55 protein-coding genes (1 of these 55 only partly in view) are annotated in these 55470 nt (G+C 74.5%); 34 read left to right on the top strand and 21 right to left on the bottom strand.

Annotation, left to right across the window (positions count from 1 at the left end; all coding sequences use genetic code 11):
- The 4 genes from ACWD4P_RS11890 to ACWD4P_RS11875 all read left to right on the top strand — a co-directional run.
- A protein-coding gene (locus ACWD4P_RS11890; protein ID WP_449779478.1) for an alpha-hydroxy acid oxidase crosses the window boundary here: on the top strand, positions 1-706 show its 3' portion. 428 nt of this gene lie to the left of the window's left edge; 706 of the gene's 1134 nt are visible here — the last part of the coding sequence; the start codon falls outside the window, past its left edge; its stop codon occupies positions 704-706.
- A gap of 83 nt (positions 707-789) precedes the next feature.
- Positions 790-1602 carry a class I SAM-dependent methyltransferase gene (locus ACWD4P_RS11885; protein ID WP_449779477.1) on the top strand — a complete coding sequence of 271 codons (813 nt, stop codon included), beginning with the start codon at positions 790-792 and terminating at the stop codon, positions 1600-1602.
- Positions 1603-1726: 124 nt separating this feature from the next.
- Positions 1727-2662, top strand: coding sequence for an alpha/beta hydrolase (locus ACWD4P_RS11880; protein WP_449779476.1), 936 nt, complete (start codon positions 1727-1729; stop codon positions 2660-2662).
- Positions 2659-3945 carry an aminotransferase-like domain-containing protein gene (locus ACWD4P_RS11875; protein ID WP_449779475.1) on the top strand — a complete coding sequence of 429 codons (1287 nt, stop codon included), beginning with the start codon at positions 2659-2661 and terminating at the stop codon, positions 3943-3945. Before ACWD4P_RS11880 ends, ACWD4P_RS11875 begins: the two co-directional genes overlap by 4 nt.
- 148 nt (positions 3946-4093) lie before the next feature.
- Here the strand turns inward: ACWD4P_RS11875 and ACWD4P_RS11870 are convergent, their stop codons facing one another.
- From ACWD4P_RS11870 to ACWD4P_RS11855, 4 genes are all read right to left on the bottom strand, one after another.
- Positions 4094-4858, bottom strand: a complete 765-nt coding sequence (locus ACWD4P_RS11870; protein ID WP_449779474.1) for an ABC transporter permease — start codon at positions 4856-4858, stop codon at positions 4094-4096.
- Between the two features lie 43 nt (positions 4859-4901).
- The gene (locus ACWD4P_RS11865) at positions 4902-5876 is read right to left on the bottom strand and encodes an ATP-binding cassette domain-containing protein (RefSeq protein WP_449779473.1); all 975 of its coding nucleotides are present in this window, start codon (positions 5874-5876) and stop codon (positions 4902-4904) included.
- A 206-nt stretch (positions 5877-6082) separates the two neighbouring features.
- A complete protein-coding gene (locus ACWD4P_RS11860; RefSeq protein WP_449779472.1) occupies positions 6083-7228 on the bottom strand; it encodes a glycosyltransferase in 1146 nt (381 codons plus the stop codon).
- Positions 7225-7524 (bottom strand): hypothetical protein, encoded by a 300-nt coding sequence (locus ACWD4P_RS11855; RefSeq protein WP_449779471.1) that lies wholly within the window; start codon positions 7522-7524, stop codon positions 7225-7227. The genes ACWD4P_RS11860 and ACWD4P_RS11855 overlap by 4 nt, the downstream gene beginning before the upstream one ends.
- A 142-nt stretch (positions 7525-7666) precedes the next feature.
- Between ACWD4P_RS11855 and ACWD4P_RS11850 the strand changes: the two genes are divergently transcribed.
- The 5 genes from ACWD4P_RS11850 (at position 7667) to ACWD4P_RS11830 (ending at position 10946) form a co-directional block, all read left to right on the top strand.
- Positions 7667-8599, top strand: coding sequence for a 3-oxoacyl-[acyl-carrier-protein] synthase III C-terminal domain-containing protein (locus ACWD4P_RS11850; RefSeq protein WP_449779470.1), 933 nt, complete (start codon positions 7667-7669; stop codon positions 8597-8599).
- Between the two features lie 175 nt (positions 8600-8774).
- The gene (locus ACWD4P_RS11845; RefSeq protein ID WP_380700059.1) at positions 8775-9065 is read left to right on the top strand and encodes a phosphopantetheine-binding protein; all 291 of its coding nucleotides are present in this window, start codon (positions 8775-8777) and stop codon (positions 9063-9065) included.
- A gap of 4 nt (positions 9066-9069) precedes the next feature.
- On the top strand, positions 9070-9855 hold the full coding sequence (locus ACWD4P_RS11840) for a hypothetical protein (protein WP_449779469.1): 786 nt from the start codon (positions 9070-9072) through the stop codon (positions 9853-9855).
- Positions 9852-10529, top strand: a complete 678-nt coding sequence (locus ACWD4P_RS11835) for a 4'-phosphopantetheinyl transferase family protein (protein WP_449779468.1) — start codon at positions 9852-9854, stop codon at positions 10527-10529. The genes ACWD4P_RS11840 and ACWD4P_RS11835 overlap by 4 nt, the downstream gene beginning before the upstream one ends.
- Positions 10530-10652: 123 nt before the next feature.
- Positions 10653-10946, top strand: coding sequence for a hypothetical protein (locus ACWD4P_RS11830; protein WP_449779467.1), 294 nt, complete (start codon positions 10653-10655; stop codon positions 10944-10946).
- A 49-nt stretch (positions 10947-10995) separates the two neighbouring features.
- Here ACWD4P_RS11830 and ACWD4P_RS11825 read toward each other — a convergent pair whose 3' ends face one another.
- Both ACWD4P_RS11825 and ACWD4P_RS11820 read right to left on the bottom strand, forming a co-directional pair.
- Positions 10996-11664: a hypothetical protein gene (locus tag ACWD4P_RS11825; RefSeq protein WP_449779466.1), complete on the bottom strand. Its 669-nt coding sequence runs from the start codon at positions 11662-11664 to the stop codon at positions 10996-10998.
- A 59-nt stretch (positions 11665-11723) separates the two neighbouring features.
- Positions 11724-12323: an RNA polymerase sigma factor gene (locus ACWD4P_RS11820; protein ID WP_359820273.1), complete on the bottom strand. Its 600-nt coding sequence runs from the start codon at positions 12321-12323 to the stop codon at positions 11724-11726.
- Between the two features lie 283 nt (positions 12324-12606).
- Between ACWD4P_RS11820 and ACWD4P_RS11815 the strand changes: the two genes are divergently transcribed.
- A complete protein-coding gene (locus ACWD4P_RS11815; RefSeq protein ID WP_449779465.1) occupies positions 12607-13410 on the top strand; it encodes an SAM-dependent methyltransferase in 804 nt (267 codons plus the stop codon).
- 103 nt (positions 13411-13513) lie between these two features.
- Positions 13514-14458, top strand: coding sequence for a class A beta-lactamase (gene bla / locus ACWD4P_RS11810; RefSeq protein WP_449779464.1), 945 nt, complete (start codon positions 13514-13516; stop codon positions 14456-14458).
- 74 nt (positions 14459-14532) lie between these two features.
- Here the strand turns inward: bla and ACWD4P_RS11805 are convergent, their stop codons facing one another.
- On the bottom strand, positions 14533-15255 hold the full coding sequence (locus ACWD4P_RS11805; RefSeq protein ID WP_449779463.1) for a DUF981 domain-containing protein: 723 nt from the start codon (positions 15253-15255) through the stop codon (positions 14533-14535).
- 182 nt (positions 15256-15437) lie between these two features.
- On the opposite strand from ACWD4P_RS11805, the gene ACWD4P_RS11800 reads away from it, so the two are divergent.
- From ACWD4P_RS11800 to ACWD4P_RS11790, 3 genes are all read left to right on the top strand, one after another.
- The gene (locus tag ACWD4P_RS11800) at positions 15438-16325 is read left to right on the top strand and encodes a DMT family transporter (protein ID WP_359820282.1); all 888 of its coding nucleotides are present in this window, start codon (positions 15438-15440) and stop codon (positions 16323-16325) included.
- A 78-nt stretch (positions 16326-16403) separates the two neighbouring features.
- Positions 16404-17237, top strand: a complete 834-nt coding sequence (locus tag ACWD4P_RS11795) for an SDR family NAD(P)-dependent oxidoreductase (protein ID WP_359820285.1) — start codon at positions 16404-16406, stop codon at positions 17235-17237.
- Complete coding sequence (locus ACWD4P_RS11790; protein WP_449779462.1) at positions 17234-18016, top strand: polysaccharide deacetylase family protein; 783 nt, start codon at positions 17234-17236, stop codon at positions 18014-18016. Before ACWD4P_RS11795 ends, ACWD4P_RS11790 begins: the two co-directional genes overlap by 4 nt.
- A 37-nt stretch (positions 18017-18053) precedes the next feature.
- Here ACWD4P_RS11790 and ACWD4P_RS11785 read toward each other — a convergent pair whose 3' ends face one another.
- The 3 genes from ACWD4P_RS11785 to ACWD4P_RS11775 are packed head-to-tail and all read right to left on the bottom strand — an operon-like array spanning position 18054 to position 21249.
- Positions 18054-19145 (bottom strand): MGDG synthase family glycosyltransferase, encoded by a 1092-nt coding sequence (locus ACWD4P_RS11785; protein WP_449779461.1) that lies wholly within the window; start codon positions 19143-19145, stop codon positions 18054-18056.
- Positions 19146-19157: 12 nt separating this feature from the next.
- Positions 19158-20102: an NAD-dependent epimerase/dehydratase family protein gene (locus tag ACWD4P_RS11780; RefSeq protein WP_449779460.1), complete on the bottom strand. Its 945-nt coding sequence runs from the start codon at positions 20100-20102 to the stop codon at positions 19158-19160.
- A gap of 22 nt (positions 20103-20124) precedes the next feature.
- Positions 20125-21249 carry a DegT/DnrJ/EryC1/StrS family aminotransferase gene (locus ACWD4P_RS11775; protein ID WP_449779459.1) on the bottom strand — a complete coding sequence of 375 codons (1125 nt, stop codon included), beginning with the start codon at positions 21247-21249 and terminating at the stop codon, positions 20125-20127.
- Between the two features lie 379 nt (positions 21250-21628).
- Between ACWD4P_RS11775 and ACWD4P_RS11770 the strand changes: the two genes are divergently transcribed.
- From ACWD4P_RS11770 to ACWD4P_RS11760, 3 genes are all read left to right on the top strand, one after another.
- Positions 21629-23836 carry an MMPL family transporter gene (locus ACWD4P_RS11770; RefSeq protein ID WP_359827559.1) on the top strand — a complete coding sequence of 736 codons (2208 nt, stop codon included), beginning with the start codon at positions 21629-21631 and terminating at the stop codon, positions 23834-23836.
- A 246-nt stretch (positions 23837-24082) separates the two neighbouring features.
- Positions 24083-25474, top strand: coding sequence for a sensor histidine kinase (locus ACWD4P_RS11765; RefSeq protein WP_449779458.1), 1392 nt, complete (start codon positions 24083-24085; stop codon positions 25472-25474).
- A complete protein-coding gene (locus tag ACWD4P_RS11760; RefSeq protein WP_449779457.1) occupies positions 25471-26148 on the top strand; it encodes a response regulator transcription factor in 678 nt (225 codons plus the stop codon). Before ACWD4P_RS11765 ends, ACWD4P_RS11760 begins: the two co-directional genes overlap by 4 nt.
- Positions 26149-26279: 131 nt before the next feature.
- Here ACWD4P_RS11760 and ACWD4P_RS11755 read toward each other — a convergent pair whose 3' ends face one another.
- Positions 26280-27071, bottom strand: coding sequence for an SAM-dependent methyltransferase (locus ACWD4P_RS11755; protein WP_449779511.1), 792 nt, complete (start codon positions 27069-27071; stop codon positions 26280-26282).
- A gap of 306 nt (positions 27072-27377) precedes the next feature.
- Here ACWD4P_RS11755 and ACWD4P_RS11750 point away from each other — a divergent pair, with 306 nt between their 5' ends.
- The 6 genes from ACWD4P_RS11750 (at position 27378) to ACWD4P_RS11725 (ending at position 33132) form a co-directional block, all read left to right on the top strand.
- Positions 27378-27725, top strand: coding sequence for a PRC-barrel domain-containing protein (locus tag ACWD4P_RS11750; protein WP_359827573.1), 348 nt, complete (start codon positions 27378-27380; stop codon positions 27723-27725).
- A 202-nt stretch (positions 27726-27927) separates the two neighbouring features.
- Positions 27928-28194, top strand: coding sequence for a metal-sensitive transcriptional regulator (locus ACWD4P_RS11745; protein WP_359827563.1), 267 nt, complete (start codon positions 27928-27930; stop codon positions 28192-28194).
- Between the two features lie 430 nt (positions 28195-28624).
- Positions 28625-30061 carry an endonuclease/exonuclease/phosphatase family protein gene (locus ACWD4P_RS11740; RefSeq protein ID WP_449779456.1) on the top strand — a complete coding sequence of 479 codons (1437 nt, stop codon included), beginning with the start codon at positions 28625-28627 and terminating at the stop codon, positions 30059-30061.
- Positions 30062-30105: 44 nt separating this feature from the next.
- On the top strand, positions 30106-32112 hold the full coding sequence (locus ACWD4P_RS11735) for a phosphocholine-specific phospholipase C (protein ID WP_449779455.1): 2007 nt from the start codon (positions 30106-30108) through the stop codon (positions 32110-32112).
- An 89-nt stretch (positions 32113-32201) separates the two neighbouring features.
- Positions 32202-32675, top strand: a complete 474-nt coding sequence (locus tag ACWD4P_RS11730) for a VOC family protein (RefSeq protein ID WP_359827568.1) — start codon at positions 32202-32204, stop codon at positions 32673-32675.
- Positions 32676-32679: 4 nt separating this feature from the next.
- Positions 32680-33132 carry an SRPBCC domain-containing protein gene (locus tag ACWD4P_RS11725; protein ID WP_449779454.1) on the top strand — a complete coding sequence of 151 codons (453 nt, stop codon included), beginning with the start codon at positions 32680-32682 and terminating at the stop codon, positions 33130-33132.
- A 66-nt stretch (positions 33133-33198) separates the two neighbouring features.
- Here ACWD4P_RS11725 and ACWD4P_RS11720 read toward each other — a convergent pair whose 3' ends face one another.
- Together ACWD4P_RS11720 and ACWD4P_RS11715 are read right to left on the bottom strand one after the other, a co-directional pair.
- The gene (locus tag ACWD4P_RS11720) at positions 33199-34452 is read right to left on the bottom strand and encodes an FUSC family protein (RefSeq protein ID WP_449779453.1); all 1254 of its coding nucleotides are present in this window, start codon (positions 34450-34452) and stop codon (positions 33199-33201) included.
- Positions 34453-34553: 101 nt separating this feature from the next.
- A complete protein-coding gene (locus ACWD4P_RS11715; RefSeq protein WP_359827572.1) occupies positions 34554-35288 on the bottom strand; it encodes a polyprenol monophosphomannose synthase in 735 nt (244 codons plus the stop codon).
- Between the two features lie 202 nt (positions 35289-35490).
- On the opposite strand from ACWD4P_RS11715, the gene ACWD4P_RS11710 reads away from it, so the two are divergent.
- On the top strand, positions 35491-36351 hold the full coding sequence (locus tag ACWD4P_RS11710; protein WP_449779452.1) for a WW domain-containing protein: 861 nt from the start codon (positions 35491-35493) through the stop codon (positions 36349-36351).
- A 13-nt stretch (positions 36352-36364) separates the two neighbouring features.
- Here the strand turns inward: ACWD4P_RS11710 and ACWD4P_RS11705 are convergent, their stop codons facing one another.
- The gene (locus ACWD4P_RS11705; RefSeq protein WP_449779451.1) at positions 36365-37954 is read right to left on the bottom strand and encodes a N,N-dimethylformamidase beta subunit family domain-containing protein; all 1590 of its coding nucleotides are present in this window, start codon (positions 37952-37954) and stop codon (positions 36365-36367) included.
- A 411-nt stretch (positions 37955-38365) separates the two neighbouring features.
- Between ACWD4P_RS11705 and ACWD4P_RS11700 the strand changes: the two genes are divergently transcribed.
- Positions 38366-40246: an APC family permease gene (locus ACWD4P_RS11700; protein ID WP_359829616.1), complete on the top strand. Its 1881-nt coding sequence runs from the start codon at positions 38366-38368 to the stop codon at positions 40244-40246.
- A gap of 169 nt (positions 40247-40415) precedes the next feature.
- Here ACWD4P_RS11700 and ACWD4P_RS11695 read toward each other — a convergent pair whose 3' ends face one another.
- The gene (locus ACWD4P_RS11695; protein ID WP_359829615.1) at positions 40416-40685 is read right to left on the bottom strand and encodes a GlsB/YeaQ/YmgE family stress response membrane protein; all 270 of its coding nucleotides are present in this window, start codon (positions 40683-40685) and stop codon (positions 40416-40418) included.
- A gap of 270 nt (positions 40686-40955) precedes the next feature.
- Here ACWD4P_RS11695 and ACWD4P_RS11690 point away from each other — a divergent pair, with 270 nt between their 5' ends.
- The gene (locus ACWD4P_RS11690; RefSeq protein WP_359829614.1) at positions 40956-41321 is read left to right on the top strand and encodes a hypothetical protein; all 366 of its coding nucleotides are present in this window, start codon (positions 40956-40958) and stop codon (positions 41319-41321) included.
- Positions 41322-41491: 170 nt separating this feature from the next.
- On the opposite strand, the gene ACWD4P_RS11685 is transcribed toward ACWD4P_RS11690, so the two are convergent.
- Positions 41492-42292: a HEAT repeat domain-containing protein gene (locus ACWD4P_RS11685; protein ID WP_449779450.1), complete on the bottom strand. Its 801-nt coding sequence runs from the start codon at positions 42290-42292 to the stop codon at positions 41492-41494.
- A 79-nt stretch (positions 42293-42371) separates the two neighbouring features.
- Positions 42372-43142: a TetR/AcrR family transcriptional regulator gene (locus ACWD4P_RS11680; protein WP_359829612.1), complete on the bottom strand. Its 771-nt coding sequence runs from the start codon at positions 43140-43142 to the stop codon at positions 42372-42374.
- Between the two features lie 161 nt (positions 43143-43303).
- Between ACWD4P_RS11680 and ACWD4P_RS11675 the strand changes: the two genes are divergently transcribed.
- Positions 43304-44515 carry an FAD-dependent monooxygenase gene (locus ACWD4P_RS11675; RefSeq protein WP_449779449.1) on the top strand — a complete coding sequence of 404 codons (1212 nt, stop codon included), beginning with the start codon at positions 43304-43306 and terminating at the stop codon, positions 44513-44515.
- Between the two features lie 38 nt (positions 44516-44553).
- Here ACWD4P_RS11675 and ACWD4P_RS11670 read toward each other — a convergent pair whose 3' ends face one another.
- Positions 44554-46536 carry a hypothetical protein gene (locus ACWD4P_RS11670; protein WP_449779448.1) on the bottom strand — a complete coding sequence of 661 codons (1983 nt, stop codon included), beginning with the start codon at positions 46534-46536 and terminating at the stop codon, positions 44554-44556.
- Between the two features lie 324 nt (positions 46537-46860).
- Between ACWD4P_RS11670 and ACWD4P_RS11665 the strand changes: the two genes are divergently transcribed.
- The 3 genes from ACWD4P_RS11665 (at position 46861) to ACWD4P_RS11655 (ending at position 49663) form a co-directional block, all read left to right on the top strand.
- Positions 46861-47946, top strand: a complete 1086-nt coding sequence (locus tag ACWD4P_RS11665) for a substrate-binding domain-containing protein (RefSeq protein WP_449779447.1) — start codon at positions 46861-46863, stop codon at positions 47944-47946.
- Positions 47947-48243: 297 nt separating this feature from the next.
- A complete protein-coding gene (locus ACWD4P_RS11660) occupies positions 48244-48870 on the top strand; it encodes a CBS domain-containing protein (RefSeq protein WP_449779446.1) in 627 nt (208 codons plus the stop codon).
- 142 nt (positions 48871-49012) lie between these two features.
- Complete coding sequence (locus ACWD4P_RS11655) at positions 49013-49663, top strand: beta-glucanase (protein ID WP_449779445.1); 651 nt, start codon at positions 49013-49015, stop codon at positions 49661-49663.
- A 25-nt stretch (positions 49664-49688) separates the two neighbouring features.
- Here the strand turns inward: ACWD4P_RS11655 and ACWD4P_RS11650 are convergent, their stop codons facing one another.
- Positions 49689-50237 (bottom strand): hypothetical protein, encoded by a 549-nt coding sequence (locus ACWD4P_RS11650; RefSeq protein WP_449779444.1) that lies wholly within the window; start codon positions 50235-50237, stop codon positions 49689-49691.
- A 151-nt stretch (positions 50238-50388) separates the two neighbouring features.
- On the opposite strand from ACWD4P_RS11650, the gene ACWD4P_RS11645 reads away from it, so the two are divergent.
- The gene (locus tag ACWD4P_RS11645) at positions 50389-50748 is read left to right on the top strand and encodes an SHOCT domain-containing protein (RefSeq protein ID WP_449779443.1); all 360 of its coding nucleotides are present in this window, start codon (positions 50389-50391) and stop codon (positions 50746-50748) included.
- Positions 50749-50814: 66 nt separating this feature from the next.
- Here the strand turns inward: ACWD4P_RS11645 and ACWD4P_RS11640 are convergent, their stop codons facing one another.
- On the bottom strand, positions 50815-51225 hold the full coding sequence (locus ACWD4P_RS11640) for an organic hydroperoxide resistance protein (RefSeq protein ID WP_359831774.1): 411 nt from the start codon (positions 51223-51225) through the stop codon (positions 50815-50817).
- A gap of 167 nt (positions 51226-51392) precedes the next feature.
- Here ACWD4P_RS11640 and ACWD4P_RS11635 point away from each other — a divergent pair, with 167 nt between their 5' ends.
- From ACWD4P_RS11635 to ACWD4P_RS11625, 3 genes are all read left to right on the top strand, one after another.
- Complete coding sequence (locus ACWD4P_RS11635) at positions 51393-51866, top strand: MarR family winged helix-turn-helix transcriptional regulator (protein WP_449779442.1); 474 nt, start codon at positions 51393-51395, stop codon at positions 51864-51866.
- Positions 51867-52171: 305 nt separating this feature from the next.
- Positions 52172-52744 (top strand): RNA polymerase sigma factor, encoded by a 573-nt coding sequence (locus ACWD4P_RS11630; protein WP_359831778.1) that lies wholly within the window; start codon positions 52172-52174, stop codon positions 52742-52744.
- A complete protein-coding gene (locus ACWD4P_RS11625; RefSeq protein WP_449779441.1) occupies positions 52741-53544 on the top strand; it encodes a hypothetical protein in 804 nt (267 codons plus the stop codon). The genes ACWD4P_RS11630 and ACWD4P_RS11625 overlap by 4 nt, the downstream gene beginning before the upstream one ends.
- 291 nt (positions 53545-53835) lie before the next feature.
- On the opposite strand, the gene argG is transcribed toward ACWD4P_RS11625, so the two are convergent.
- The gene (argG, locus tag ACWD4P_RS11620) at positions 53836-55248 is read right to left on the bottom strand and encodes an argininosuccinate synthase (protein WP_359831175.1); all 1413 of its coding nucleotides are present in this window, start codon (positions 55246-55248) and stop codon (positions 53836-53838) included.
- Positions 55249-55470: the final 222 nt, after the last annotated feature.

The raw sequence follows: 55470 nt of genomic DNA, 5'->3' as shown, positions 1-55470 counted from the left end.
GGAACGCGCCGAGTCGGCCGGCTACCGCGCGCTGGTGCTGACCGTGGACGCCCCCAGGATCGGCCGCCGGCTGCGCGACCTGCGCAACGGCTTCGCCGTCCCGCCCGCCGTCCGCGCGGTCAACCTGGACCGGTCCCTGATGTCGGCCAGTCACCGCGCCGCCGGGGGCAGTTCGGGCATCGCCGAGCACGCCCGCGAGCAGTTCGACCCCAGCCTGAGCTGGGCCGACCTGGCCTGGCTGCGCGAGCGCACCCGGCTGCCGCTGGTCCTCAAGGGCATCCTCACCGCCGAGGACGCCCGGCTCGCCGTCGAGCACGGCGTCGACGCCGTCCTGGTCTCCAACCACGGTGGGCGCCAACTCGACGGGGCGGTACCGACCCTGGCCGCGCTGCCCGAGGTGGTCGAGGCCGTGCCCGCCGAGCTTCCGGTGCTGGTCGACGGCGGCGTGCGCAGCGGAACCGACCTCGCGATCGCCCTCGCCCTCGGCGCCCGCGCGGTGCTGGTCGGCCGCCCCGCGCTCTGGGGCCTGGCCACCGGCGGCGAGGCCGGGGTGCACCGGGTTCTCGACCTGCTGCGCGAGGAACTGGAGCACGCCATGGCCCTGTTGGGCCGCCCGAGGCTCGCCGACCTGGACCGCACCGTCCTCGCGCCCTGGCCCTGGCCCCCGCCGGGCTGGCTGAACCCGACTCTCCCGCATGGCCGTTGAACCGCGCCGCACGCCCGATCCCCGCCGGGGCCGTTGAACCGCGCGGCACCCGAACCGCGTTCCCCCATCAGGAGGTCCGATCCATGACCGAGCAGGCCGAACGATTCCCGGGCTGGGACTGGGACGACCCGGACGGGCTGGCCCCCCGCCTGGATGCCTTCAGCGAGCAGGTCGCCACCTGTGACACGCTCGAACCGCGTCCCGGCGGGCTGCCGCACGACCATGCGGACTTCCGCGAACTCGGCATCACCGGAATCGAGTTCGCCGCGTTCAGGACCGCCCACCCGGAGGGCCTCGGCACCGACATCGCCACCCTGCGCAGCCCCGGCACCGCGACCGAGCCAGTCACCGCCACCGAGCCAGGCACCGCCACCGAGCCAGGCACCCTCTACCGGGTCGACGGGGACCGCTGGTTCACCCAGCTCGACATTGCCGAACCGCTGCCCTTCGCCGACGACAGCCTCGACTGGGTCTACGCCGAGCACCTGATCGAGCACGTCACCATGCCCGTCGCCGTCGGCTGGCTGCGCGAGGCCCGCCGGGTGCTGCGCCCGGGCGGCGTCCTGCGCCTGACCACGCCCGACCTCGCCCGCTACCTGGTCGGCTACGCCACCGGCGACGGCTTCCTCGCCAAGCACCGGCGCCGGCTGACCACCCTCGGGTTCGGCCCGCCGATGCCCGCGCGCCCGGCCTTCCTGGTCAACCAGATCTTCCGGTACTTCGGCCACCAGTGGATCTACGACCTGGACGAGCTGCGGCACGTCCTCACCGAGGCGGGCTTCGACCCCGACCGGATCCGCCCGTGCGCCTACCGGCAGGGCGCCCGTCCGGACGTCGCCGACCTCGACACGGCCTTCCGTACCGACGAGACCGTCTACGTCGAGGCAGACTGCTGAGCCCACCACCGAACCCCCTGCCGAAGAACTCGCCGCCGAACCCAGCGCCGAGACGGCCACCGACCCGCCGCCGAGCTCGCCGCCGAACTCGCTGCCGAGACCCGCGCACCGAACGGATCCGCCCATGCCCCTGCACCCCCAGGCCGAGGCGCTGCGCGCCCGGCGCGCGAGCAGCGGTACCCCGCCGCTCTACACCCTGACCCTCGCCGAGGCCCGCGCCGCCGACCTCGCGGACATCCGCGCGGCGGCCGGCACCCCCGAGCCGGTCGCCGCCGTCGAGGAGCACCGCATCCCCGGCCCCGGCGGGGAACTCGCCCTGCGGCTCTACCGGCCCGAGCCGCCGGGCCGCCGACTGCCCGCCCTGCTCTACCTGTTCGGCGGCGGCTGGACGCTCGGCTCGCCCGACACCAGCGACGCGATCTGCCGCCGGCTCACCAACGCCGTCGGCTGCGTCACCGCCTCCGTCGGCTACCGGCTCGCCCCCGAGCACCCGTTCCCCGCGGCGCTGCACGACTGTCGCGCCGCACTGCTGCGACTCGCCGAACGGGCGGACGAGTTCGGCATCGACCCGGACCGGATCGCGGTCGCCGGCGACAGCGCCGGCGGCAACCTCGGCGCCGCGCTCACCCTCCTGCTGCGTGCCGAGGGCGGCCCCGCCCTGCGCCACCAGCTGCTGGTCTACCCCAACACCGACCACGGCGCGGACACCCCGTCGCTGCGCGACAACGACGACCCGGCGCTGTTCAACCGCCGCTCGGTGGACTGGTACTGGGGCCACTACCTGGCGGACCGGAGCGACGGCGCCAGCCCGTACGCCTCCCCGCTGCGCGCCGCCACCCTGGCCGGCCTGCCGCCCGCCACCGTCCTGACCGCCGAGTACGACCCGCTGCGGGACGAGGGCGAGCAGTACGCCGAGGCGCTGCGCGCCGCCGGAGTCCCGGTGGAGCTGCGCCGCTACCAGGGCATGCCGCACGGCTTCTTCGCCATGACCGGCACCCTGGACGCCGCCGCCGAGGCCCAGGACTTCGCGGCCGGGCGCCTCCGGGAGGCGCTGCGGTGATCATCCCCCTGGACGACCTGCACGGGTCCCTGGCCGATCCGCTGCTGGACTCGATGACCTTCCTCAACGAGGTCACCACCCGCTACCCGGACGCCGTCTCCTTCGCTCCCGGCCGCCCCTACGAGGGCTTCTTCGAGCCCGAGGACGTCCCCGTCTACCTGGAGACCTACCTCGCCCACCTGGCCGAGCGCGGCCTGGACCGGGACGCGGTGCGCACCACGCTGTTCCAGTACGGACCGACCAAGGGCGTCATCAACGAGCTGGTCGCCCGCGCGCTGGCCAACGACGAGGGCATGACCGTGGACCCGGCGGCCGTCGTGGTGACCGTCGGCGCCCAGGAGGGAATGCTGCTGACGCTGCGCGCCCTGTGCGCCGGCCCGGAGGACGTCCTGCTGGTGAGCTCGCCCTGCTACGTCGGCGTGACCGGCGCCGCCCGGCTGCTCGACCTGAGCGTCCGCCCCGTTCCCGAGGGCCCGCAGGGCGGCCCCGACCCGGCGGCGGTCCGGGCCGCCGCGCGTGCGGTGCGGGCCGAGGGGCGCCGCCCGCGCGCCCTCTACGTCGTCCCGGACTTCGCCAACCCCTCCGGCACCAGCATGCCGGTCGAGGCCCGCACCGGGCTGCTGGAGGTGGCGGCCGAGCAGGGCGTGCTCGTCGTCGAGGACAACCCGTACGGCTTCTTCTCGCGCACGCCGGGACCGCGGCCCACCCTCAAGGCGCTGGACCGCACCCGCCAGGTCGTCCACCTGGGCTCGTTCGCCAAGACCTGTTTCCCCGGGGCCCGGCTGGGCTATGTGGTCGCCGACCAGGAGGTGGCCGGACCGGGCGGGCGGCGCAGCCTGCTCGCGGACGAGCTCGCCAAGCTGAAGAGCATGACGACCGTCAACACGCCCGCGCTCAGCCAGGCCGTCATCGGCGGGATGCTGCTGACCCACGACTGCCGGCTGCGGGCCGCCAACGCCCCTGCCACGGCCCACTACGCGGCCGGGCTGGACACCCTGCTGCGGGAGCTGGACCGGCACTTCCCGGCCTCCGTGCGGCGCCGCCTGGGCATCTCCTGGACCCGGCCGGACGGCGGCTTCTTCGCCGTGCTGACGGTGCCGTTCGTCGCCGACGAGGCGGCCATGGAACGCTGCGCCCGCGACTTCGGGGTGCTCTGGACGCCGATGGCGCCGTTCTACCCGGACGGCGGCGGGGAGCGGCGGCTGCGGCTGTCCGTCAGCTCGCTGACGCAGGCCGGGATCATCGACGGAGTGGCGAAGCTGGCGGCCTTCGTGGCGGCCTGAGAGCGTGCCGGGCGGTTCCGGCGGTTCCGGCGGTTCCGTTGGTTCCGTTGGTTCCGGCGGTTCCGGCGGTTCCGTTGGTTCCGGCGGTTCCGTCGGGGCATGCGGGAGGGGCCCGGCTCGGGGCGAGCCGGGCCCCTCCCTCCGTCCGTCAGCGCACCCGGGTGGAGAACAGCCGGGCCGACCAGTACACCGCCAGGGCGGTCATCACCGTGACCACCAGCAGGCCCTGCCAGACCACGCTGTCCCCGCCGTGCCCGGAGAACAGCGCGCGCATGCCCTCCACCGCCCAGTAGAAGGGGTTCCACCTGGCCGCCTGCTGCAGCCACCCCGGTGCCAGGGTGAGCGGCAGCAGCACCCCCGACAGCAGCGCGATGGGCTGCGCGATGGTGTTGACGACCGGCGACATCGCCGCGTCCGTCGGCACCATCAGCGCGATCCCGAAGGAGATCGCCGAGGTCATCAGCGCCAGCAGGCCCAGCAGCAGGTAGGCGAGCAGCAGGTTCAGCGGGTTCACCCGCAGGCCGAACGGCAGCGCGATCAGGGTGATCAGCACGGCCTGCACCAGCAGTGCCACCATCTCCCGCAGCGCCCGCCCGAGCAGCAGCGCCAGCCGGCTGACCGGGGTCACCCGGGAGCGCTCGATGATGCCGGCCTTGAGCTCGCCGAGCAGGCTGAATCCGGTGAACAGGCCGCCGAAGATGCAGAGCACCGCCAACAGGCCCGGCACGTACACCTGGTAGGCGTCGGCGTAGCTGCTCGCACCCTGCGGGGCGAGCACCTTCTTCAGCAGCGGGGCGAACAGCAGCAGGTAGAACAGGGGCTGGATGATGCCGACGGCGATCCAGATCGGGGTGCGGATCATGAGCAGCAGCTGGCGCTGGAAGACCAGCCAGGTGTCTCGGGCGAGCTTCACGGTCTCCCCAGGGAGTTGTGCGGGCCGGGTGGTACCGGGGTGGTCAGGACTGCTGCAGCGAGCGGCCGGTGCGGGCCAGGAACACGTCGTCCAGGCTGGGCCGTTGGAGCTGCACGGTGCCGGGTGTCAGGCCCGCCGCGTCCAGGGCGCGCAGCAGCCGGGGGATGGCGGCGGCGCCGTCCTCCAGGTACAGCCGCAGACCCTCGTCGCCGTTCCGCTCCAGCCGGTGCAGGTACGGCTGCGGGCGCAGCACCTCGGCGGCCCGCTCCAGGGCGGCCTGTCCGGCGTCCAGCCCGACCAGCACGACGTCGCCGGAGATCTCGCGCTTGAGCGCCTCGGGGGTGCCCTCGGCCACCACCCGGCCGTGGTCGACGATGGCGACCCGGTCGCAGAGCGCGTCGGCCTCGTCGAGGTAGTGCGTGGTGACGACCACCGTCATGCCCGCGGTGCGCAGCCGGCGGATCTCCTCCCAGACGTACGCCCGGCTGGCCGGGTCGAGTCCGACCGTGGGCTCGTCCAGGAACAGCACCTGCGGCTGGTGGATGACCCCGAGGGCGATGTCCACCCGGCGGCGCTGGCCGCCGGAGTAGGTGGCGCACGGGCGGTCGCCGAACTCGGTGAGGTCGAAGGCCTTGAGGGCGTCCGCGGCGGACTGGGCGGCCTGCGCCTTGGCCGCCCCGTACATCCGGGCCTGGAGGACGAGTTCCTCGCGGCCGCTGACGTTGTCGGTGGTGCCGCCGCCCTGGGCGACGTAGCCGATCCGGCGGCGGACGCCGGCGGGGTCGGTGAACAGGTCGGCCCCGGCGATGGTGGCCTTTCCGCCGTCCGGCCGGATCAGGGTGGCCAGCATGCGCAGGGTGGTGGTCTTCCCGGCGCCGTTGGGGCCGAGGAACCCGTAGATCTCGCCGGCGTCGACCGACAGGTCGATGCCGCGGACGGCGTCGACGGTGGGGTCCTCGCCGCTGCGACGGGAGGTCTTCTTGCGGTAGGACTTGCGCAGTCCCGTGGTCTCGATCAACCGGAACTCCCGTGCGGGGATGGGCTGCCACGGCACCTTGGAAGGCGGGGCTCGGCACCTGCGAAGGGCGGTGCTGCTGCGACACCCTAGGGTGAACCCCGCCCCGAAACAATGGCCTAGACCAATGGACGTGCGCTCTCCCGGTCTGCTAACGGGCGGCCGGTCCTCGCCGCGGCCGGGCCTTCGCCCGGCAGGTCCGGGCCCGGTCAGCCGAGCGCCTCCAGCCGGTCCGCCGCGGCGGCCGCACCCCCTCCGGCCAGCAGTTCCCGCCCGACCCGAACCGCCCGCGCCCGGTACTCCGTCGAGTCGAGTACGGACCGCAGCGCGTGCGCCAGGCGCTCCGGTGCGACGCGCGCGAACGGGACCCGCAGCCCGGCGCCCGCCGCCGCCACCTGGCCGGCCACGACCGGCTGATCGTGCCGGATCGGCGCGGCGACCAGCGGCAGGCCGTGCGCCAGCGCCTCGCCCACGGTGTTCATCCCGCCGTGGCAGAGCACCGCGTCCAGTTCGCCGCGCGCCATCAGCTCCAGCACCGGCGCGCGGTCCACCGCCACGGCCCCGGCGGGGAGTTCGGGCAGCAGCTCGCGCGGCGCGGCGAACACCGGCTGGACGTCGTCGCCGCACAGCTCCAGCGCCCGGACGGAGCGGGCCAGGAAGTCCGCGCCCACCTCGCCGGCCAGCGTGCCCATGGTGACCAGCACCCGCCGTCGGCCGGGCCGCAGCCGCTCCCACGGGAAGTCCGGATCGTGCGGGCGCGCCGGGATCACCGGCCCGACCAGCGCGTGCTGCGGCGGCGGCGCCGAGCCGGTCAGCGCCGGCCCGGTGGTGGCCAGCACCAGGTCGGGGGAGAAGCGCGGGTCCCGGTACTCCGCCGCGGGCAGCCCGGCGCGCTCCCACAGCCCGCGCAGCAGTCCGGTCATCCACTCCTCGACCCGCGGCAACGCCCGGTAGGGGCGCCCCAGTTCCATCGCCCCGGGCGCGAAGGACGCCCACGGCAGGCCGTGCCGCCGCGCGACCAGCGCGCCCGCCGGGGTGTGCTGGTCGACCAGCAGCACGTCCGGCCGCCACTCCCGCACTTTCGCGTCCAGCGGCTTCGCGGTGAACCGCGCGTACGGGACGATGAAGCCCTCCCAGAGCGTGCGCAGCGCGGCCAGCCCGTGCCCGCCCTGGGCCCGGAACGCCCGGGTGCCGGTGCCCAGCACCTCGGCCGTGGGGCCGAGCAGCGGGCGCAGCACCGATGCGGTGCCGGTCCAGGCGACCTGGTGGCCGCGTGCGGTCAGTTCGGCGGCGATGCCCGCCGCCGGGTTGACGTGGCCGGTCAACGGCGGCACCACCAGCAGGAACCGGGTCATCGTGTGCCCTCCTCGGGGATCAGTCGCTGCACGTCGGCGACGGTCAGGGCCTCCAGCGCGGCCAGGTCCAGCCCGGCGCGCAGGGCGGCCAGGTCGGCCTCCGGGCCGAATCGCTCGCGCAGCCGCGCGGCCAGCTCGGCGAGTTCGTCCTCGTCCAGCAGCAGGTCGGCGTCCAGCCGGGCGTCCGGGGTGACATGGCGCGCCCAACCGGGCGGCGCGCCGGCCACCTCGACCAGCAGGGCCACCAGTTCCTGGTTCAACGGGGCTTCGGTGTAGGGGGGTTCAGGATTCGGCATGAGAGGTCTCCCACCTGCTCGACGGCGCGGGGGTGAACGCGGCCGTACCGGTGCGCGGTTGACGGCATCCGGAGTGACGGCGGCGACGGAGGGGGCCCGGGATCACTTGTGCGACCCGGCGGGCGTCGGAATACTAGCCCGCGTGACCGCACTGGAGGCAGTGGCCGTTCACCTCCCCCCGCACGCCGTTCCCATCGAGGCCGCGGGCGAGCGCATCGGCCTGACCCCACGTCAACTCCGTCTCTTCCGCCGCTTCCACGGCCTGGACCAGCTGCGTCTGGACCCGGCCGGGACGCTGCCCGACCTGCTCGAAGCCGCCCTGGACAACCTGTCGGAGCTGCGCGGACGCGAACGCGACATCCGCTTCGTGATCCACGCCCGCAGCATGCCGGTGGCGGTGCCCCATCCGCTCAACCCGCTGCACGACCTGCTCGACGCCCGTGGACTGGCGCACGCCAACGCCTTCACGGTGACCCACCACGCCTGCGCGGTGGGCCTGCTGGCCATCGACCTGGCCGGCCGGCTGCTCGCGGCGGACCCGGATCCCTCGGCGCTCGCGCTGGTGCTGACCGGCGAGAAGACCTTCACCAAGGACGCCCAGGTGGTGCCCGAGACCGGAATCTTCGCGGAGGGCGCGGCCGCCTGCCTGGTCAGCGCCGACGGTGAGCGCCACCGGATGCTCTCCTTCGCGGTGCGTCAGCGCCCGGAGTTCGACGGCCGGTTGGCCGGGGACCCGGACCTGCTCGCCCGCTACCAGCGCGAGTACCCGAACGTGATGGTGGAGGCGATCGAGGCCGCCCTGGACCAGGCCGGTCTGGACCTCTCCGACCTGGCCGCGATCCTGCCGCACAACGTCAACCAGGCGTCCTGGCGGATGATCGCGCGCCGGATCGGCTACCCGATCGAGAAAGTCGTGCTGGACAACGTGCCGTCGGTCGGGCACAGTTTCGGCTCAGACGGCCTCATCAATCTCCACACCGCCACCACGCGGGGGCTGCTCCGCCGCGGCGACCACTACCTGATCGCCGCCGCCGGTGTCGGAGCCACCTTCTCCGCGATGGCGATGCGGTACTGATGCCGCGTCGGCGCGGCACCGGCGGACCGCCGCTTCCGCGGGAAGCCGCCGTCCGCGCCGGGTCCCGGCACCACGCCGGATCCCCGCACCATGCCGGACCCTCGCACCACCCCAGAGCCCCGGAGCGCCCGCAAGCCCGGAGCACACATCCCACGTACGACGGGACGGGACACCCATGTCAGAAGCCGTGGTCCAGACCACCGACCCCGAACTGCGCGAGCGCATCCTGCACGGCATCGGCGAGCTGCTGCCGCGCGTCCTCAAGCGCGAACTGCCCGAGATCCCGCAGGACGCCTGCCTCTTCGACGACCTCGGCCTCACCTCGGCCGGCACCATCGAGCTGATCCTGGAACTGGAGGAGTCGCTCGACATCCAGGTGGACGTCGAGCAGATCACCGAGGACGACCTGCGGTCGGTCACCAGGCTGGCCGACTACGTCGCCGGGCACGTCATCCCCGAGGACTGACCGGGTGGCCCCCGGCCCCACCGGCCTGCGGATCACCCGGGTGCTCGTCCGCCGCTCCGACGGCCGCTCGGAGTCCTCGCTCGACCCGGACCTCCGGGTCTTCGTCTCCGACCTCGTCCGCCCGTACGGCCTTCCACCGCGTGAGGACCTGCTGGACGAGGGCGTCGGCCACTCCTACGAGGAGCTGGCCGCCGGGCCGCTGGGCGAGGCGCTGGCCGAGGACGAGCCCGCGGACCTGCTGATCCTGGCCTTCGACACCCCGGACGTCCGGCCCGGCGCGCCGTCCTCACTGGCGCTCAGCCGGTCCGTCCCGGGCAGCCCGCTCGCCTTCGCGGTCTGCGACCAGGGCGGCGCGGCGGCCTTCACCGCCCTGCGGCTGGCCGCCGCCCACCAGCGCGGCGGCGCCTGCCGCCGGGCCGTGGTGGTGCTCGCCGAGCAGACCGCCCTGCACTACGAACCCGCTGGGCCGGTGCCGTTGCCCGACCGGCACGCGGTGGTGGTGCTGGTCTGCGAGGAGGCTCCCGGCGAGGGGCTGCTGGTCCGGCAGACCCGGGGTGCGACCGCCCCGGCGCGGGCTGTCCGGGCCGAGGCCGCCGAGCTCGGCCCCGAGGCGGCGTTGCTGCTCGGCCCCGGCCTCGGAGTGGAGGAGCCCGCGCCGGCCCAGCCGTTCACCGGGCTCTGGGCGGAGCTGGCCGACCACCTTCCGCAGTGGCGGGCGGCCGGTCGCCCCGCATTGGTGGCCGGGTACGACCGAAGGCTCGGCGTGCTCAGCACACTGACCCTGCCGTGACGGAGATCGCTCTCTGGCTGATCGACACGCGTCGACCGGCCTCCTGCGCGGCCGAGTCGTGGCAGCTGCTCGATTCCGGGGAGCGGGCCCGGGCGGCGCGGATGCCGCCGGTGGCGCGGGAGCGCTTCACCGTGGTGCGCGGCGCCGTCCGGCAGCTGGTCGCCGGCCGGATCGGCGTGCGTCCGGCCGAGCTGGTCTGGCGGTACGGGCCGCACGGCAAGCCCGAGCCCGAGCGCGGCGGTGCGCTGCGGGTCAGCTGGTCGGCCTCGGAGGCGCTCGCGGTGCTGGCCCTCGCCGAGGGGCGAAGCGTCGGCGTCGACGTCGAGCGGCTCCACGCCCCCCGGGCGGCCGAGCGGATGGCCGCGCGCTGGTTCCCGTCCGAGGAGGCGAGGTTCGTCGCGGAGCCCGTCGACCCGGCCGAGCGGGCGGCGCGGTTCACCATGCTCTGGTGCCGCCGCGAGGCCTGCGTCAAGGCGTACGGCGGGCGGCTCGGGCAGTCCTTCGGCGTGTCGGTGGGCGGTCCGTCGCCGGTGCCGGTGGCCGATCCGGGCGCGCTCGGCGCCGGTCCGTCCCGGCTCTGCGACGTTCCGGTGGCGGAGCCGTTCCGGGCTGCCGTCGCGGCCCTCGGGGAGTCGCCGATACATATCAATTCGCTTGTGTGGAAGGGGAGTTGATGAAGCGGGCAATTCCTCCGGGCTTGGTCTGGACCAGTTCGCGAGCGCGCTGGTAGCGTCCCGATCACACCCCCCGTCGAGCCCTCCACCGCCCTCCCCGGCGCGTCGAAAGGCACCTGCGACGTGACACCGCACGACGCCCCGCCGCGCGATCCGGCGTCACTCGGCGCGATCCCGTCCGGCGCGACTCCGACCGCCGCCGCGCCGCCGGCCCCTGTCGCCGAACCGACCGCCGCCGTGCTGCCAGTGGCCAGGCGGGTCACCGTCCGGTTCGCCGCCGAGAGCAGCGGATCCGGCTCGGACGGCTTCCCGGACCGTCAGGTGGTGCACTGGGGCGATCGGTTCGCCGTCTCCGTGGTCGAGGCCGGAAGCGGGCGCGACCCGGCGGTCGTCGCCCGGCTGTCCGCGCTCACCTGAAGAGGTGATCACGACCGCCCGCGCGGCGCTCACCCCCAGGGGGCGCCGCTCACCGCCACGGGGCGCCGTGGTCGTCCGCCGGTTCCCACGAGAGGTCCTCCCAGGAGCAGGCGGACGTCGTGCCCGAGGTGAGGTCCCAGGGGCTCGGCACCTCCTCCGCGCCGTCGTCCTGCACCGGCAGGCGGTCGATCACCGCGACCAGGGCGGGCGGCAGCTGCGGGGCCAGCCCCCGGTGCACCCGGGAGAGGATGTCGCGCCGCACGTCGTCCGGGAGGAGCGGCCGGTCCGTCCGCAGCGCCCGCGGACCGGGCGGCCGTTCGGCCGTGGCGAGTTGGTCCGACCAGGCCCGCCAGTAGTCGGCGTCGTCGGTCTCGCCGAGCATCAGGTGGTGCAGGTGCAGGCAGTACGCGGCCGTCCCGCTGCCGGAGCCGGCCGCGAAGTGCCACCAGAACTCGGCTCCCTCCTCCTTGCCGGTGGCGTACAGCAGCGCGCCGAACACCTCGGCCCCCTCGGGCTCGATCCGGCGCGCGTTCACCAGCAGGTCGAGCCCGTGCGAGGCGTTCGGCGCCCCCAGCACCAGGGCCACCACCAGGCCGAGTTCGAAGGCGGCCTGCTCGTGCTCCGAGGGCAGGTGGGCGGGGGCGGCCGTGAGTCTCGCCTGGCGCACGGCGGCGATCCGCTCCGCGTGGGCGCGTTCGGGGCGCGGGACGTGGAACACGGTGCGCCCCCTGTCGGCCGGGCCCGATCCGTCCGGAGCCCGGCCCCCCGGCCCGGTGGTCACAGTTCGGCTCCGCCGTCCGGGAGTTCGCCCACCCCGAGGCGGCGGGCCAGCCGCTCCCGGGCGTGCCGGAGGTTGGAGTGGACCGTCGCCACCGGGCGCCCCAGGTAGGCCGCGATCACCTTGACGTGCAGGCCGAGCAGGTAGCGCAGGATCACCACGTCCCGCTGCCGGTCCGGCAGTTCGAGGATCGCCGCGTACAGTCGCACCTCGTCCGCCTCGCTGTGCAGCAGCCCCTTCGCCACCTGCTTGAAGGCGCCGATCACCGCCGCGAAGGTGACCGCCTCCACCTCGACCGGCTCCTCGGCGGCCACCCAGTCCGAGACGTGCCGGTTGGCCAACCGCCAGGCGTAGGCGGCCGGTTCCTCGAACCGCAGCACCTGCGGCCAGCAGCGGGCCAGGTCGGCCTTCACCGCCGAGACCACCAGCGCGGCATCGGACTGGTTGCCTATCCGGGTCAGGGCGAGGGCCCGCCAGGCGGGCTCGTGGGTCTCGCAGAAGGCCGCGTAGGGGAGGCCCAGGCGGAGTTCGGGGTCGGTTCGGAGCCCGGGATCGGCACCGGTCGTCGGCTCCGCCTCCGCTCCGCGAAGGTGCGCCAAGGCCGTTCCGCCCCGGTGCCGGTGTGCCGGAGCGCCCCTGTCGATCGTCATCGAGCCTGCTTTCCGTGGCCGTCGGCTGCTCACCGGGCCACCCGAGGGTCGGGCTGTCTGCGCCCATCCTCATTCCATCAGCCCTGTCACTCCAGGCTGCAAAGCGAATACAGATTGTCATCTCATGGGAGTCGGTGGTTGGTCGGAATGCTCAAAGCCGTTCGGAACGGGACGGGACGCGCCTATCGTGAGCGGGAAGGACCGATCGGCAGCGCAACCGGGGGAGCGTGTGATGGGCCTCTACGACGGGGTGGACCTGCGGCTCAACGTCCCCCACTCGGCGCGGATGTACGACTACTTCCTCGGCGGCTTCACCAACTTCGCCGCCGACCGCGAGGCCGCCGGACGCGCCCTCGCCGCCGCGCCCTGGCTGCGTGCCGCCGCCCGCGTCAACCGGGCCTTCATGCAGCGTTCGACCCGCGCCCTCGCCGAGGCCGGCTTCGACCAGTTCCTCGACATCGGCACCGGCATCCCCACCTCGCCCAACCTGCACGAGGTCGCCCAGGGCGTCCGGCCGGACGCCAGGGTCGTCTACGCCGACAACGACCCGATCGTGCTCTCGCACGCCCAGGCGCTGCTCACCGGCACTCCCGAGGGCCGCACCGCCTACGTCGAGGCCGACGCCACCGACCCGGCCGGACTGCTCGCCGCCCCCGGCCTGCGGGAGACCCTCGACCTGTCCCGCCCCGTCGTGCTCTCGCTCAACGCCCTGCTCCACTTCGTCCCCGACTCCCACGGCGCCTACGAGCTGGTCGAGCACCTCAAGTCGGCGCTCGTCCCCGGCAGCGCCCTGGTGCTGAGCCACGTCAGCCCCGAGTTCGCGCCGGAGGACATCGCCCGGCTGACCCGGATCTACGAGGCCGCCGGCACCGCGGCCCAGGCCCGGAGGCTGCTGGAGACGGCCCGCTTCTTCGACGGCTGGAACCTCCTCGACCCGGGGCTCGTCCCGATCGCGCAGTGGCGGCCGGCGCCCGGCGAGGTCCCCGGTCCTCCGTCGGAGGTCTCGCTGTACGCCGGGGTGGCCATCCGTCCGTGAACACCCGGACGGATGAACACTGCTGACGAACCATCGGCGCGACGATCGCGTCCCTCCGGTCGAGAAGGCGGCTCGCGCCGCCACATCCGATCGGAGGAGGAGCATGCACCCGCAGCCTACGGGGGCCCGCCACACCCGCCGGACCGTCCTCGGCCTGGGAGCGGCGGTGGCCCTCACCGCCGCGACCGGCGGAGCGGCCCGCGCGGCGACCGGCGGACCGGCCCGCGCCGCGACGGTCGACGATCCGGGTCTGCGCCCGGCCCTCGCCGCTCTGGAGAAGGAACACTCCGGCCGCCTCGGCGTCTACGGCCACAACCTGGCCACCGGCCGGACCGTCCGGTACCGCGCCGACGAGCTGTTCCCGATGTGCTCGGTCTTCAAGACGGTCGCCGTCGCCGCCGTCCTGCGGGACCTCGACCGCGACGGCGAGTTCCTCGCCCGGCGGATCCGGTACACCGCCGCCGACGTCGAGCGGGCCGGCGGCGGCACGATCACCAGCGAGCCGGAGAACCTGGCGGACGGCCTGACCGTCGCCGAGCTCTGCGCCGCCGCCATCGAGTACAGCGACAACACCGCGGCCAACCTGCTGCTGCGCGAACTCGGCGGACCGCCCGCCGTCACCCGCTTCGCCCGCTCGATCGGCGACCCGGTCACCCGCCTGGACCGCTGGGAGCCCGAGCTCAACAGCGCCGAGCCCGACCGCCGCACCGACATCACCACCCCGCAGGCCATCGCCCGCACCTACGGCCGGCTCGCGCTCGGCAGCGCCCTGCCGCCGGCCAAGCGGGAGCAGATCACCTCCTGGCTGCGGGGGAACACCACCGGCGAGCACCGCTTCCGCGCGGGCCTGCCGGCGGACTGGGCCCTCGGCGACAAGACCGGCACCGGCAGCCACGGCACCACCAACGACGTCGGCATCGCCTGGACCCCGGCCGGCGCCCCCGTCCTCCTCGCGGTGCTCACCACCAAGCCCGCGGACCAGGCGGCCCCGATGGACGAGCCGCTGGTCGCCGGGGCGGCCGCGCTGCTGGCCGGCGCGCTCGGCTGACGCGGCACCGCGCGCGGTGGCCCCGGCGGATCCCGGTCCGCCGGGGCCGCCGGGGCCACCGCACCCGCCGTCGGTCACATGGTGTTGACGATGAGCCCGATGTGGGTGAAGTAGTTCAGCCCGCCGAACGCCAGGAACGCGAGGCCGGCCAGCCCCCACACGACGCCGATGACCGGGCTCATCCACCGCCGGGGGGCCCGCAGCGCGAACGGGAAGAGCAGGGCCCCGATGCCGACCAGGACGTACAGCCCGGACATGAAGCTGGCCTCCAGCCACGGCCAGTCCGCGAACTCCCCGGAGATGGGCTCCTCGGGCGGGGCGGCGAAGAGGGTGTACTTCCAGCCCGCGGCGGCGATGCCGAAACAGGCGAGCCCCATGCCGAAGACGAACACCGAGATCGGTGCGGCCACCCGGACCGTCCGGTCGACGCCGTCCACGGCGAGGAGGTCGCTGCCGCGCTTCCAGAGGTAGAAGGCGGCGGTGAGCAGGAAGACCCCGAACGCCAGGGCGGGTTCGCCGAAGATGACGTTGTCGAACGGGAACCCCTGCCCCGCCAGCGGCCAGGTCAGGGTCATGTGCAGGCCGGTGGTGACGAGCGTGAACCCGAGGGCGGCGAATGCCAGCGCCCAGCCCTCCAGCGTGCCGCTGTGCCCCTGGACGAGGAGCCGGCGGCCCAGGGCGACCACGAGGAGCAGACCGGCGCCGGCGGCCACGGACATGATCGTGTTGTAGGTCGGCATCCTGGCCCAGTCGATCTTCAGACCGGATGCGGCGATCGGGATGATGTGCTGATGCATGGGTCAGACGTGGCGCAACAGGTTCGTCGGCAAACCGCGCGCCGACCGGGTCCACCCGATGGGCAGAGCCGCCGCGGGCGGTCGGCTCCTGTGCCGCTCGGGGTGCCCCACCCGTGCGCCCCCGCCCCCGCGGGCCCAGACTGAGGGGTGGACCGATGCTGCCCCGCGAGGCTGGGAGAGGCATGCTGCTGGGACTGACCACCGCACTGGTCGCGACCGTCTGCTTCGGGTTCGGGGCGGTCTTCCAGGCGCGCGGGGCACGGTCGGCGCCCCGGGCCGACCGGGTGCGGGCGGGCCTGCTGGCCGCGCTGGCGCGGTCCTGGCAGTTCCTCCTCGGCACACTGCTGGACATCGTCGGGTTCGTGCTGAGCATCGTCGCCCTGCGCACCCTCCCGCTCTTCCTCGTCCAGGCCGTCACCAACGCGAGCCTGGCCGTCACCGCCGTGGCCGCCGTCCGGTTGCTGGGCGCGCGGCTGCGCCGGGGAGACCTCGCGGGCCTGTTCGCCGTGGTCGTCGGCCTGACCCTGCTGGCGCTCGGCTCCGGACGGGAGGGCCGTGACCACGCCCCGCCCGCGTTCCACTGGGCGCTGCTCGCCACCACCGCCGTCATGCTGCTGGCCACCCTGCTCCTGGTGCGCCGCGAGGGCAACGCGGCCGCGGCCGGCCTGGGGCTGCTGGCCGGGGCGGGCTTCGGGGTGACCAGCCTGGCCGTGCGGGTCCTGGACGCCTCCGGCCCGCTCTCCGTCCTCACCGACCCGGCCGCCTACGCCCTCGCCGTCGGCGGCCTCGGCGGCTACCTGGCCTACGCCCTGGCCCTGCAGCGCGGCACGGTGACGGCCGCGACCGCCGCCGGGACGGTGACCGAGACCTTCGGCCCGGCCCTGGTCGGCGTGGCGGCGCTCGGGGACGCGGCGCGCCCCGGTTTCGAGTGGTGCGCGCTGACGGGCTTCGCGGTGGCGGTCGGCGGCACCTTCGTGCTCTCCCGCTTCGGCGAATTGGAGGGCGAGTCCGCCGAGCTCGCCGCCCCGCGCCGGGACGCCGAGGCGGAGCCCGCCGCCCCGCCCCGGTAGCCCGGACGGCTCCGCCGTGCGAAGGTGACTTGCCGGACAAAACGGACGGCGACCCGGTCACAGAGCGGCAGGTGCCCGATGGCGGAGGAGCCCCACCCCCGACCCCGGCGGTCGGACCGGACGGACGCCCCGGGCCGCCCCGGCCCGGAGGGCAGGACGGCCCCGGCCGACCGCCCCGTCGCACTGATCACGGGCGCCTCCTCCGGGATCGGCCACGCCACCGCCACCCGCCTGGCCGCCGCCGGCTGGCACACGCTGCTCTCCGGCACCGACCGCGCCCGCCTCGACGAACTCGCCGATCGCACCGGCGGTCGCGCCCTGCCCGAGGACCTGAGCAAGCCGGACGGCCCGGCCCGCCTCGCCGAGGCCGCCCTGGCCGCGACGGGCCGGGTGGACGCCCTGATCGCGAGCGCCGGCCTGGGCTGGCGCGGCCCGTACGAGCGGACGCCGTCCGACACCCTGGACCGGATGATCGAGGTCAACCTCGCGGCCCCGCTGCGCCTGGTCCGGCTGCTGCTGCCCGGCATGCTGGAGCGCCGCCGCGGCCGGATCGTGCTGCTCGGCTCGATGGCGGGCCAGGTCGGCGTGCGCGAGGAGTCGGGGTACGCCGCCACCAAGGGCGGACTGACGATGTTCGCGGAGAGCCTCTGGTACGAGCTGCGCGGCACCGGGGTGGGGGTGCGCCTGGTGCTCCCGGGAGCGGTCGACACCCCGTTCTTCGACCGGCGCGGCACCCCGTACCAGCGCGACCGGCCGCGCCCGGTCACGGCGGAGCGGGTCGCGGACGTGGTGGTCGCCACCATCACCACCGAGCGCGACCGGCTCTACGTCCCGCACTGGCTCGGCTTCCCGGCCCGCATCCACGGCGTCGCCCCGGGCGTGTTCCGCCGGATGGCCTCCCGCTTCGGGTGAGCGCCGCCACCGCCCACCGTCCGGCCGCCGCGGGCGCCGCGGCCGGTGCGGCCCTCGCCCTCGCCGCCGGCGCCGAGTTCCTGCACCTCGCCCCGGCCGCCGTCCGGCTGCCGCCGCTGCGCCGCACCCTGGCCCGCCGCACCGCCGGCCACGGCACCGCCCCCGGCCACATCGCCCTGACCTTCGACGACGGACCGGACCCGGGCAGCACCCCGTACGTCCTCGACGCGCTGGACGGGCTCGGCGTCCGCGCCACCTTCTTCCTGCTCGGCGCGATGCTGGAGCGCGCCCCCGGGCTCGGCCGCGAACTGGTGCTGCGCGGCCACGAGGTGGCCGTCCACGGGTGGCACCACCGGCCGCAGTGGTACCCGGCCCCCGCCCGCGACCTGCGCGAACTTCGCCGCGCCGCCGAGGCCGTGACCGGACTCTGCGGGGCCCGTCCGCTCTGGTACCGCCCGCCGTACGGCGTGCTGACCGCCGGACCGGCCCTGGCCGCCCGCCGGCTCGGCCTGCGCAGCGTGCTGTGGACCGCCTGGGGCCGCGACTGGACGGCGGAGGCCACCGGCGAGTCCGTCTACGCGACCGCCCGCCCGGGCCTCACCGGCGGCGCCACCCTCCTGCTGCACGACTCGGACTGCACCTCCGCCCCCGGCTCCTGGCGCGCCACCCTCGCCGCCCTCCCGCTGATCGCCGCCCACTGCCGCACCCACCGCCTCACCCTCGGCCCCCTCCGCGACCACCGGGTCCCCCCGCCCCCCGGTGGGAACCGCCGGCCGTGACGGCCGCCGCCTCCGTCCGGCCGCCCCGGTTCCGCCGCTACCCGAGCCCCACCCGCCGCAGCGCCGCCCCGAACCCCGCCTGCCACGCTTCCGGCGTGGCGCCGGGGCCCGGCGCGGGCTCGGGGCGGCCGAGCGCGGCCAGGGCGTTGCGGACGACCTCGGCCGGCCGGGCGGTGGCGACGTCGGCGTGGCCGAGCTCCAGTTCGTGCTGGAGGTTGTCGCGGCCGTGCCCCTGCACGACGTCGAGGAGCAGCAGCCGCCGGCCCAGCGCCCGGGCCTCGCTGCAGGTGTCGCCCGAGCTGGTGACCACCAGGTCGGCGGCGGCCATCAGTTCGGGGACGCGGTCGGTGTAGCCGAAGGGGTGCAGCCGGCTCTCCCGGCGCGCGGCGGCGCGCAACCGGCGCTCCAGTTCCCGGTTGCGCCCGGCGACCGCGAGCACGTGCGGCCCGGCGGCGGCCAGCGAGGCGGCGGTGCGGGCGATCGGGCCCAGCCCCCAGGAGCCCGACATCAGCAGCACGCACCCGGCGCCCGCCGGCACGCCCAGCTCGGCCCGGGCGGCGGCGCGTTCCGGCGGCCGGTAGAAGGGCTGCCGCAGCGGCGCCGGCAGGACGGCGATGTCGGCGTCCGGCCGGTAGCGGCGCACCGCGCACGCGGCGACCTCCGAGGTGACCAGGAACAGGTCCGTCCCCTCCTGCACCCAGAGCCGGTGCGGCGTCACGTCGGTGCAGAACACGAAGTGCCGGAACCCCCGCTCCGGCGCCTGCCGCAGCAGCCGGTTGACCGCCGAGGTCGCGGTGGCGAACACGGAGACCACCAGCTGCGGCCGCTGCGCCTCGATCAGCTCCCGCAGCGCCGGGAGCAGCCGGCCGCGGGCCGCCGCGTCGGCGAGCAGGGCGAGCCGGGCACCGGGCCGCAGCGCCGAGAAGTGGAAGGCGTCGTACACCCCGGGCAGGTCGAGCAGCCGGCGGAACACGGCCTCCCCGGCGGCGCCCGAGCGCGGTCCGAGCAGGGCCATGGCGTCGACGGTGCGGGTGGTCCAGCCGCGTTCCCGCAGGGAGTCCGCGCAGGCCTGCGCCATCACGTCGTGCCCCTGCCCGAGTGAGCCGGAGACCAGCAGGGCGTGCGGCATCGGGCGGCCCCGTCAGCCGCCGGCGGCCGAGCCGACGGCGGCCCGGTACCAGTCCGCGTACCGCCGCACGCCGTCGGTGAAGTTGGTGTTCGGCGACCAGCCCAGCAGCCGCTTGGCCTGTGCCGAGGAGATCCGCCGCCCCGTGTAGTCGGCCTTGCGCCCGTCGATGTGCTCGATGGTGACGGGCCCCAGCAGCCCGTCCACGGTGTCGGCGATGTCCCGCACCGAGACGGCCGTCGAACCCTCCAGCGCGAAGGTCTGGTCCTCGGCGGCGGGGGACAGGGCCCGGACGTGGGCGTCCGCGAGGTCCTCGACGTAGACGAAGTTGCGGCTCTGCCGGCCGTCCCCGGCGATGGTGATCGGCCGGCCGGCCAGTGCGGCCTGGACGAACCGGGCGACGACCAGCTCGTCCCGCATCCGGGGGCCGTACGGGATGCCGTAGCGCAGGATGGTGAAGTGCTGCCCGTAGAGCTCGCGGTAGCTGTGCACCAGCATCTCCGCGGCGAGCTTGGTGGCCACGTACAGGTGGCCGCTGTGCTCCAGCTCGATCGGCACGTGCTCATCCAACTCCTGCTCGCCGCTGTCGAGTTGCCCGTCGGCGAGGGCGGCGCCGTAGACCCAGACGGTGCTCGCCAGCACGGTCCGGCTCAGGCCGCTGCGCCGGGCGGCCTCCAGCACGGCCTCGGTGCCGTCGATGTTGGTCCGCACCGCGCGGACCGGGTCGGCGGACACCTGCTCGACATCGGCCATCGCGGCCAGGTGGTAGACCACCTCGCTGCCGGCCAGCGCCGCGGTGAGGGCCTTGAGGTCGAGGACGTCGAGCCGGGCGTGCTCGGCGTCCGGGTTGAGGTACTTGTCGGTGGTGTCCACCGCGAGGACCTCGTGGCCGGCCGCGATCAGGTGGTCCACGACGTGTGAGCCGATGAACCCGCACCCCCCGGTGACGGCTATCCGCACGATCCTGCTCCCTTCGCTCCGGCTACCCGGTCACTCGCCGGTACACCGCGCAGACGGCGTCGACCACCTGCTCCGTCTCGTCCTCGGTCATGTCGGAGTGCACCGGGAGGCAGACCTGCCGGGCACAGACGTCCTCGGCCACCGGCAGCGCCTCGCGCCGGTACGGGGCGAGCACCGGCTGGAGGTGCAGCGGCAGGTCGTAGACCTCGCCGGACAGCCGGACCCCGTACTCCTCGGCCACCGCCCGCTTGAACGCCGCGCGGTCCACGCCGGAGGGCAGCAGCGCCACGTACTTGTAGTAGTTGCCGCGGCAGCCGGGCGGTTCGAGCACCGGGTCGAGGCCGTCCAGCCCGGCCAGCGCCGCGTCGTAGCGGCGGGCGACGGCCCGGCGGGTCTCGATGAACTCCTTCAGCCGGCGCAGGTGCACCGCGCCGATCGCGGCGTGCGGCTCGCTCATCCGCCAGGAGTAGCCGAGCTTCACGTGGTGGTTGGTGGTGAAGGAGCCCTTGCCCTGGTCGCGGTAGACCCGGGCCTCGTCGCGCAGCTCCGGCGACTCGGTGAGGATCATGCCGCCCTCGCCGCTGGTGGTGACCTTGGTCGGGTAGAAGGAGAAGGCCCCGGCCAGGCCGAAGGTCCCGGCGGCGCGCCCGTCGAAGCTGCTGCCGTGGGCGTGCGCGGCGTCCTCGACCAGCGGGACGCCGTGCCGGTCGCACAGCGCCCGCACCGCGTCGACCTGCGGGCCGACCAGCCCGCCGATGTGCACCAGGACGACGGCGGCGGTGTCCGGGGTGAGCGCCGCCGCCAGGGTCTCGGGGGAGAGCGCGAGGGTGGCCGGGTCGACGTCGGCGAAGACCGGACGCCCGCCCGCGTGCACCACCGCCCCCGCGGTCGCGTAGAAGGTGACGGCGGGGACGACCACGTCGCGGCCCCGGACGTCGATGCTGCGCAGGATCACCTCCAGCGCCGCCGTGCCGCTGCTCACCGCGACGGCGTGCGAGGCGCCGTGCTCGGTGGCGAAGGCCTGCTCGAAGCGCTCGGTCCACGGACCGAGGGTCAGCGCGCCGGTGGTGAGCATCTCCGTCACCGCTTCGGCGACGGCCGCGCGGTCGCTCTCGTCGAACACGATGCGGGCGGCTGGAACGCCCATGGGCACCTCCGGCGGCGGGCTGCGAAAGCAGCACCGATCGGGTCGGATCATCCCGAACCGCACGTCAGCGGACGGGTCAGGCACATCACGCTACTTCGCCCACCGGTCCGCGGCCCGCCGTCGCCGCCCGCACGGGTGACCGGATCTGCTTCCGTCGCAGGTCCGGGCACTCCTTCCGGGGTAGGGCGTGCCCTCCTCCGTGCGGGGGAGGGCCCTACTGCGTCCGCAGTACGCAAACGGCCTGCGCAGGGACGACGACGGAGCAGGGGTCGGCGATCAAGGATTGGTCATGCTGCGGCGGACCGCGTCCACCAGGGCGTCCGGCCGGCCGTGGCACCACCCGTTTCCGAGAACCGCATCCGAAGGAGTCCGCTCTCCCGTGGCCACGTTCCTCTACCGCCTGGGCCGATGGGCCTTCGTCCGGCGCCGGCTGGTGACCTTCCTCTGGGTCGCCGTGCTGGCAGCCGTCGGAGTCCTGGCGGCCAAGGCGCCCGCCGCACCCGACGACGGCTTCGCGATGCCCGGCACGGAAGCGCAGAAGGCCTTCGACCTGATGAACGAGCGCTTCCCCGGCGGCCACGCCGACGGGGCCTCGGCGCGCCTGGTGTTCGTCGCCCCCTCCGGCCAGAAGATCACTGCCGGCCCCAACCAGCAGGTGGTCGAGCGGACGGTCGACGAGCTCGCCCACTCCGAGCAGGTCACCGCCGCGGTGGACCCGTTCAAGATGCAGGGCGCCGTCTCCCAGGACGGCACCACCGCCTACGCGACGGTCAACTACTCCGCCAAGGCCGGCGAGGTGTCCAAGGCCGCCACCGACACCCTGGAGCAGGCGGCCCAGCACGGCCGGGACGCCGGTCTCAAGGTCGAGATCGGCGGCACCGCGCTGATGGCCAAGCCCGAGGCGGGCGGCAGCAGCGAGGCGATCGGCATGGCGCTGTCCGCCGTCGTCCTGGTGATCACCTTCGGCTCGCTGGTCGCGGCCGGCCTGCCGCTGCTCACCGCGGTCGTCGGCGTCGGCCTCGGCATGGCGCTGATCACCGCGCTCGGCAGCACCCTCGGACTCTCCACCACCACCGGCACGCTCGCGATGATGCTCGGCCTCGCGGTCGGCATCGACTACGCGGTGTTCATCGTCTCCCGCTACCGCGCCGAGCTCGCCGAGGGCCGCACGCCGCAGGAGGCGGCGGGCCGGGCCGTCGGCACCGCGGGGTCCGCGGTGGTCTTCGCCGGCCTCACCGTGGTGATCGCGCTCGCCGGCCTCTCCGTGGTCGGCATCCCGATCCTCGCCAAGATGGGCATGGCCGCCGCCGGCACGGTCGTGATCGCGGTGCTGGTCGCCCTCACCCTGGTCCCCGCGCTGCTCGGCTTCCTCGGCCGCAAGGTGCTGCCCCGCAAGGCCCGAAAGGCCCGTGGCGCGGCGGCCGCCGCCCCGGTCGCGAAGGAGAACGGCGGCGCCCGCTGGGCCCGCTTCATCCTGCGCCGCCCGCTCGCGGTACTGCTCGGCGGTGTGATCGGCCTCGGCGTGCTCGCCGCCCCCGCGCTCGACCTGCGCCTCGGCCTGCCGGGCGACGAGTCCAAGCCCACCTCCACCACCCAGCGCCGCGCCTACGACCTGCTCTCCGAGGGCTTCGGTCCCGGCTTCAACGGCCCGCTGACGGTCATGGTGGACGCCAAGGGCGTCGCCGACCCGAAGGCCGCCGCGGGCGAGGTCGCCAAGAAGGTCTCCGCCCTGCCCGGGGTCGTCGCGGTGACGCCGCCGATGTTCAACCCGGCGGGCGACACGGCCCTGCTCAACGCCGTCCCGGCGACGGGCCCGAGCGAGGCCGAGACCAAGGACATCGTGCACGCCATCCGTGACGACGCGGCCGGCCTGAAGTCGGCCACCGGGGCGACGGTCCTGGTCAGCGGCACCACGGCGATGAACATCGACGTCTCGCAGAAGATGTCCGACGCGCTGGTGCCCTACCTCGCCGTGGTCGTCGGCCTCGCCGTCCTGCTGCTGATGGTCGTCTTCCGCTCCGTCCTCGTCCCGCTGAAGGCGGCCCTCGGCTTCCTGCTCTCGGTGGTCGCCGCGCTCGGCGCGGTGGTCGCGGTCTTCCAGTGGGGCTGGCTGGCCGATCTGATCGGCGTGGAGCAGACCGGCCCGGTGATGAGCATGATGCCGATCTTCATGATCGGTGTGGTCTTCGGCCTCGCCATGGACTACGAGGTGTTCCTGGTCACCCGGATCCGTGAGGGCTTCGTCCACGGCGAGGAGCCCGGCGAGGCGATCGTCACCGGCTTCCGCCACAACGCCCGGGTGGTCACCGCCGCCGCGTTCATCATGATCGCCGTCTTCGCCGGCTTCATCGGGATGAGCGAGCCCATGATCAAGATGATGGGCCTGGGTCTCGCCGCGGCCGTCGCCTTCGACGCCTTCATCGTCCGGATGACGGTCGTCCCGGCCGTCCTCGCACTGCTCGGCCGCCGCGCCTGGTGGCTGCCGCGCTGGCTCGACCGGCTGATACCGGACGTGGACGTCGAGGGCAGCAAGCTGGCGACCACCGCCCCCGAGCCGACCCCGGCCCGCGAGTCCGTCACCGTCTAGGACGGCACCCGTCCGGGCCCGGCCCGGCACCACCGCGGCCAGGTCCGGGTACTGCCCGGGCCTGGCCCGGCTCGAATCGGCCCGGACACCGGTTCGAGCCCAACCGTTACCGTTGCTGTCGGGGGCCACCGCCCGTGCGGAGGCCCCCGACCCGGCCCGCCGCCCCCCCACCGGGGCCGGCGCGGCACGAACTGGCGTGGCCCGGCGAGGGTGCGGCCAGGGCACCCCGACCCGGAGAGCACGACCATGAGCGACACCTGGCAGCGCCTGCGCCGCGACCACCCCCGGCTGCTCGACGCCGCCGGCGGCGTGGCCCTGCTCACGATCACCGCCCTCGGCGCCACCACCGACCAGACCGCCGGGCGGTTCATCAAGGCCGACCCGACGACCTGCGCCCTCGCGCTCATCGCCGCCGTCGCCGTCTTCTTCCACCGCCGCTGCCCGCGCGCCGTGCTCGCCGTCACGCTCTTCTGCACCATGCTGCTCGCCTGGAGCAGCCCCCGGCTCACCCCGATGCTGGCCGCCCCGCTGCTGCTCGCGCTCTACTTCCTCGCCGTCCGCACCGACCGCGCCACCGCGTTCCGCGCCTCGGTCCTCACCGCCGTCCTGCTCACCGGGATCTCCCTGCTGTTCGGCCCCAGCGGCCCGGTCGGCGAACGGATCAGCGTCCTGGCCTGGGCCCTGCTGCCCGGTGCCCTCGGCGACTCCATCCGCAACCGCCGCGCGCACCTCGCGGCCATCGAGGAACGCGCCGAACGCGCCGAACGCACCCGCGAGGAGGAGGCCCTCCGGCGGGTCGCCGACGAGCGCATCAGGATCGCCCGCGACCTGCACGACGTCGTGGCCCACCACATAGCCCTCGCCAACGCCCAGGCCGGCATCGCCGTCCACCTCATGGACAGCCACCCCGTCCAGGCCCGCGAGGTGCTCAGCCACATCACCGACGCCACCGGCTCGGCCCTCCAGGAACTGCGCGCCACCGTCGGCCTGCTGCGCCGCGCCGAGGAGCCCGCCCCGCTGGAACCCACCCCCGGCCTCGACCGGCTGCCCGAGCTGATCAACACCTTCGAGCGGGCCGGGCTGCCGGTCCGGCTCACCGTCGAGGGCGAGGCCCGCCCGCTGTCGCCCGGCGTGGACCTCACCGCCTTCCGGATCGTCCAGGAGGCGCTCACCAACGTGGCCAAGCACGCCCACGGCGCCGACGCCGAGATCACCCTCGCCTACACCGGCAGCCGGGTCGCGGTCAGCGTCGCCAACCGCCGCCCGACCACCCCCGGCCGCCCCCGCGCCGTCCCCCGGGCCCAGCACCCGCCGGGCGAGAACGGCTTCGGGCTGATCGGCATGCGCGAGCGGGCCGGCGCGGTCGGCGGCTGGCTCAGCGCCGACCGGCGGCCCGACGGCGGATTCCTGGTCACGGCCGAACTGCCGCTGCGCACCGGAGCCCGCGACGACGGCCCCGAGGCCACGCGCGGCCTCACCGCCGCCGACGTCGCCCGCGCCGCCCAGGCCGCCCGCACTGCCCGCACCGATCGCCCGGCACCGGCCGAAGCGACACCAGCCGAAGCGACACCAGCCGAAGGACAGGACCGCGCCGCCCGAGCGGGCGGCGCGGTCCGAGAGGACAGGGACCACGCATGACCATCCGGGTACTGCTCGCCGACGACCAGGCCCTGCTGCGCGGTGCCTTCCGCCTGCTGATCGAGGCGGAGGAGGACATGGAGGTGGTCGGCGAGGCGGCCGACGGCCGGGAGGCCGTCGAACTCGCCCGGGCCACCAAGCCCGACCTCGTCCTCATGGACATCCGGATGCCCGGCACCGACGGCCTCGGCGCGACCGCCGAGATCTGCGGTGACGAGGAGCTGTCCGGCACCCGCGTGCTCATCCTCACCACCTTCGAGATCGACGAGTACGTGGCCCAGGCGCTGCGGGCCGGCGCCGGCGGCTTCCTCGGCAAGGGCGCCGACCCGAAGGAACTGCTCGCCGCCGTCCGCACCGTCGCGGCGGGCGAGGCGCTGCTCTCACCCGCCGCCACCCGGGCCGTGATCGACAAGTTCCTGGCCCAGCCGGAGCCGGCGTCCGGCACCTCCACGAGCGAGCGGCTGTCGGTCCTCACCGCCCGTGAGCGCGAGGTGATGTCGATGGCCGCCACCGGCCTCACCAACGAGGAGATAGCGGAGCGGATGTTCGTCAGCCCCTTCACCGTCCGCACCCACGTCCACCGGGCGATGTCCAAGCTCGACGCCCGCGACCGCGCCCAGCTCGTCGCGATCGCCTACCAGACCGGCCTGGTCCCGCCCGGCCGTCCCGTCTGAGCGGTCCGGGCGCGGGCCCGCACCCGGCGGGCCCGGCCGTGGCGGCGCCGACGGGCCGGGTCCGTGACGCCAGGCGGGCCCCGTGACGCCCGATGGACCTTGTCGGGACGGGGGGCCGTCCGGCTCGCGTCTCAGGGCTTGCGGGCCACCGCGCCGTACATGCTGACGCGGTCGGCGCCCCGGGCGGGGACGGTGTCGGGACGCCAGAGGGCGACGGTGGTGACACCGGGGTCGAGGAGGTCGAGGCCGTCGAAGAACGCCTCGACCTCCGCGCGGGAGCGGCCCACGAGGGGTGCGGTGGCCTTGTCGTAGACGCCGGTGACCCGGTCGCGGATCTCGGCCGGGATGAAGTCGGCGGTGCCGTGCGAGAGGACGAGGTGGCTGCCGGAGGGCAGGGCGTCCAGCAGCGTGGCGAGGGCCTGGTGGGGCTCGTCCTCGTCGCGCAGGAAGTGGAGGACGGCGGCGAGGACGAGTCCGACCGGGCGGGAGAAGTCCAGCAGTCGCTCCGCCCGGACGGCGTCCAGCAGGGCGGCGGGTTCACGCAGGTCGGCCCGGATGACGGTGGTGCGGCCGGGGCCCGAGCCCGCCATCAGGGCACGGGCGTGGCTGAGCACGATCGGGTCGTTGTCCACGTAGGCGACCCGTGCGCCCGGCCGGGCCGCCTGGGCGATCTCGTGGGTGTTGCCGACCGTGGGGATGCCGGTGCCGACGTCGAGGAACTGGTCGATGCCGAGGTCGGCGACGCACCGTACCGCCCGGGTGAGGAAGCCGCGGTTGGCGCGGGCCGTGGAGCGGAACTCCGGGTTGGCGGTGAGCGCCTTCTCGGCGGCGGCGCGGTCGGCGGGGAAGTTGTCCTTCCCGCCGAGGTAGTAGTCGTACATCCGGGCCGGGTGCGGCACGTCGGGCCGCAGGTCGGCCGGCATCCCGGCCTCGCCGGACTCCCACATGTTCTCGTATCCCACGGCTGCGGTTCCTTCCGACCAGACACCACTGACGATCAACTCCGGCCCTGCTGGCGGACAGCCTAAAGCCCAGGTCATGACCCTGGCGCCGGGTTGGTCGGGTCACCCCCGTATGTCCCTTTCGTCGGCTCCCCTCCACCCGGGGCGGCGGGCCGGTGCGCCCCGCCCCGCCGCGCGCGCCCGCCGCTCCCGGCGCAGGATGGGAAGCCGGAGCAGTGGAACAGTGGCGGAACAGCCGGGACGGGAGGTCGGGCCGTGAGCATCGCGATGGCGGACATCCGTGAGTGGCGGAGCCACGCCGTGGTCGACGAGAAGGGCCACCGCATCGGTTCACTGGAGTCGGTCTACGTGGAGACGGCCAGCGACGAGCCGTTCTTCGCCACTGTCACGGTCGGCTTCGCGGGCCGGCGCCGACTGGTGTTCGTCCCGCTGGACGGGGCGGTGGCCGGGCCGGACTACCTCCGGGTGGCGTACCCGCGCAACCACGTCAAGCAGGCCCCGTCGATCGGCACCGACGACGTGCTGCCCGCCGAGGACGAGCCCGCCGTGTTCGCCCACTACGAGCTCCCCTACGCGACCGGCGCCGGCGGGGAACGCCGCCTGGCCCGTCGCTGAACCGCGCCCGCCCGCCGAGCCGTACCCATGGGTGAGGCTTCACACGTTGCCGCGTCGTACCCGGTGTCGCGTCGCACCCGCCCCTTCCCGGGGTGTGTCCTGCCCGGGAGTCACCGGGCGGGCATGTCGTTCGCCACCCGGGAATGAATACCCCGCCGGGTACACTTGTCCATCGACAGTCGATGTGAAAGGCGGCCCCGACATGCAGGTGGACGAGGAGGCGGTCGGCGCGGTCCTGAACCGGCTGCGCCGCGCGCAGGGCCAGTTGGCCGGAGTGATCGCGATGATCGAGGCGGGCCGGGACTGCAAGGACGTGGTCACCCAGCTCGCCGCCGTCTCGCGCGCGCTCGACCGGGCCGGGTTCAAGATCGTCGCGAGTGGCATGCGCCAGTGCATGGCCGCCGCCGACGAGGGTGCCCCGCCGATGAGCGAGGCCGAGCTGGAGAAGCTCTTCCTCGCCCTGGCCTGACCGGCGGCACGGGGTTCGGGAGTACGGCCCGACGGGGGCCGCGGTGGATCGCTCCGCCGCGGCCCCCGTCGCGTGCTCGCGACAGGGCGGCGAAAGGCCCTTGTCAGGCGCGTCCGCCGGTACCTTCGCCGACACCGTCGCCCGCGCGTCCGCCGGCACCACTGCCCGCACCTCCGCCGGGGCGGCTCCGCCCGCGCGTCCGTGTCGCCCCCGAACCACCGCCGCCCACCGAAGTTCCCGCGCCGCCCGACACTCCGTCACGCGTCGTTCACGCCCCGGTCGCCGGTCTTCGGGTGAATGAGGGCGCCGCCCGCAGTTGTACAGCCAACTGTGGCGCGCTCCCTTTCTCCCAGCCTCCGTGACCAGCCGTACCCGGCCCCGGCGAACCGTCCCCCGGCGGATCCGGCGCCGGGCGGCGGACAGGACAACCGTGGCCGCAGGCAGCGCCCTGACGCTCAGCTCCTCCAACAACCCCACCGAAGGCGACCGGCTGACCTTCCACTGGACCACCGACGCCCCCGACGCCAAGAACTGGGTCGGCATCTACGACGGCGACCGCCGGCCCGGCACCGGTGGTTCGCTGCTGTGGAAGTACACCGCCGCCGCCTCGGGCGACGTCCAGCTCGACACCTCCGCGCTGACCGGCGGCCCGTACACCGCCTACCTGCTGGCCAAGGACGGCTACGGCATCCTCGCCAGGACCGAGCCGTTCACCTTCCGCCCGAAGCCCGCCGTCGTCCGCCCGCACGCCGCCGTCGACGCGTTCACCGCCACGCCCGTCGCCCCGGGCGCCGCGGTGGCGGTCAGGATCGGCGGCCTCTGGTCCCGCCCGGCCGGCAACCCGGCCGGCTCCGCCGGCTACCGCAAGGTCGGCGGCCCGGCCTGGGCCTCCGTCAGCGCCGACGGCACGCTCACCGGCACCGCCCCCGCGGCCCCGGGCAAGAACCCCGAGCCGGTGGTCGTCGGCGTCAAGGACAGCGCGGGCGCCACCGACACCGTCACCGTCCTCGTCCCGGTGGTGGACCCGGCCGCCCCGTCGCGCCTCAAGGCCGCCAGCTGGAACCTGCACGACGCGGGCTCGGCGTACACCGACGCGTTGGAGAAGCAGCTGCGGGTGGTCCTCGCCCAGGGGTTGGACGTGCTGGCCCTCCAGGAGACCGCGGGGGAGCGGGCCAAGACCCTGGCCGACGCCCTCGGCTGGTACGCCTACCAGAGCCCGGGCAGCATCGGCATCCTCAGCCGCCACCCGCTCGCCGACGTCACCCCGGCGACCGCCGAACTGCCCGCTGCCGCGGCCACCCTGCGACTGCCCGGCGGCCGCAGCGTCCGGTTCTGGGCCGCCCACCTGGACGAGACGGGCTACGGCCCGTACGCCGTCCAGGACGGCCGGTCCGCCGCCGAGGTGGAAGCCGCGGAGAACGGCTCGCTGCGGCTGAGGCAGGCCAGGGCGCTGGCCGCCGCGGTCCGTGCGGACATCGCCCGGCGCGTCCCGGTGGTGCTGGCCGGCGCGCTCTCCTCGCCCTCGCACCGGGACTGGACGGCCGCCACCGCCGCCGCCCACCAGGGGGTCGGCGCGCTCGCCTGGCCGGTCACCGTGGCCCTGCAGGGCGCCGGACTCACCGACACCTTCCGCGAGGAGAACCGCGACCCGGTCAAGGCCCCGGGCCACACCTGGTCGCCCACCCGCAAGCGACGCGGTGACCGCCCCGAGCCTCAGGACCGCGTCGACTACGTGCAGTACGCGGGCCCGCTGAAGCTGGTGGAGGCGCACACCCTGGTCGCCGACTGGCCGCAGCCCGAGCCCGGCTCCGCCGCCAACGAGTGGCCCTCCGACACCGCCGCCGCGGTCGCCACCTTCCAGCTCTGAGCTCACCGGCTCCCCAACCACCAGCCCCGAGAGGCCAGTTCGTCATGCCCGAGCTCTCCCGCCGCACCTTCGTCGGCGCCACCGCGGCCGCCGGCGCCACCGCACTGACCGGCCTGACGGCCGCCCGGGCCGCAGCCGCCCCGGCCCCCGGTGCCCCGGCCCCCGCCGCCGCTCCCGGCGCCCCGCTCACCGGCACCATCGAGGACGTCCGGCACGTCGTCGTCCTGATGCAGGAGAACCGTTCCTTCGACCACTACTTCGGCACCCTGGCCGGCGTCCGCGGCTTCGGCGACAAGCAGGCGCTCCAGTTCCCGGACGGCACCGACGTGTTCCGCCAGCCCGACAGCCGGCGCAGCGACGGCGGCGCGATGCTGCCGTACCGGATGGACACCGCGAAGTACAACGCGCAGAACGCCGGAGGCCTGCCGCACGACTGGGCCACCGGCCACCAGGCCATCAACAACGGCGCGATGAACAAGTGGATCGCCGCCAAGGGCGAGCGCACCATGGGCTACTTCACCCGGGACGACATCCCCTACCAGTACGCCCTGGCCGACGCGTTCACCGTCTGCGACGCCTACTTCACCTCGCTGGCCGGCCCGACCGACCCCAACCGCCTCTACCTGTGGACCGGCACCGCGGGCCCCGGCCGGGACGGCACCACCGGCCCGTGGATCGACAACACCCCGGTCACCGACAACCCCGTCGCCGACTGGACCACCTACGCCGAGCGCCTGGAGGCGGCCGGAGTCAGCTGGCGCGTCTACCACAACCCCAGCAAGGACGACCGCACCGGCGACTACGACGACAACGCCCTCTCCTACTTCAAGCAGTTCCACGCCTTCCCGCACGACGACCCGCGGTACGTCAACGCGATGACCAGGTTCGACCCCGCCGACTTCGACCGCCACTGCACGGACGGGACCCTGCCGACCGTCTCCTGGCTGGTCGCGCCCTACCTGTTCTCCGAACACCCGGAGGCCGGTCCGGCCTACGGCGCGCACTGGGTCGACCAGGCCCTGCAGTCGCTGATGTCCAACCCGGAGGTCTGGCGGCACACCGTCTTCCTGGTGATGTACGACGAGAACGACGGCTACTTCGACCACATGGTGCCGCCCACCCCCGAGCCCGGCACCCCCGAGGAGTTCACCCAGGGACGGGCCATCGGCCTGGGCAACCGGGTGCCGCTCTGGGTGCTCTCGCCCTGGTCGCGCGGCGGCTGGGTCAACTCCCAGGTCTTCGACCACACCTCGGTGCTGCGCTTCCTGGAGCTGGTCACCGGGGTGGCCGAGCCCAACATCTCGGCCTGGCGCCGGGCCGTCTGCGGAGACCTCACCAGCTGCTTCGACTTCGCCGCTCCGGAGCACTCGATCCCGGCGCTGCCCGACACCAAGGCCCTGATGGCCAGGGCCGACGCGGGCACCGAGCTGCCCGGCGTCGCGCTCCCGGCGGTCGGCGCCCAGGCGATGCCGGTCCAGGAGCGCGGCGAGCGCCCGCACCGCCCGCTGCCGTACCAGCCGTGGGCCGACGTCGAGGTGGACCGCAAGACCGGCAAGGTCACCTGCGCGATGAGCAACGACGGCTCGGTGGCGTTCCCGTACACCGTCTACCCGAACATCCTGCTGCCCTTCGCGGGCACCCCGTACACCGTCGCCCCCGGCGCCACCGCCCGGTACGTCTGGGACGCCGCCGCCACCGGCGGCCGCTACGACTTCACCGTCCACGGCCCGGACGGCTTCGTCCGGCGCTTCGCCGGCACCGTGGTGCGCGACGGCCAGGACGGCCAGAACGACATCGGCGTGCCGATCGTCACCGCCGACCTGCGGGGCAACCGCAAGCTCACCCTGCAGGTGGCCAACGACGGGATGACCGACGTGGCCTTCACCGCCGCGCCCAACGACTTCGCGGGCACCGCGCAGACCGTCTGGGTCAAGCCCGGCAAGCAGGCCGACCTGGCCTGGCCGCTGGACCAGCAGGGCCGCTACGACGTCGTCGTGACCGCCCACACCGGCCGGCGCTTCGTCCAGCGCTACGCGGGCTGGGTGCACTGACGCGGGGACCGCCGGCCGGGGGCGCCGATCCGGTGACCCCCGGCCGTGGCTCGGCCGCGCCGACGGACCGCGCCGTTACCGTCGGGCGCATGCAGAAAATCACCACCTGCCTCTGGTTCGACGACCAGGCCGAAGCGGCCGCCGCCTTCTACACCTCGCTGCTCCCCGACTCCCGGGTCACCAGGACCACCCACTACGGCGACTCCGGCCCGCGCCCGGCGGGCACGGTGATGACCGTCGAGTTCGAGCTCGCCGGCCGGGCGTACGTCGCCCTCAACGGGGGCCCCGAGTTCCACTTCACCGAGGCGATCTCGCTCCAGGTGGAGTGCGAAGACCAGCGGGAGGTCGACCGGCTCTGGACGGCACTCACCGCGGACGGCGGCCGGCCCGGCCCGTGCGGCTGGCTCAAGGACCGCTACGGCCTCTCCTGGCAGATCACCCCCCGGGTGCTGCTCGACCTGGTCGCGGGCGAGGACCGGGCCAGGGCGGACCGCGTCTTCGCGGCCATGCTGCGGATGCAGAAGATCGAGATCCAGCCGCTGCTCGACGCGGCCGAGGGGTGAGCGCGTGACCGCCCCCCTCAGCCACCGCGGCATCACCTACCTGCGGGCCACGCCGGAGCGGGTCTGGCACGCGCTCACCAACGCCGACGAGTCGGGGCTCTACTGGGGCCACCGCAACGTCTCCACCTGGCTGCTCGGCGCGCCCTGGGAGCACCAGCGGACCGACGGCTCCGGCGTCGCCGACGTCATCGGCACCGTGGAGGCGGTCGACCGCCCGCACCTGCTGGTCACCACCTGGGCCGGGCCGCAGGAGGAGCGCGGCGGCTGGCCCTCCCGGGTCACCATGGAGATCCAGGGCTGGCAGGACCTCACCAGGCTGACCGTGACCCACGAGAACCTCGCCGACGAGACCGCGCGGGCGGACGCGGAGCAGGGCTGGTCGGCGGTGCTCGCCAACCTCAAGACCTACCTGGAGACCGGCCACCCGCTGCCGCAGCAGCCCTGGCTGATGCCCTGACCCACCCGGCGGCCCGCCCGATCCGGGGCTCCACCAGGGGGACCGGGGGGCGGGACGGCGCCCGGCCTACGCCGCCGGGCGCTCCGTCTCCACGGGCCCCCGCCCGCCGCGGACCCGCTCGCCGCGCAGCAGCCGGCGCAGCGCGGCGTAGCGGGAGAACCGCTCCCGGTTCGCCACCGAGGCCCGGTCCAGCTCCTCCATCAGCCGCCGGCTGCGGTGCTCCAGGTCCATCTCGTCCAGGATGCGGTCCACCTCGGCCAGTATCGAACCGTGCAACTGCCAGGCCTCCGGGTGCTCCTGGACCTTGCGCAGCAGCGCCTGGGCGACGTTCTCCCGGCAGGTCCAGGCCGCCGCGAGCTCGGCGGTCAGCCGCTCCTCGGCCTCCTCGGCGTTGCGGCTCACCTGGGTGGTGACCAGCACCGCGTAGCTGACCATCGCGCCGCCCACGTGCGCCAGCAGCTCCTCCAGTCCCACCGCGACGTCCGGCGGGAAGAGCCGCTCCCGGGGCCCGCGCCGCTTGGCCAGGTCGGTCAGCGAACGGGCCAGCACCCGGATCACGACGACGCAGATCTCCAGGGTGTCCAGCCCGGTGCGCAGCACCAGCCGGGACAGCAGCCCCTCGCTGATCCGCGGGTTGAACCGCAGGCTGTCCTCGGCCTGGCGCAGCGCCGCGTCCACGTCGGCGATCGCCTGGTCCAGCCTGCGGGCCTCGTGCAGCCGCTCGGCGGCCCGGGCCACCGGGGTGGGGCGGCCCAGTTCCTCGGAGATGTCGAGCAGCAGCTGGCGGGCCCGGCGGGCGAGGTCCTCGATCGACTCCCCGGCGGTGTCCAGCCAGACCGGCGGCGCGAACAGCAGGTTGAACAGCAGGCCGACGGCGGCGCCGATCAGCGTCTCCAGCACCCGGTCCCAGGCCTGCGAGGCCAGTTTGGTCACGCCCAGGATCAGCATCGCGCTGATCGCGACCTCCTGGACGAACTCCTCGACCCGCACGAAGCGGCCGACGACCAGCGAGGCCAGGATGATCAGCCCGAGGCTCCACCAGGAGAGCCCGACCACGGCGCTGAACCCGATCGCGATCAGCACCCCGACCACCACCGAGTTGACGCGGCGGATGCTCATCTTGAGGGTCGAGTAGACGGTGACCTGGACGACCAGCAGCGCGGTCAGCGGCGCCGTCAGCGGGGCGGGCTCGCTGCTCAGCCGCGTCGCCACCACGTAGGCGATGGTGGCCGCGAGGGTGGCCCGGACGGTCTGGACCACGAAGGGCTCTCGGGCGCCGCGGCGGACCAGGTCCGCGAGTTTCTCCGGGAGAAGGGCCATGTCGCCCTTCTTCCCCGCATCCGCCGTTCACACCGCCCCCGGGGCCGTCCGGCACCCGTACGACCGCATCGGGGGAGGCCGCGCCCCGCGCCCGTTGCCCGTTAGCCCTCGCGGTTGAAGCGCAGCTTCCAGGGGGCCAGCGCGGACTCGACCTGCACGCCCATGCTCATCTTGGACGCGCCCTCGATCCGCTCCTCGAAGCGGATCGGCACCTCGCGGATCGTCAGGCCCTGCTTGACGACCCGGTAGTTCATCTCGACCTGGAAGGAGTAGCCGTTGCTCTGCACGGTCGGCAGGTCGATGGCGCGCAGGGTGTCGGCCCGCCAGGCCTTGAACCCGGCGGTGGCGTCCTTCACGCCGAGGCTGAGGATCGCGTTGACGTAGAGGTTCGCCCAGGCGGAGAGCGCCTTGCGGTGCCAGGGCCACTCCTCGGCGGTCGAGCCGCCGTCGACGTAGCGGGAGCCCAGCACGACGGCGGTGTCCTCGGTGAGCAGCGCCTCGACCATCGCGGGTATCGCCGAGGCCGGGTGGGAGAGGTCGGCGTCCATCTGCACCACGATGTCCGCGCCCTCGTCCAGGGCCTTGGCCATGCCGGCCAGGTAGGCGCGGCCGAGGCCGTCCTTCTCGGTGCGGTGCAGCACGCCCACGGTGCCGTCGGAGTCCGCGGCGAGTTTGTCGGCGATCTCGCCGGTGCCGTCGGGCGAGTTGTCGTCGACGACCAGCAGGTGCAGATCGGGCACCGGGAGCTCGGCGAGCATGCCCGCGAGGACCGGCAGGTTCTCCCGCTCGTTGTACGTGGGGACGACCACAACGACCTTGGGGGAGGCCTCGACCATGTTCTGTTTCCCTCGTGCCCTTGCCGGCGGCACGCTGCCGTACCGGTCGGATTTCCTGATGACCTGCGGTGGTTGGACCGTGTGAGTGTATCGGTGGCCCGGACCCCTTCCTCTCCCGGCCGGAAAGCGGACCTCCGTTCGACCACGGTGCGCTACGGTGACGGGCGGCATCCACCCAGAACGGTATCTCCGGAGAACGCCTGTGACGTCCCGTCGTACCATCCTCCTGCCCGCCACCGCCCTGGTCCTCGCGCTGACCGCGCTGACCGGATGCGGCTCCGACGGCACCGGCCCGTCGCCCGCCGCCACCGGCGCCCCCGCCGCCCCGACGACCGGCGCCGCCGCCGGCGCCCCCGCCGCCCCGACGACCGGCGCCGCTGCCGGCACGACCGCAGCCGCTGCCGACGCCACCGGGGCCCCCGCCGACGCGAGCGGCGCCTTCGACCCCGCGGCCGCGATCGCCCACCGCTCCCGCGAGCCGTACGCCGCGACCCTGGAGACGAGCGTCGAGGCGGGTGAGGGCACCGAGAAGGAGGTGACCACCGTCACCGGGCGGTCGAACCACAACACCCCGGCCGAGGGAGCCCGCGCGGAGACGAAGATGGTCCGCGGGGCCCTCGTCCTGGCCTGGGAGGAGACGGTGACCATCGACCAGGCCATCTACCGGCGGAACAAGGAGACCGGTGAGACCACCTGGACGAGGGACGAGAAGCCCCCGGCGCAAGCCGGGAAGGGTGTGGAGGACAACGACGGCTACGCCAGGGTCCTGCTGGACGCCGGGCCCGCCGCCCGCAAGGGCATGGAGACCGAAGCGGGCGTGCCGGTGTTCCACCTCGCCGCCCGGCTCTCGGCGGACCAGCTCCGCCGCGCGAACCCGAAGTACGGGGACGGGCGGCAGAACCAGGGCGTGGACGGGGCCGACGTCCAGCTGTGGATCGACCGGCTCGGCCGGGTCGTCCGCGGCGAGGTGTCGACGGTGGTGGCCGGCAAGCCGGCCGTGACGAAGGAGCGCTACACGGACTTCGGCCCGGCGGAGACCTTCACGCCGCCGGCCGCGGGCTGAGCCCGGCTCCGCGCTACGCCGCGCCGTAGACCGAGTCGAGGTTGTCCCCGGCGGGGTGGGTGCGGCCGGCCGGGCCGGCGGCGAAGGCGCGCAGGACGTTCTCGGTGACCTGCCGGACGAGGTCCCCGGCGTGCGAGTCGATGCCGTGGTCGGCCCGGCCGCCGCCGGGGCCGCGGGCCTCCAGCGCCTCCACCCAGCGCATCGTCCCGGTGGCGAACACCCCGGCCCCGCTCGGCACCGTGTAGTAGGCGGTGTCGGAGTGGGAGCGGCGGCCCTCGCAGACCACGGGGGAATGGGCGATCACCTCGATCGGGCGCGGGGTGGGGAAGCCGGTGTTCACCCTGTCGTACTCCACTCCGACCAGGTGCGGGAACGAGGCTCCCGCCGCGACGCCGGTCCCCTCGAATGCCCAGTGCCCGGGCGAGGTGACGACGTACGGGGCGTCCACCGGGTAGCCGTCGTAGATGACGCCGAGCAGCGAGCTCTCGGGGTCGGCGCCCGGGCCGGCCCGGAAGTCGGTGGTCGCCGGGGCACCCGCCCGGTGGCCGGGGTCCTGCTCCCAGGCGTCCTTGTAGCAGACCACCGTGCGGTCCGGCCCGAGGTCGGTCGGCTCGAACCGGACCCGGCGGAAGCAGCAGTTGGCGCCCAGGACCGCCAGGTTGGTCCCGGCGTCCCGGGCCGCGGCCACGTTCGCCCGCTGCTCGGGCGACCAGTACTCGTCGTGGCCGAGCGACAGGACGGCGCTCGCCCCGGCCAGCAGACCGGGCTCCCGGGCCACGTCGACGCCCGTGGTGTACGCGAGCGGCAGACCGAGCCGCTCGGCGAGGACGACCAGCGGGGCCTCGTACACCAGGAACAGCCCGGCACCGTGGTCGTAGTCGTACGGCCGGTCGAAGACGACCTTCAGCGAGCGGCCGGCCAGGCCGCCGGACGGGCCGTTGTAGAGGCTGTAGCCGCCCCACTCGTTGTAGGCCTGCCAGGTCGCCGGGGCGCTCATCACCACGGTCCGGCCGGCGGTGCTCGCCGAGCGGACGGTGAGCGGGACGTAGCGGCGACCGGAGCCGTCCTCGGCGTCCAGGCGCAGCAGGTAGGCGCCCTCGGGCCAGCCGGCGGTGTCCACCGCGAGGGTGCGCTGCCAGCCGGTCAGGACGGTGCGGGTCGCCGGGTCCACGTGCGGCGCGGCCTGCTTGCCGCCGGGGACGTGTTCGCGGCGCCAGACCAGCCGGGCGCGGGCGCCGTCGTACCAGCCCATCCGGTAGGCGGAGACGGTGAAGGCGGCGGCGGGGGTGGAGACGTGCAGGCCGAAGGGCTCGCCGGGCAGGACGCTGACCCGGTCGGCGAAGCCCTCGATGGCACCGTCCGGGCCGGGGTCGGCGATCTCCCAGTCCGGATTGCCGGGACGGGAGCGCTCGTCGGCCGCTGCGGTGCCGGTGTGCCCGTCGGCGGCCCGGCCGCCGGTGCCGGGGCCGGCGGAGGCTTCCGCTGCCGAGGCGGTGGGCGGTTGCGGGCCGGCGGCCGGGTCCGGGCGGCGGGGGCCGCAGGAGGTGACGGCGGCCGCCATCAGACCCAGGCCCAGAATCCTCCGCCGGCTCGGCTCGACCACCGCGACCTCCTCGTTTCCCTGCCCTTGCCCGGGCGCGAGTCCACGGGCGCGTCGACCCGGCGTGTCGGGTGCGCGCGGACATCCTCGCGTGTTTCGGGAGGTCCGCGCAGGCTGCCGCGCGGGCCCGGGGTGTCCGTGGGGGCAGTGGGCCGCCGGGGAGGGCCGTACGGGCGCACCCGGGCGTGTCGGCCCGCGCGGTTGACCGGCCCGGGCGGGCCGGTCCCCTAGCCTGACCAGGCCCGCCGTCCGGCGGCCGCCGGGGCCCGGAGGCGTGCGCGCCCGGCCGGTTCACGGACCGTCGCGTCATGGACAGGGGTGCACGTGGTTTCGTCGGGGTCGGCCGAGCAGGGGACGGAGCCCGCCTCCCGGGGCGGGCGGTTCCGGGCCTGGTTGCTGGAAGGCCTGTCCGACATGGCCAAGCAGCACCCCGGGCCGCACGCCGAGCCGCAGCAGGAGAAGGGCCAGCGCTGGTGGCGGGTCATGTGCCTGACCGGCCTGGACTACTTCTCCACGCTCGGCTACCAGCCGGGCATCGCGGCGCTCGCGGCCGGGCTGGTCTCGCCGCTGGCCACCATCGTGCTGGTGGTCGTCACCCTGCTCGGGGCGCTGCCCGTCTACCGCAGGGTCGCCCAGGAGAGCCCGCACGGCCAGGGGTCGATCGCGATGCTGGAGCGGCTGCTGTCGTTCTGGCAGGGCAAGCTCTTCGTGCTCACCCTGTTGGGCTTCGCGTCGACCGACTTCATGATCACCATCACCCTGTCCGCCGCCGACGCCAGCGCCCACCTGGTGGAGAACCCCCACCTGCACAGCGCGCTGACCGGCAAGCAGGTCATGCTGACCATGATCATGATCGCGCTGCTCGGCGCCGTCTTCCTCAAGGGCTTCAGCGAGGCGATCGGCCTGGCCGTGGTGCTGGTCGCGGTGTACCTCTCGCTGAACGTCGTGGTGGTCGCCAACGGCCTCTGGCACGTGCTCAGGGCCCCGCACGTGTTCAGCGACTGGACGGACGCGCTGACCGTGGAGCACGGCAACGCGATCGCCATGATCGGGGTGGCGCTGATCGTCTTCCCGAAACTGGCACTCGGCCTGTCCGGCTTCGAGACCGGCGTCGCCGTGATGCCGCACATCGAGGGCGACCCGGACGACACCGAGGAGAAGCCCACCGGCCGGATCCGCGGCGCCCGCAAACTGCTGACCACCGCGGCGGTGATCATGAGCGTGTTCCTGATCACCACCAGCTTCATCACCACGCTGCTCATCCCGGCCGACCAGTTCAAGGCCGGCGGCCAGGCCAACGGGCGGGCGCTCGCCTACCTCGCCCACGAGTACCTGGGCAGCGGCTTCGGCAGCGTCTACGACCTCTCCACGATCGCCATCCTCTGGTTCGCCGGCGCCTCCGCGATGGCCGGACTGCTCAACCTGATGCCGCGCTACCTGCCGCGCTACGGCATGGCCCCGCACTGGGCGCGGGCGGTGCGGCCGACCGTCATCGTGCTCACCCTCATCGCCTTCCTGGTCACCTGGATCTTCGACGCCAACGTGGACGCCCAGGGCGGCGCCTACGCCACCGGCGTGCTGGTCCTGATCAGCTCCGCCGCCATCGCCGTCACCATCGCCGCCCACAAGGCCGGGCAGCGCCGCTGGCGGGCCGGCTTCGGCGTGATCGCCGCGGTGTTCCTCTACACCACGGCCGTGAACATCGCCGAGCGGCCGGACGGCGTCAAGATCGGCGCCTGCTTCATCGCGGGCATCATGCTGGTCTCGTTCCTGTCCCGGCTCAAGCGCGCCTTCGAACTGCGCGTCACCGACGTCGTGCTGGACGACGTCGCGGCACGCTTCGTCCGGGACTACACCCACCGCCCGCTGCGCCTGATCGCCAACGAGCCGAACAGCCGGGACATCGCCGAGTACCGCGACAAGATCCACCAGATCCGGCGGGACAACGACATCCCGGCCGAGGACGACCTGGTCTTCGTCGAGGTCACCGTGCTCGACCCGTCCGACTTCGAGGCCGAACTGACCGTGCACGGCGAGGTGCTGCACGACCGCTACCGGGTGCTGGCGCTGCAGAGCTCCAGCGTGCCCAACGCGCTGGCCGCACTGCTGCTCCGGGTGCGCGACCTCACCGGGCAGCAGCCGCACATCTACTTCGAGTGGACCGAGGGAAACCCCTTCGCCCAGTTCCTGCGGTTCTTCCTGTTCGGGCAGGGTGAGATCGCCCCGGTCACCCGCGAGGTGCTGCGCGAGGCCGAGCCGGACCGCTCGCGCCGCCCGGCCGTCCACGTGGGCTGAGCGGGCCCGGCCGCCGATGGCCCGGCCGCCGATGGCCCGGCCGCCGGTGGTCCGGTCGCGGATGGTCCGGTGGTTCGGTCGGGGATGGTCCGGTGGTCCGGAGGGCCCGGCCCCCGCCGGCCGGTGGCACGGGTGCGCGGCCTGCGGGGGCGGACGGTCCGTCTGCCGGTCAGCGGTTCTGGTGGGATTTGGTCCACGCCGGGGCGACGAAGGCGATCAGGGCGACGGCGAAGGCGAGTTGCAGGATGTGCCGGATCCAGTCGATGCCCGAGGTGTGGCGGACGCCGATCCAGCCGGAGACGGCGTTGCCGAGCCACGCCCCGGCGGCGCCGAGCAGCATGGTCAGCCACCAGGGGATCGACTGCGGTCCGCGCAGGATCAGCTTGGCGAGCACGCCGAGCACGAAGCCGATGAGCAGAATCCACAGGAGCTGGAACATCGATTCCACCTTCCGGGCACTCCCGGGGCCGACGGCCCGGTGCGCCGAATCGCCGATGACACGGTTCGTCCCATGATCACCCGGATCCGGCGAACGGGCACGTCGACGGGGGACCGCGCAGGTCAGCGGAGTGACGGCGGACCGCTCCCGGCGGGGATGGGCGAGAACGCGCCGCGGGTCGGGCCGGAAAGCCGCTGTCCGTCACCGCGGTCGCACGGATAGGAATGGGCGGGACGCGGACGCTCCGCGTCACCGAGAGGAGCCGACCCCGTGACACGCCTTCGTTCCGTCGTCCTGGCCCTGGGCTGTACCGCCGCCGCGCTGACCCTGACCGCGGGAACGGCCCAGGCCGCACCCGGCGACACCAGCACCAGCTGCTCGTCCTCGCTCACGCCGAGCGGCTACGTGGACGTCCAGTGGTGGAACAGCGGCGGCTGCGGCTCCGGGTTCACCCCGAACACCAAGAAGATCATGCAGCTCACCGGCTACCCCGTCGGCACCGTGGTCAACGCCTGCGCCTCCACCTGGCCGCCGGACGGCTGGACGATCGTGAGCACCTTCTACGGCTCCGGCTGCAACTACTCGGCGGTGCCGAGCCTGGAGAAGAACTCCTGGCAGCTCAAGCGCGTCTCCTGACGGCGCGCCGCGCGGGCGCGCGGGCCGGTGGCGCGCCGTGACCCGGGCGGTCCGGCGGTCCCTGACCCGTGCGGCCCGTGACCCGTGCGGCCCGGTGGCGGCCGTGATCCGGCGCTGGTGCGCGACCTGACCTCGGCGCACCGGCGGACGGCGTGACGGCGGCCGGGACCTCAGTGGTCCCGGACCGCCGCGACGGCCCCGCGGACGTCCGGGTGCGGATCCTCGGCCAGGAGGTCAAGGAGCTCGGAGACTCCCGGGGTGGACCAGCGGGCGACGGCCCACACCAGCTCCCCCCGCACCTCAGGGTCCGGGTGGGCGGCCAGGTGGGCGAGGCGGTCCACCGGACCGCGCCGGCGCAGCCCGAACCAGTGCAGTGCGGAGCGCAGTTCGGCGGGATCGCCCGGTTCGCCGGCCGCCGCGATCCGGGCCAGCAGCACGGGGGAGGGCGGCGGCGGGCCGTCCAACGGGTGCGGGTGGCGCTCGCGCAGCCGGCGGCTGCCGTACTCGCCGTGGACGCGGCAGCCGAAACAGGTGCAGGGCCGGGTGCCGTGGGCGCCCGGCAGGTAGCGCCAGCCGGTGACCTGCGGTACGGCGCGGATCCGGTGCACCTCGCGGGCTCCCACCGCGCGCGGCAGGAACACCTCCCAGCCGCGCGGGTCGGCCAGGGCACCGATCCGCCGGACCGCCTCGGCGGCGCGCAGCGGCCGGTGGGCGTCCCGGGCGCGGCCGCCGTAGTGCCCGGCCAGCACCTCCTGCTCGTCGTCCAGCCGGAGGTGCACCGCGATCAGCGCGCCCTTGGGGCCGAACCGGGCCAGCTCGCGCAGCCACTGATGGGTGAGCGTGTACGAGGGCAGCACGGGGAAGCAGTACACCCCGCGCACGCCGTCCTGGCCCCAGCTGTCGGCGCGGATGCCGGCGCGGCGGATGCGCGGCGCGTTCGCCGCGGCGGTCAGGTGCACGAACATCGCCATGGGCCGCGATGGTAGCGAGTGAACGGGCGGCGGTCCGAACGGTTTTCCGACGTGAGCCGACGGTCGTCCGGGGCGCGGGTCAGAGGGCGTTCGTGCGACCGGTGTTCGTTCGGCCGGTCGTCGTTCGGCCGTTGCTGGCGGGGTCGGCGGTCGTGCGGCGCTCGATCAGGGCGGCGAGCCCGTCCAGGATGCGCTCCAGGCCGAACTCGAGCGCCCGGTCGCGGCCGCCCGGGTCCGCCATGGCGGCGGCGACCGCGGGGAAGCGGTCGGCGTTCTCCTGGACCACGGTGCCGAGGGCGGCGAGGAGTTCGGCCTCGGGCGTGCGGGCCGGTCCGGCGGAGCGGGACTGCGCGGCGATCCCGCGTACGTGCCCGGTGAGCAGGACGGCGGCGTCCATCCGTTCGGGGCCGGTGAGCCCGTGGCCGTCGAGCGCGCCCACCAGCCTCTCCAGCCAGGCGAGTTCCCTCGGGCCGATCGCGCGGACGCCGACGGTGGCGTCCAGCAGCCACGGGTGCCGGGTGAAGGAGTCGGCCAAGTCGTGCGCACAGGCGGTGAGTTGATCCCGCCAGTCGCCTCCCTCCGGTGGTTCCGGCGGTGCGCCGACGGCCGACTCGACCATCAGGGCGATCAGTTCGGCCTTGCCGGGGACGTATCGATAGAGCGACATCTTGGTGAAGTCGAGCAGTCCGGCGACCTTCTGCATGGAGACCGCGCCGAGCCCCTCCGCGTCGGCGACCTCGACTCCCGCCGCGGCGATCCGCTCCAGGCTGAGGGTCGGCTTCGGCCCCCGGGTGGGTTTGGCCGGCGGCCCCCAGAGCAGCCGCACCGTCCCGTTCGCCGCCTCGGCCATTCGTCCGCTCCCGTTCCGGGGTCCGTGCGGGCTGCCGACCGGGTGTCCGGTCCGCGCTTCCGCCAGGGGCTTGCCCTTCCGATCCAACTGTGTCTACCGTACACAGCAACGAACAGTGTCCGCCAGACACAGTTTTTCGATCCTCGGACGGAGTGGTTTCCATGAGCACCAAGGTCCTGATCTCGGGTGCGAGCATCGCCGGCCCCGCACTGGCCCACTGGCTGGGCCGGTACGGCTTCGAGGTGACCGTGGTCGAACTGGCCCCCGCGCTGCGCGACGGCGGTCAGGACGTCGACTTCCGCGGCCGCACCCACCTGACCGTGCTGGAGCGGATGGGCGTCCTGGAGGAGCTGCGCACGCTCGGCACCGGCGGCAGTCCGATGACCTTCGTGGCCCCCGACGGGCGCCGACTGCTGCACCTGCCCGCCGAGTTCGCCGGCGGCGACCTGGAGGTCCCGCGCGGGGAGCTGGCCCAGCTGCTCCACCGGCACAGCAGCGCCCGCGCCGAGTACGTCTTCGGCGACACGATCACGGCGCTGGAGGAGACCACGGGCGGGGTCCGGGTCGCCTTCCGGCACGGCGCGCCGCGCGAGTTCGACCTGGTGATCGGGGCTGACGGACTGCACTCCAACGTCCGCCGGCTCGCCTTCGGCCCCGAGCGGCGCTACGTCCGCCACCTCGGCTACTACGCGGCCACCTGGCAACTGCCCAACGACCTCGGGCTGCCGGTGGGCTCGGTCGGCCTCAACGTCCCCGGTCGGCTGATGTCCGTCGGCGCCGCCCACCGCGACCCGGACCGGGCCGGCGCGTTCTGCCTCTTCGCCTCGCCCGAACTGCGCTACGACCGCCACGACCCGGCGCAGCAGAAGGCGCTGGTCCGGGCCGCCTTCGCGGGCCTCGGCTGGCGGGTGCCGCAGCTGCTGGAGAGCCTGGACGCCGCCCCCGAGCCGTACTTCGACTCGATCAGCCGCGCCGACGTGCCCGCCTGGTCGACCGGCCGGATCGCCCTGATCGGTGACGCGGCCTGCGGCGCGACCATCGGCGGCATGGGCACCGGGACGGCGGTGGTGGCCGCCTACGTCCTCGCGGGCGAGCTCGCCCGTGCCGACGGCGACCACCGGGCCGCCTTCGAGCGGTACGAGCAGCGGCTGCGCGGCTACGCGCAGGGCTGCCAGAAGGGCGGGGACCGGACCGGGCCCTTCCTCGCGCCGCGCACGGCCACCGGGCTGCGCTTCCGCAACGCGCTGCTCAACCGGCGCTGGGCGCTGGATCGGATGCTGGAACTGGGCAAGCGGGTCAGCAGCGTCGAACTGCCCGACTACGAGCGGGAGCCGTCCGGTCGGGCGGCGGTGGTGGGGTGGCCGGGGCGGTGATCCGCGCGGGCGGTGGGAGCCCGTGCGGAGGAGGGGCCTCAGTGCGGTGGGACGATCCGGGTGCCGTCGTCGAGCTGTGCCTCCACCTGGACGGTCGCCCGGGCGGGGCGTTCGACGGCCAAGGTGCGGTCCGGCGCGGGGCGGTCGGCGGACCAGCCCGGGCCCTTGACGGCGAGCCGGGTGACCCGGCGGCTGCCCGCCGCGAGCACGAACTCCGTCCCGTGCGGGGAGCGCCACCACGTCCAGGCGACGGTGTCCGGCTCGAAGCGGCTGCACGCCCGACCCGGGCCCCCACCGGTGCGCTGCGGCCCGCCGGCGCCCGGCAGGACGACGGCGGTGGCCGCACTGCCCGCGCCGTCCCAGCGGTCGGCGCGCAGACAGACCCAGGAAGCCGAGCCCGCGTTCTGCGGCAGCGGCTGGACGGCGAAGGCCCAGAGGTCAAGCCGTTTGACGCCCGGTGTGCCGTCGGGGACGGCGCAGCCGGCCCGGGCCCAGGCCCGCAGGGCTTCCTGGCCGGTGGCCTCGCCCGGTTCGCGTTCCGGCCGGGCCTGCTCCGCTCGGGCGTGCTGCGGTCGGGCCTGCTCCTCCGGCGGGGCGTAGGTGAGGTGGGCGGGGACCAGGCCGCCCAGGTCGGCCAGCAGGAAGGCGTCCTTCTCTGCGGCCACGGGGGAGGAGCGCAGCTGGAGCAGGGTGGCGCCCCGGCAGTCGGCGGGCCCGCCGACTGCCGGGGCCGCGGCGGTCAGCCCCTCGGGGTGGTCCAACGGACGGGCGGGGGCGTCGGGTTGGTCGATCCGGCGGGTCCCGGCGGAGTCGACCCAGGGCGCCAGGAGGTAGCGGACGGTGGCGCCCTGACGGCGCAGGACCACCGCGCCCGCCGTGGTCGGGTCGGCGTCGTCGGCCCGGGCGAGGTCCAGGACACCGTCGCGGCCGTCCCGGCCGTCGGTGTAGCGGGCGATCCGCGCGCCGTCGGAGAACACCACCACACCGGTGCCGTCCACCGTGCCGGCGAACAGCAGGTGCGCGGGTGCGACGGGCGGAGCGGGGTCCGTACCCGGTTCGGCGTGGGTCCCGGTGCCGGGCCGGGCCCAGGCCTCCAGTGCTCGGCCGAGCAGCGCGCCGTCCTCGCTCCGCTCGCCGCGGGCGGGCCAGGTGGTGAAGTCGACCCGGGTGGTGTGCTGCCAGGCGTCCGGGGCGACCCGGACCAGGTGGGACGGGTCGGTGTCGGAGCCCGCGAGCGGCGAGGCCGTGGGACGGTCCGGCGCGGCGGGGCGTGAGCCGCCCAGTACCCCGGCCGTGGTGGTGAGGCCGAGCACGCCGACCGCGAGCGCGGCCGTCAGCGCGCGGCGACGGCGCAGCAGGTCGGCGGGCTGCACCCGGACGGCGCAGGGGTCGAAGGCGGCCGGCAGCGGGTCCGGGCCGGACGGGACCTGCCCGGCGACGGCCACCGCCACCGCCGGGTGCGCCACCCCGGCCTGCCGCAGCACCTCGGCGGCGCTTTCCGGCCCCAGCCCCTCGACCGTCCGCAGGGCGAAGGCCGCCCTGGCCGGGGCGGCGAGTGCGGCGAGCGCGTGGTCGAGCGCCGCGTCCCGCTCGCCACCGTGCGGGGTGAACAGCCGCAGGCCCCAGACCCGGGGCTGGAGGAGACGGCCTGCCGGGCGCGGCCGGAGCGCGGCGCGCAGCACCCGAAGGCGCAGCGCGGCGTAGACCGGGTCATCCGGGCCGTTCGGCTCGTCCGGGCTGTTCGGGCTGTTCGGGCTGTTCGGGCTGTTCGGGGTGTCCGAGGTGTCCGGGGGCTCGGTGGTCCGCTCGCCGGCGGCCGGTCCGGGGCGGCGCGTCCAGCGGGTGGGCAGGGCCCGCTGGACCGCGGTGTGGGCGGCGAGCACCCGGGTGTGCCGGTCGCGGTCGGCCGGCAGCGCCAGGTAGGCGGGCCGGACCAGTCGCCGGTAGTGGCGCACCAGCGAGGCCTCCGCCACGGCCACCGGGCGCGCGGTGACGCCCCGGCGCAGCGCGGCCGCGCTCACCGTCCGTGCCGCCCCTCCTGCCCGTACCGCCTGTACCGCCCGTACTGCCCGTACTGCCAAGGGGCCCTCCCGGGAGCCGTTCCGCTGTCGTGGTGGACGGTCCAACGAGTCGATCATGTGATGGTTGCGCCGTTCGGGGAGAGCGGTGGGCATATGCCGGGCAAGCGGCGGGACACCGGGGGAAGAACGTCCGGGGCTCCGGGGCGGGCCGCCCGCTGCCGACCAGCGGACGATGCCCGTCGCCCCGGCCCGGCGGGGGTGACGCGGCGGGCGCGGGACCCGAGGATCTCGGTGCCCACCCCGTCGACCCTCCGAGGAGCGCACATGCCCCGCCTCACCGCACGACTCGGCGCCGCCGCCGCGCTGGCCGCCGCACTCGCCCTCGTCACGGCCGCCCCGGCCCCCGCCGACCCGCCGACGCCCGCCGGCACCGACCTGGTCGGCATGGGAGCCCCCGCCACCGACGCGCTCTTCAACGCGCTCGCCACGGACTACAACGCCTCGCTCGCGGCGGCCGGGGACACCGCCTCGCCCCGGCTGTACAGCTGGGACGCCAGGGGAACCGGAACGATCACGCCCAAGGCGGGGGCTTCCTCCGTCCTCCGGCCGACCAACACCCGGCAGGCGCTGACCACCCTGAACAGCAACACCGGTGCGACGGTCGACTTCGTGCGGCTGAGCAGGGGGCCGCGGGTGACCGACCCGACCTCGGTCGACTTCGTCCCCCTCGTGAAGGACGCGGTGACCTGGGCGGCTCCGGCGGGCGGCAACGCGCCGACGAGCCTGACGAGCTTCGAGCTGCGGTCGATCTACGCGTGCGACATCACCAACTGGCGGCAGATCGACTCGCGGTGGCCGGACGCGACGATCAAACCGGTGGTGCCGGGCCAGTTCTACTCGGACTCCTCCCAGCGCCGGTCGAGCTTCACCTCCGACGAGATGACCGCTCTCGCGTCCTCCGCCGTCTCCAACGGTGACCCCGGCGCCTTCTACGCGGGCCCGTGCGTGACTTCCGGCGTCGCGGACGACCAGGGGGAGGACGCGCTCCTGCACGACCCGAACGCGATCGTCCCGTACTCGGTCGGCCGCTGGGTCGGCCAGGTGACCGGCGGGCACCGGAAGCCGGGCGACGACCCCGGGGAGCTCGTCCTGAAGAACGTCGACGGGATCGCCCCCACGTCCGGGGGCATGATCAGCCCGAACTTCCTCGCGAGCCCGTACGGCCGGGTCCTCTACCTCGGGGTGCGGGACGGCGACTGGACCAGCAGCGACGCGCACGGCCAGGCGCTGCGGAAGGTGTTCGGCCGACAGGGCTGGTTCTGCACCTCCGGCGAGGCCAAGGACGACATCCGGAGCCACGGCTTCCTGCCGCTGCCCGTCTTCGTCTGCGGGTCGAGCACCCACGCCTGATCCCGTCGGGGGAGGCGTGCCCCCGGGGGGCGGGTGGTCCGGTGCACATGGTGTCCGGTGCACATGGTGTCCGGTGCGCACGGTGTCCTCCGGTACGGCTGGTGTCCGGTGCGCCCGATGTCGGGGGCGCGTCGGTGCGGCAGGCCCAAGGTCCCACCCGTTCGGCCCCTTGGCCCCTGGCGGTCCCGGCCACCGGGGGCGATGCTGCCGGTACCGGTCGGGACGATCCGAGCCCGATCGGACCAGCAGCGTTGGACGAGGTGAACCGGCGTGCGGCATGCCACCGTCGAATCCGTGATGACCAGCCCCGTGGTCCTGGTCTCGCCCGAGACCGGGTTCCGGGAGATCGTGGCGCTGCTGAGCGAGTACGACATCACCGGCGTGCCGGTGGTCGACCCGGACGGTAGACCGCTCGGCGTGGTCTCGGAGGCCGACCTGCTGCGCACCCTGGCCGCCCAGGAGGACCCGGCCAGCCTGCTGCCCGCGCCCGAGTCGGCGGCACCGGGCCCGGACGGCGAGGTGGCCGCGGCCGACCTGATGACGGCCCAGCCGGTCTGCACCACGCCCGACACCAGCGTGGTCGCGGCGGCCCGGCTGATGAGCCGGCACGGCCTGAAGCGGCTGCCGGTGCTGGACGACGAGGGGCGGGTCATCGGCATGGTCAGCCGCGGTGACCTGCTGCGGGTCTTCCTGCGCGAGGACATGGTGATCCGGCGGGAGATCGTCGAAGAGGTGCTCGGCCGGATCGACGGGGTCAGCCCGGCGGAGATCGGGGTGGAGGTCAACCAGGGCCGGGTGGTGCTCAGCGGCACCGTGCCCGAGCCGCACCTGGTGCCGATCGTGCTCAACCTCTGCCGCTCGGTGGACGGGGTGGTCTCGGTGACCGACCGGCTCGGCACCGCAGGCACGACGCCCGTCGGCTGACGGCCCGGGCGGGCCCTCCCGCATCGCACGTTCGTCCCGACCCGAACGATCCGCTTCGCATACTGCGGAGGGTACCGGGTAACTCACCCTGTGTGCCCGGCGGTGTGGACTGCCGGGACGGCGGAGCTTCGGGGAGGCGGCCGTGACAGTCGTGTTCGACGCGGACTTCACTTCGACCAGCCAGTGGATCGCCGGGCGCAGCAGCGCCTATCCCCGGATGGGGCCGACCAATCGGAGCGACCACAAGCTCGACTACCTCAGCCGCGACTACTGCCCGGACGGTCGGTTCACCGCGGTCAGGCGGCACAGCGGCGGACTCTGGAGCTGCAACCTGCTGACCACCGAGGGCAGCCCGGACGGATTCCAGGCCGTCACCGGCGACGTCCTGTCGGCGAGAGTGACGCTGCCCGTGGAACTCGGCGCCTGGCCGGCCATCTGGACCTGGCGGGACGGCGGCAACGAGGTGGACCTCTTCGAGTACCACCCGGACAACCCGGACCTTCTGGAGATCTCCAACCACGTCCGGGGCGGCTTCCGCTACTGGCACGGCGCGAACGCCGGCATCGGGCTCGGGGCGACCTTCGACCTGCGGGTGGTGCTCGGCGCGAACTCGGTGGACTGGTACGTGGAGGACGAACTGGTCTACGCGGACCTGCACGGGGTCGGGCCCGCGTGGCACGCCTACCTGATCGTCAACATCTCGGTGGCGGACGGGACGTACCACGACCGCCCGCCGTACGGCGGGCCGGACCGGCTGAGCTGGGTGTGTCACAGCCTCCGGGTCGAGCGCTGAGTGCTGGGCGCTGGGCGCCGGGCGCCTACGGATGGTGGGGTGCGAAGGAGGCGGTGATCGGGCCGCGGGTCGTGTCGCCGCCGCGCGGGTCGAGCGGGGTGAGCAGGTCGAGGGGGCCGCGCGGGGCGTGGGCGCCGTGCGCGCCGGGGGTGCCGGGGGTGCCGGGGGTGCCGTGCGGCGTGGAGCGCTGGAACCAGACCGCCCGGCGGTGCGGGCCGATGTGGGCGGGGTCGGTCACGTACAGGTCGTCTCGCGGGGCCCGTTCGTTGCCCGGGGCGAGCGCCGCGTCCACGGCGCGCTCGGCGATCGAGTGCAGCAGCGCGGTGGCGGTGGTCTCCGCGGCGTCCGGTGCGATGGCGAGGGCGGTCAGCTCGGCCCAGAGCGCGGTGGTGACGTAGCCGATCGGGGAGTGGCCGAGTGCCGGGTGGGGCCGCGGATCGTGGTGACGCCGGACCACCCCGGCGGCGACGAGCTGCTCGGGGGAGCGGTCGTCGTACGGCGGGTGGAGGGCCGCGGGAGGCTGGTGGGCCGTGCGGTACCGGGGGTCGGGGGCGGGCGGCGGCTGGCGGGTCACGACGGCACGCTACCCCGGTTGCCGCCGGACCGAGTGCCGGAACGTTTTCTCAGCCCTCCCTCACGCCGCTTTCACCGGTGGTGGGAGCACGATGGTGATAAGGCGCTGCTCACCTCGGCGGGTCCCGACGGGGCCGGAGGAGGAGGTCCTGATGAGGTACTGGCACGGACACGGCCACGTGGGTGGCTGGGGCATGGGGCTGATGGCGTTCGCGACGCTGCTGTTCCTGGTGATCGTCGTGCTGCTCGCCGTCGCCCTGTTCCGGTACGTGTCGCGCTCGCGACAGCCGATTCCGCCGGGTCGGGCGGCGCCCGGTGCCGGTGGACCCGGGGTGGACGGCCCGCACGGCTGGGGCCGGGTGGGACAGGAGGGCCGCGGTGGGCAGGGGAGCCAGTGGGTGTCCCCGGAGCAGGTGCTCGCGGAGCGGTTCGCGCGGGGCGAGATCGACGCGGAGGAGTACCGGCACCGACTGGACACGCTGCGTTCGGCGAACGGGCCGGGTGGCGACTGACACCGGGGTGACTGGCCGGGCCCGCCGCGGTTCGCCCGCAGCGGGCCCGGCCCGTCGGCGGGGTGCCTACTCGACGACCAGCTCGACCGGGATGTTGCCCCGGGTGGCGCGGGAGTACGGGCAGACCTCGTGCGCCTGCTTGACCAGCAGCTCACCGGTCTCGCCCGCGAGCGCCTCGGGCAGCTCCACGCGCAGGACGACGGCGAGGGCGAAGCCGGCCCCGTCCTTGCCGATGGAGACCTCGGCGGTCACCGAGACCTCGCTGGTGTCCACCCGGGCCTGCCGACCGACCAGGCCGAGGGCGCTGGCGAAGCAGGCGGCGTAGCCGGCGGCGAAGAGCTGTTCCGGGTTGGTGCCCTGACCGCTGCCGCCGAGCGCGGGCGGCATGGCCAGCGCGAGGTCCAGCCGGCCGTCGGAGCTGACGGCGCGGCCCTCCCGGCCGTTGGCGGTGGCGGCTGCGGTGTAGAGCGCGTCCATGGTGGCTTCCCCTTCGGGTCCTGGGTGTTCCTGCGGCCGGTCCGGGCGGTTGCCGGTCCGGCGTGCTCGGCGGCGGTCACTCGGTCGCCGCTGCGCTGGGATAAGTAGAGCACGCAATTCAATTGCGCACAACTCAATGGTGCGATGGTGATCGGTACCATGGGTGCATGACCACCCACCCCGGCATGGCGGACGAGGAGCTGCTCCGCCTCGACCAGCAGATCTGCTTCTCGCTCAACGCGGCCTCCCGCGCCTTCGGCGGCGTGTACCGGGTACTGCTGCGGGATCTCGGGCTCACCTATCCGCAGTACCTGGTCATGCTGGTGCTGTGGGAGGAGGGCGAACTGCCCGTCAAGCGGATCGGCGAGCGGCTGCGGCTGGACTCCGGGACGCTCTCCCCGCTGCTCAAGCGACTGGAGACGGCCGGACTGGTGCGCCGTGAGCGGAGTCCGGAGGACGAGCGGTCGGTCACCGTCCGCCTGACGTCCGACGGGGCGGCGCTGCGCGAGCGGGCCGGCCAGGTTCCGCGTCGGCTGCTGGCGGCGACTCGGTTGCCGGTCGAGGACCTGGCCGTGCTGCGCGGGCTGCTGGACCGGGTGACCGCCGCGCTGGACGCGGCCGAGGTGGAACCGGCGCCGTAGGGCGTGGCGCGTCCCGGCGGGCTCGGGGGGTGTCCGGAGTGGCGGGAGCGGCATGGTGGGGTTTGTCAAGCCACCCTCTCTTCGGGTGTGATGTGGGTCACGTTTCGATTCTCGGGGTCGAGGCCGTGCGGGTGAAGCGGCAGGTCAGCGGCGCTGGTCAAAAGCGAACGGAAACGTTCGGCAATTGTCGGCCCGATCCGGTCGACATCGGCGACCTCCCGGACGGTTACACCACGAGCCCTCAAGGGGCCGTCGGCGTGCCACCGGGCGGGCCGGCCAGCTGACCGACGAAAGGGGGGGCCCGCGTGAGCACTCCCGGGCCGGGCGAGGAGCGGGGCCTGCGAGCCGATCCGCTCGCCGACCTGCCGAACGACTTCGAGGCCTTCTTCACCCGAGAGAACTCCGGCTACCTCCGCTACGCCCAGCAGCGCCTGCACCACCGCGAGGACGCCCAGGACGCCGTCCAGAACGCCGGCACCACGCTCTACAAGAACTGGCGCCGTGCTCTGGCCAGCCCCGATCCGCAGGCCTTCGCCTTCAAGGTCGTCAAGGACGCGGTGGTGGACGTGCTGCGCGAGCGCCGCCGGGCCGAGCGCAAGCGACTGCGGGTCATCGCCCAACGCCGTCCCGACACCAGCCAGGACGAGCTGAACGAGCTCGCCGAGCTGGACGCCCTGGACTGGGCCATGGAGGAACTCGCGCGGGCCGCGCCGGTCCAGGCCGACGTGGTCCGGCTGCGCCAGGCCGGGCTGTCGTACCACGACATCGGAGGGTCCCTCGGCATCGCGCACACCACGGCCCGCACGTACTACAGCCTCGGGCGGCGCCACCTGGAGTACCTGCTGGAACACCCGGACGAGGGCGGGGCGCGGACATGAGGGTCACGGAGCTGCTGCTCGCGCACGCCGTCGAGCTGGAGCGGGAGTTCGACGACCACGACCCGGTGGACTTCACGCGTCTGCTGGCCGAGAGGCTCGCCACCGCCCGGCGGCCCGTCCCGGCGGTTCGCGACCGCCTCGCCCGGCCGCCCGCCGGCGCCCGGCCGCCGCACGTTCCGGCCGTCGCGCCGAGCCCGGGAACGGCGGCGGGGCCGGGCGCGGGGACCGGTGCGGCGGTGGGGGCGGGGGCCGGTTCCGGCCCGGGGTCGGGGTCCGGTCCCGGAGCGGCCGCGGGGCAGCCCCGATGGGCCGGCGGACGGGCGGAGCTGCGGCGCGACCTGCGGCACCTGTGCGCCGGGGTGGCGGGCGCGGTGGAGCCGGGGGAGCTGGCCCTGGACCTCGAACTCGCCGAGAAGACCGCCTTCCGGACGCTCGGCTGCCTGCTGTACGGCATGGGCCGCACGGCGGACGGCGTCTTCTGGTGGCGGATAGCCGCCCAGTACGGGGACCAGCTGGCCGTGCACTGCCTGGCGGTGCACTACACCGCCGAGGGCGAGCGGTGCGACGCGGCCCACTGGGCCGCCCAGGCCCAGGACCTCAGCGCCCCGGGCCGACTGCCGGAGCTGGCGCCCGAGGTCCGGCCGGGTGGGGCGGCGGAGCTGGCGCGGGTGCTGGCGGAGCGCTACGACGGCGAGATCCTGCTGACGGTGCGGGAGGCGGTGGCGGCGAGGCCGAGGGCTGATGCCGGGCGGTTGGGGGCCCGGGCGGTGCGGGGGCGGGGGGTGGTGCGGATCCGGTGAGGGGAGAGCGGCGCCGACGGGAGCCGGCATCGGGCCGATCGCCTCGCCCGTCCCGGACCCGCCTTCCCGACGCCGGGCGCCGGTCGCCATTCAGTCCCGGACGGGCGGAGGGCGCCCGGCCGGTGCCGCTGTTCGGGTGAACCGGGGCGGTGTTCGGTCGGGGTGGCGGGCAGGCGTGGAGGTCGGCAGGCGGGGCGGTGGGCGCGGGTGGCGGAAACCCCGGGCCGCCGCAAAGCCCGGAGGGCCGCCGCACCACTGGGGTGCGACGGCCCTCGGCGGGTGCGAGGTGCGTCAGTCGGTGCCGGACTCGAGCGCCGCGTGGTCGAGGGCGGTCGGGTCCTCCTCGTCACCGGTGCCGGCGGCGATGGGAGCCGCTCCGCCCGGGGCGAGCTCGCCGATCAAGCCGCTCCACGGAGCCAGCTGGCCGTGCACCGCGTACTGCTCCAGCTTGCTGCGGGAGTCGGCGATGTCGAGGTTGCGCATGGTCAGCTGACCGATGCGGTCGTCCGGGACGAACGCGGCGTCGACGCTGCGCTCCATCGACAGCTTCTCGGGGTGGTAGCTGAAGTTGGGGCCCTGGGTGTCGATGACCGAGTAGTCCTGGCCGCGCCGCAGCCGCAGGGTGACGCTGCCGGTGACCGGGTGGCCGATCCAGCGCTGGATGCTGTCCCGCAGCATCAGCGACTGCGGGTCGAACCAGCGGCCCTCGTAGAGCAGTCGGCCGAGCCGCCGACCCTGGGTGTGGTACGTGGCGATGGTGTCCTCGTTGTGGATGGCGTTGAGCAGCCGCTCGTAGGCGATGTGCAGCAGCGCCATGCCCGGGGCCTCGTAGATGCCGCGGCTCTTGGCCTCGATGATGCGGTTCTCGATCTGGTCCGACATGCCCAGGCCGTGCCGGCCGCCGATGGTGTTGGCCTCGTGGACCAGGTCGACGGCGCTGGCGAACTCCTGGCCGTTGATCCGGACCGGGCGGCCGAACTCGAACTCGACGGTGACGTCCTCGGTCTGGATCTCGACCGCCGGGTCCCAGAAGGCCACGCCCATGATCGGGCTGACGATCTCCAGGGAGGCGTCCAGGTACTCCAGCCGCTTGGCCTCGTGGGTGGCGCCCCAGATGTTGGCGTCGGTGGAGTAGGCCTTCTCGGCGGAGTCCCGGTAGGGGAGGTCCCGCTCGGCGAGCCACTCGGACATCTCCTTGCGGCCGCCGAGCTGGTCGACGAACGCCTGGTCCAGCCACGGCTTGTAGATCCGCAGGTTGGGGTTGGCGAGCAGACCGTAACGGTAGAACCGCTCGATGTCGTTGCCCTTGTAGGTGGAGCCGTCGCCCCAGATGGAGACGCCGTCCTCCTGCATGGCGCGCACCAGCAGGGTGCCGGTCACGGCGCGGCCGAGCGGGGTGGTGTTGAAGTACGTCTGCCCGGCGGAGCGGATGTGGAAGGCGCCGCAGGCGAGGGCGGCCAGGCCCTCCTCGACCAGCGCGGCCCGGCAGTCGACCAGCCGCGCCTGCTCGGCACCGTACGCGCGGCCCCGGGCCGGGACGTCGGCGAGGTTCGGCTCGTCGTACTGGCCGATGTCGGCCGTGTATGCGTAGGGGAAGGCACCGTGCTCGCGCATCCACGCGACGGCGACGGAGGTGTCCAACCCACCGGAGAATGCGATGCCGATCCGTTCACCGACCGGAAGCTTGCTCAAGACCTTCGACATGGATGCACCCTTGACCCGCCTGAACGGGCCCCTGATCTAGCGATGTGTGACGGGATTCGGCGTAATCGATCCGATGCCCGAACTCTGGCATAGATTTGCAGAGTAATGCAAGAGCATGCGGGAGGCCGGGTGGTGACGGGAGTCCGGTCGGGCGCCGCGCGGCGGCCGCCGCGCTCGGGCCCCTTCATGCGGTTTCCGTTAGTAAAATCACACGTCTTTAAA

The organism is Kitasatospora sp. NPDC002543, from assembly GCF_053594915.1.
The sequence above is the reverse complement of the archived record's forward strand: the minus strand, read 5'-3'. Positions and strand labels throughout refer to the sequence as shown.

Bases quoted from the DNA above. Each gene is read 5' to 3' on its own strand.
- ACWD4P_RS11885 (WP_449779477.1), top strand. From the start codon at position 790: ATGACCGAGCAGGCCGAACGATTCCCGGGCTGGGACTGGGACGACCCG.
- ACWD4P_RS11880 (WP_449779476.1), top strand. From the start codon at position 1,727: ATGCCCCTGCACCCCCAGGCCGAGGCGCTGCGCGCCCGGCGCGCGAGC.
- ACWD4P_RS11860 (WP_449779472.1), bottom strand. From the start codon at position 7,228: ATGACCCGGTTCCTGCTGGTGGTGCCGCCGTTGACCGGCCACGTCAAC.
- ACWD4P_RS11855 (WP_449779471.1), bottom strand. From the start codon at position 7,524: ATGCCGAATCCTGAACCCCCCTACACCGAAGCCCCGTTGAACCAGGAA.
- ACWD4P_RS11845 (WP_380700059.1), top strand. From the start codon at position 8,775: ATGTCAGAAGCCGTGGTCCAGACCACCGACCCCGAACTGCGCGAGCGC.
- ACWD4P_RS11815 (WP_449779465.1), top strand. From the start codon at position 12,607: ATGGGCCTCTACGACGGGGTGGACCTGCGGCTCAACGTCCCCCACTCG.
- bla (WP_449779464.1), top strand. From the start codon at position 13,514: ATGCACCCGCAGCCTACGGGGGCCCGCCACACCCGCCGGACCGTCCTC.
- ACWD4P_RS11805 (WP_449779463.1), bottom strand. From the start codon at position 15,255: ATGCATCAGCACATCATCCCGATCGCCGCATCCGGTCTGAAGATCGAC.
- ACWD4P_RS11800 (WP_359820282.1), top strand. From the start codon at position 15,438: ATGCTGCTGGGACTGACCACCGCACTGGTCGCGACCGTCTGCTTCGGG.
- ACWD4P_RS11795 (WP_359820285.1), top strand. From the start codon at position 16,404: ATGGCGGAGGAGCCCCACCCCCGACCCCGGCGGTCGGACCGGACGGAC.
- ACWD4P_RS11785 (WP_449779461.1), bottom strand. From the start codon at position 19,145: ATGCCGCACGCCCTGCTGGTCTCCGGCTCACTCGGGCAGGGGCACGAC.
- ACWD4P_RS11775 (WP_449779459.1), bottom strand. From the start codon at position 21,249: ATGGGCGTTCCAGCCGCCCGCATCGTGTTCGACGAGAGCGACCGCGCG.
- ACWD4P_RS11765 (WP_449779458.1), top strand. From the start codon at position 24,083: ATGAGCGACACCTGGCAGCGCCTGCGCCGCGACCACCCCCGGCTGCTC.
- ACWD4P_RS11760 (WP_449779457.1), top strand. From the start codon at position 25,471: ATGACCATCCGGGTACTGCTCGCCGACGACCAGGCCCTGCTGCGCGGT.
- ACWD4P_RS11755 (WP_449779511.1), bottom strand. From the start codon at position 27,071: ATGCCGGCCGACCTGCGGCCCGACGTGCCGCACCCGGCCCGGATGTAC.
- ACWD4P_RS11750 (WP_359827573.1), top strand. From the start codon at position 27,378: ATGGCGGACATCCGTGAGTGGCGGAGCCACGCCGTGGTCGACGAGAAG.
- ACWD4P_RS11745 (WP_359827563.1), top strand. From the start codon at position 27,928: ATGCAGGTGGACGAGGAGGCGGTCGGCGCGGTCCTGAACCGGCTGCGC.
- ACWD4P_RS11735 (WP_449779455.1), top strand. From the start codon at position 30,106: ATGCCCGAGCTCTCCCGCCGCACCTTCGTCGGCGCCACCGCGGCCGCC.
- ACWD4P_RS11730 (WP_359827568.1), top strand. From the start codon at position 32,202: ATGCAGAAAATCACCACCTGCCTCTGGTTCGACGACCAGGCCGAAGCG.
- ACWD4P_RS11720 (WP_449779453.1), bottom strand. From the start codon at position 34,452: ATGGCCCTTCTCCCGGAGAAACTCGCGGACCTGGTCCGCCGCGGCGCC.
- ACWD4P_RS11715 (WP_359827572.1), bottom strand. From the start codon at position 35,288: ATGGTCGAGGCCTCCCCCAAGGTCGTTGTGGTCGTCCCCACGTACAAC.
- ACWD4P_RS11700 (WP_359829616.1), top strand. From the start codon at position 38,366: ATGGCCAAGCAGCACCCCGGGCCGCACGCCGAGCCGCAGCAGGAGAAG.
- ACWD4P_RS11695 (WP_359829615.1), bottom strand. From the start codon at position 40,685: ATGTTCCAGCTCCTGTGGATTCTGCTCATCGGCTTCGTGCTCGGCGTG.
- ACWD4P_RS11685 (WP_449779450.1), bottom strand. From the start codon at position 42,292: ATGGCGATGTTCGTGCACCTGACCGCCGCGGCGAACGCGCCGCGCATC.
- ACWD4P_RS11680 (WP_359829612.1), bottom strand. From the start codon at position 43,142: ATGGCCGAGGCGGCGAACGGGACGGTGCGGCTGCTCTGGGGGCCGCCG.
- ACWD4P_RS11675 (WP_449779449.1), top strand. From the start codon at position 43,304: ATGAGCACCAAGGTCCTGATCTCGGGTGCGAGCATCGCCGGCCCCGCA.
- ACWD4P_RS11665 (WP_449779447.1), top strand. From the start codon at position 46,861: ATGCCCCGCCTCACCGCACGACTCGGCGCCGCCGCCGCGCTGGCCGCC.
- ACWD4P_RS11660 (WP_449779446.1), top strand. From the start codon at position 48,244: ATGACCAGCCCCGTGGTCCTGGTCTCGCCCGAGACCGGGTTCCGGGAG.
- ACWD4P_RS11645 (WP_449779443.1), top strand. From the start codon at position 50,389: ATGAGGTACTGGCACGGACACGGCCACGTGGGTGGCTGGGGCATGGGG.
- ACWD4P_RS11640 (WP_359831774.1), bottom strand. From the start codon at position 51,225: ATGGACGCGCTCTACACCGCAGCCGCCACCGCCAACGGCCGGGAGGGC.
- ACWD4P_RS11635 (WP_449779442.1), top strand. From the start codon at position 51,393: ATGACCACCCACCCCGGCATGGCGGACGAGGAGCTGCTCCGCCTCGAC.
- ACWD4P_RS11625 (WP_449779441.1), top strand. From the start codon at position 52,741: ATGAGGGTCACGGAGCTGCTGCTCGCGCACGCCGTCGAGCTGGAGCGG.
- argG (WP_359831175.1), bottom strand. From the start codon at position 55,248: ATGTCGAAGGTCTTGAGCAAGCTTCCGGTCGGTGAACGGATCGGCATC.